Annotated in this window: 58 protein-coding genes and 1 pseudogene; 39 read left to right on the top strand and 20 right to left on the bottom strand. The window is 54.2% G+C overall.

Going from position 1 to position 53222, the window contains the following annotated elements; genetic code table 11:
* The 3 genes from QVF11_RS18065 to patD all read left to right on the top strand — a co-directional run.
* Window positions 1–264, top strand: a 264-nt coding sequence (locus tag QVF11_RS18065) for an ABC transporter permease subunit (RefSeq protein ID WP_287858541.1), incomplete at its 5' end; no start/stop codon positions are given.
* On the top strand, window positions 254–1060 hold the full coding sequence (locus QVF11_RS18070; RefSeq protein WP_287858542.1) for an ABC transporter permease: 807 nt from the start codon (window positions 254–256) through the stop codon (window positions 1058–1060). The genes QVF11_RS18065 and QVF11_RS18070, both read left to right, overlap by 11 nt.
* 23 nt (window positions 1061–1083) lie before the next feature.
* The gene (gene patD, locus QVF11_RS18075; protein ID WP_142515371.1) at window positions 1084–2511 is read left to right on the top strand and encodes an aminobutyraldehyde dehydrogenase; all 1428 of its coding nucleotides are present in this window, start codon (window positions 1084–1086) and stop codon (window positions 2509–2511) included.
* Between the two features lie 425 nt (window positions 2512–2936).
* Here patD and QVF11_RS18080 read toward each other — a convergent pair whose 3' ends face one another.
* On the bottom strand, window positions 2937–3059 hold the full coding sequence (locus tag QVF11_RS18080) for a small membrane protein (RefSeq protein ID WP_142513663.1): 123 nt from the start codon (window positions 3057–3059) through the stop codon (window positions 2937–2939).
* 583 nt (window positions 3060–3642) lie between these two features.
* On the opposite strand from QVF11_RS18080, the gene QVF11_RS18085 reads away from it, so the two are divergent.
* Window positions 3643–3927, top strand: a complete 285-nt coding sequence (locus QVF11_RS18085) for a hypothetical protein (RefSeq protein ID WP_287858544.1) — start codon at window positions 3643–3645, stop codon at window positions 3925–3927.
* A 49-nt stretch (window positions 3928–3976) separates the two neighbouring features.
* Here the strand turns inward: QVF11_RS18085 and yncL are convergent, their stop codons facing one another.
* Window positions 3977–4072 (bottom strand): stress response membrane protein YncL, encoded by a 96-nt coding sequence (gene yncL / locus QVF11_RS18090; protein ID WP_110274760.1) that lies wholly within the window; start codon window positions 4070–4072, stop codon window positions 3977–3979.
* Between the two features lie 197 nt (window positions 4073–4269).
* Between yncL and QVF11_RS18095 the strand changes: the two genes are divergently transcribed.
* A complete protein-coding gene (locus QVF11_RS18095) occupies window positions 4270–4443 on the top strand; it encodes a GhoT/OrtT family toxin (RefSeq protein ID WP_110274759.1) in 174 nt (57 codons plus the stop codon).
* A 71-nt stretch (window positions 4444–4514) separates the two neighbouring features.
* Window positions 4515–5315 (top strand): alpha/beta fold hydrolase, encoded by an 801-nt coding sequence (locus QVF11_RS18100; protein ID WP_287858546.1) that lies wholly within the window; start codon window positions 4515–4517, stop codon window positions 5313–5315.
* Between the two features lie 3 nt (window positions 5316–5318).
* Here the strand turns inward: QVF11_RS18100 and QVF11_RS18105 are convergent, their stop codons facing one another.
* Window positions 5319–6752: an aldehyde dehydrogenase gene (locus QVF11_RS18105; RefSeq protein ID WP_287858548.1), complete on the bottom strand. Its 1434-nt coding sequence runs from the start codon at window positions 6750–6752 to the stop codon at window positions 5319–5321.
* Window positions 6753–7024: 272 nt separating this feature from the next.
* On the opposite strand from QVF11_RS18105, the gene QVF11_RS18110 reads away from it, so the two are divergent.
* Window positions 7025–8623, top strand: coding sequence for an ABC transporter substrate-binding protein (locus tag QVF11_RS18110; protein WP_112216852.1), 1599 nt, complete (start codon window positions 7025–7027; stop codon window positions 8621–8623).
* A 17-nt stretch (window positions 8624–8640) separates the two neighbouring features.
* Window positions 8641–8874: a YdcY family protein gene (locus QVF11_RS18115; RefSeq protein ID WP_142513669.1), complete on the top strand. Its 234-nt coding sequence runs from the start codon at window positions 8641–8643 to the stop codon at window positions 8872–8874.
* A gap of 7 nt (window positions 8875–8881) precedes the next feature.
* Here QVF11_RS18115 and QVF11_RS18120 read toward each other — a convergent pair whose 3' ends face one another.
* Both QVF11_RS18120 and QVF11_RS18125 read right to left on the bottom strand, forming a co-directional pair.
* On the bottom strand, window positions 8882–9331 hold the full coding sequence (locus tag QVF11_RS18120; protein WP_287858549.1) for a DMT family transporter: 450 nt from the start codon (window positions 9329–9331) through the stop codon (window positions 8882–8884).
* Window positions 9328–9846, bottom strand: coding sequence for a GNAT family N-acetyltransferase (locus tag QVF11_RS18125; RefSeq protein ID WP_112216849.1), 519 nt, complete (start codon window positions 9844–9846; stop codon window positions 9328–9330). The genes QVF11_RS18120 and QVF11_RS18125 overlap by 4 nt, the downstream gene beginning before the upstream one ends.
* Window positions 9847–10007: 161 nt before the next feature.
* Between QVF11_RS18125 and QVF11_RS18130 the strand changes: the two genes are divergently transcribed.
* Window positions 10008–10583, top strand: a complete 576-nt coding sequence (locus QVF11_RS18130) for a helix-turn-helix domain-containing protein (protein WP_287858550.1) — start codon at window positions 10008–10010, stop codon at window positions 10581–10583.
* Between the two features lie 160 nt (window positions 10584–10743).
* The gene (locus QVF11_RS18135; protein ID WP_287858552.1) at window positions 10744–11781 is read left to right on the top strand and encodes an NADP-dependent oxidoreductase; all 1038 of its coding nucleotides are present in this window, start codon (window positions 10744–10746) and stop codon (window positions 11779–11781) included.
* A 48-nt stretch (window positions 11782–11829) separates the two neighbouring features.
* Here QVF11_RS18135 and rihA read toward each other — a convergent pair whose 3' ends face one another.
* Window positions 11830–12765 carry a pyrimidine-specific ribonucleoside hydrolase RihA gene (gene rihA, locus QVF11_RS18140; RefSeq protein ID WP_287858554.1) on the bottom strand — a complete coding sequence of 312 codons (936 nt, stop codon included), beginning with the start codon at window positions 12763–12765 and terminating at the stop codon, window positions 11830–11832.
* A 288-nt stretch (window positions 12766–13053) separates the two neighbouring features.
* On the opposite strand from rihA, the gene QVF11_RS18145 reads away from it, so the two are divergent.
* Entirely contained in the window at window positions 13054–13353 is a 300-nt protein-coding gene (locus tag QVF11_RS18145) for a DUF406 domain-containing protein (RefSeq protein WP_112216845.1), read from the top strand.
* 74 nt (window positions 13354–13427) lie between these two features.
* Here the strand turns inward: QVF11_RS18145 and pqqU are convergent, their stop codons facing one another.
* Window positions 13428–15539, bottom strand: coding sequence for a TonB-dependent receptor PqqU (gene pqqU, locus QVF11_RS18150; RefSeq protein WP_287858556.1), 2112 nt, complete (start codon window positions 15537–15539; stop codon window positions 13428–13430).
* A 261-nt stretch (window positions 15540–15800) separates the two neighbouring features.
* Between pqqU and yncE the strand changes: the two genes are divergently transcribed.
* Window positions 15801–16862, top strand: coding sequence for a 7-bladed beta-propeller protein YncE (yncE, locus tag QVF11_RS18155; RefSeq protein ID WP_112216844.1), 1062 nt, complete (start codon window positions 15801–15803; stop codon window positions 16860–16862).
* Between the two features lie 140 nt (window positions 16863–17002).
* Window positions 17003–17224: a YgdI/YgdR family lipoprotein gene (locus QVF11_RS18160; protein ID WP_112216843.1), complete on the top strand. Its 222-nt coding sequence runs from the start codon at window positions 17003–17005 to the stop codon at window positions 17222–17224.
* A 179-nt stretch (window positions 17225–17403) separates the two neighbouring features.
* Here QVF11_RS18160 and ansP read toward each other — a convergent pair whose 3' ends face one another.
* Entirely contained in the window at window positions 17404–18864 is a 1461-nt protein-coding gene (gene ansP, locus QVF11_RS18165) for an L-asparagine permease (RefSeq protein ID WP_287858558.1), read from the bottom strand.
* 269 nt (window positions 18865–19133) lie between these two features.
* On the opposite strand from ansP, the gene QVF11_RS18170 reads away from it, so the two are divergent.
* From QVF11_RS18170 to QVF11_RS18200, 7 genes and pseudogenes are all read left to right on the top strand, one after another.
* Window positions 19134–19664, top strand: a complete 531-nt coding sequence (locus tag QVF11_RS18170) for an AAA family ATPase (protein WP_112216877.1) — start codon at window positions 19134–19136, stop codon at window positions 19662–19664.
* 289 nt (window positions 19665–19953) lie between these two features.
* The gene (gene glsB / locus QVF11_RS18175) at window positions 19954–20880 is read left to right on the top strand and encodes a glutaminase B (protein ID WP_142513678.1); all 927 of its coding nucleotides are present in this window, start codon (window positions 19954–19956) and stop codon (window positions 20878–20880) included.
* Window positions 20880–21248 carry a DUF4186 domain-containing protein gene (locus QVF11_RS18180; RefSeq protein ID WP_287858560.1) on the top strand — a complete coding sequence of 123 codons (369 nt, stop codon included), beginning with the start codon at window positions 20880–20882 and terminating at the stop codon, window positions 21246–21248. Before glsB ends, QVF11_RS18180 begins: the two co-directional genes overlap by 1 nt.
* A 113-nt stretch (window positions 21249–21361) precedes the next feature.
* Window positions 21362–22786 (top strand): GGDEF domain-containing protein, encoded by a 1425-nt coding sequence (locus QVF11_RS18185; protein ID WP_167492770.1) that lies wholly within the window; start codon window positions 21362–21364, stop codon window positions 22784–22786.
* A gap of 78 nt (window positions 22787–22864) precedes the next feature.
* Complete coding sequence (locus tag QVF11_RS18190) at window positions 22865–23392, top strand: GNAT family N-acetyltransferase (protein ID WP_112216837.1); 528 nt, start codon at window positions 22865–22867, stop codon at window positions 23390–23392.
* 114 nt (window positions 23393–23506) lie between these two features.
* On the top strand, window positions 23507–24958 hold the full coding sequence (locus tag QVF11_RS18195; protein WP_287858563.1) for a tagaturonate reductase: 1452 nt from the start codon (window positions 23507–23509) through the stop codon (window positions 24956–24958).
* A gap of 237 nt (window positions 24959–25195) precedes the next feature.
* Window positions 25196–25626, top strand: a pseudogene (locus QVF11_RS18200) (GNAT family N-acetyltransferase).
* Window positions 25627–25844: 218 nt separating this feature from the next.
* On the opposite strand, the gene tam reads toward QVF11_RS18200, so the two are convergent.
* Window positions 25845–26603, bottom strand: coding sequence for a trans-aconitate 2-methyltransferase (tam, locus tag QVF11_RS18205; protein ID WP_287858565.1), 759 nt, complete (start codon window positions 26601–26603; stop codon window positions 25845–25847).
* 221 nt (window positions 26604–26824) lie between these two features.
* On the opposite strand from tam, the gene QVF11_RS18210 reads away from it, so the two are divergent.
* The 6 genes from QVF11_RS18210 to QVF11_RS18235 all read left to right on the top strand — a co-directional run bounded on the left by QVF11_RS18210 (window position 26825) and on the right by QVF11_RS18235 (window position 34560).
* Window positions 26825–27619: an MBL fold metallo-hydrolase gene (locus tag QVF11_RS18210; RefSeq protein ID WP_112216833.1), complete on the top strand. Its 795-nt coding sequence runs from the start codon at window positions 26825–26827 to the stop codon at window positions 27617–27619.
* Between the two features lie 238 nt (window positions 27620–27857).
* Window positions 27858–28277 carry a hypothetical protein gene (locus QVF11_RS18215; RefSeq protein WP_287858567.1) on the top strand — a complete coding sequence of 140 codons (420 nt, stop codon included), beginning with the start codon at window positions 27858–27860 and terminating at the stop codon, window positions 28275–28277.
* 68 nt (window positions 28278–28345) lie between these two features.
* Entirely contained in the window at window positions 28346–28717 is a 372-nt protein-coding gene (locus QVF11_RS18220; protein ID WP_260611243.1) for a copper-binding protein, read from the top strand.
* A 13-nt stretch (window positions 28718–28730) separates the two neighbouring features.
* The gene (locus QVF11_RS18225; RefSeq protein WP_112215017.1) at window positions 28731–29978 is read left to right on the top strand and encodes a TolC family protein; all 1248 of its coding nucleotides are present in this window, start codon (window positions 28731–28733) and stop codon (window positions 29976–29978) included.
* Window positions 29978–31450: an efflux RND transporter periplasmic adaptor subunit gene (locus QVF11_RS18230; RefSeq protein ID WP_287858569.1), complete on the top strand. Its 1473-nt coding sequence runs from the start codon at window positions 29978–29980 to the stop codon at window positions 31448–31450. The genes QVF11_RS18225 and QVF11_RS18230 overlap by 1 nt, the downstream gene beginning before the upstream one ends.
* Window positions 31447–34560: an efflux RND transporter permease subunit gene (locus tag QVF11_RS18235; protein WP_287858570.1), complete on the top strand. Its 3114-nt coding sequence runs from the start codon at window positions 31447–31449 to the stop codon at window positions 34558–34560. Before QVF11_RS18230 ends, QVF11_RS18235 begins: the two co-directional genes overlap by 4 nt.
* Window positions 34561–34596: 36 nt before the next feature.
* Here QVF11_RS18235 and QVF11_RS18240 read toward each other — a convergent pair whose 3' ends face one another.
* Window positions 34597–34887 carry a hypothetical protein gene (locus tag QVF11_RS18240; RefSeq protein WP_110274731.1) on the bottom strand — a complete coding sequence of 97 codons (291 nt, stop codon included), beginning with the start codon at window positions 34885–34887 and terminating at the stop codon, window positions 34597–34599.
* A 194-nt stretch (window positions 34888–35081) separates the two neighbouring features.
* Window positions 35082–36272 carry an MFS transporter gene (locus QVF11_RS18245; protein ID WP_110274730.1) on the bottom strand — a complete coding sequence of 397 codons (1191 nt, stop codon included), beginning with the start codon at window positions 36270–36272 and terminating at the stop codon, window positions 35082–35084.
* 195 nt (window positions 36273–36467) lie between these two features.
* On the opposite strand from QVF11_RS18245, the gene QVF11_RS18250 reads away from it, so the two are divergent.
* On the top strand, window positions 36468–36914 hold the full coding sequence (locus QVF11_RS18250; protein ID WP_142513689.1) for a VOC family protein: 447 nt from the start codon (window positions 36468–36470) through the stop codon (window positions 36912–36914).
* Window positions 36915–36922: 8 nt separating this feature from the next.
* Window positions 36923–37141 carry a DUF7661 family protein gene (locus QVF11_RS18255; RefSeq protein ID WP_142513690.1) on the top strand — a complete coding sequence of 73 codons (219 nt, stop codon included), beginning with the start codon at window positions 36923–36925 and terminating at the stop codon, window positions 37139–37141.
* Between the two features lie 15 nt (window positions 37142–37156).
* Here QVF11_RS18255 and QVF11_RS18260 read toward each other — a convergent pair whose 3' ends face one another.
* Window positions 37157–37546, bottom strand: coding sequence for a VOC family protein (locus tag QVF11_RS18260; RefSeq protein ID WP_142513692.1), 390 nt, complete (start codon window positions 37544–37546; stop codon window positions 37157–37159).
* A 178-nt stretch (window positions 37547–37724) separates the two neighbouring features.
* Here QVF11_RS18260 and QVF11_RS18265 point away from each other — a divergent pair, with 178 nt between their 5' ends.
* Window positions 37725–38345 carry a LysE family translocator gene (locus QVF11_RS18265; RefSeq protein WP_142513694.1) on the top strand — a complete coding sequence of 207 codons (621 nt, stop codon included), beginning with the start codon at window positions 37725–37727 and terminating at the stop codon, window positions 38343–38345.
* Between the two features lie 220 nt (window positions 38346–38565).
* Window positions 38566–39753 (top strand): YbfB/YjiJ family MFS transporter, encoded by a 1188-nt coding sequence (locus tag QVF11_RS18270; protein ID WP_112215011.1) that lies wholly within the window; start codon window positions 38566–38568, stop codon window positions 39751–39753.
* On the opposite strand, the gene QVF11_RS18275 is transcribed toward QVF11_RS18270, so the two are convergent.
* Window positions 39736–40572: a LysR family transcriptional regulator gene (locus QVF11_RS18275; RefSeq protein WP_112215010.1), complete on the bottom strand. Its 837-nt coding sequence runs from the start codon at window positions 40570–40572 to the stop codon at window positions 39736–39738. The two genes, QVF11_RS18270 and QVF11_RS18275, sit on opposite strands and share 18 nt — an antisense overlap.
* 92 nt (window positions 40573–40664) lie before the next feature.
* Between QVF11_RS18275 and QVF11_RS18280 the strand changes: the two genes are divergently transcribed.
* Window positions 40665–41714, top strand: a complete 1050-nt coding sequence (locus QVF11_RS18280; RefSeq protein WP_142515367.1) for an NAD(P)H-dependent flavin oxidoreductase — start codon at window positions 40665–40667, stop codon at window positions 41712–41714.
* A gap of 18 nt (window positions 41715–41732) precedes the next feature.
* Here the strand turns inward: QVF11_RS18280 and QVF11_RS18285 are convergent, their stop codons facing one another.
* Genes QVF11_RS18285 through QVF11_RS18300 form a run of 4 tightly spaced genes read right to left on the bottom strand, consistent with a single transcriptional unit; the run spans window position 41733 to window position 45041 of the window.
* Window positions 41733–42392, bottom strand: a complete 660-nt coding sequence (locus tag QVF11_RS18285; RefSeq protein WP_167492769.1) for a methionine ABC transporter permease — start codon at window positions 42390–42392, stop codon at window positions 41733–41735.
* Window positions 42389–43180: a methionine ABC transporter ATP-binding protein gene (locus QVF11_RS18290; RefSeq protein ID WP_287858574.1), complete on the bottom strand. Its 792-nt coding sequence runs from the start codon at window positions 43178–43180 to the stop codon at window positions 42389–42391. Before QVF11_RS18290 ends, QVF11_RS18285 begins: the two co-directional genes overlap by 4 nt.
* Window positions 43177–43983: a MetQ/NlpA family ABC transporter substrate-binding protein gene (locus tag QVF11_RS18295; RefSeq protein ID WP_139540107.1), complete on the bottom strand. Its 807-nt coding sequence runs from the start codon at window positions 43981–43983 to the stop codon at window positions 43177–43179. The genes QVF11_RS18290 and QVF11_RS18295 overlap by 4 nt, the downstream gene beginning before the upstream one ends.
* A gap of 29 nt (window positions 43984–44012) precedes the next feature.
* On the bottom strand, window positions 44013–45041 hold the full coding sequence (locus QVF11_RS18300) for an isopenicillin N synthase family dioxygenase (protein ID WP_142982222.1): 1029 nt from the start codon (window positions 45039–45041) through the stop codon (window positions 44013–44015).
* Window positions 45042–45315: 274 nt separating this feature from the next.
* Here QVF11_RS18300 and QVF11_RS18305 point away from each other — a divergent pair, with 274 nt between their 5' ends.
* A complete protein-coding gene (locus QVF11_RS18305) occupies window positions 45316–45591 on the top strand; it encodes a VF530 family protein (RefSeq protein ID WP_287858575.1) in 276 nt (91 codons plus the stop codon).
* A 41-nt stretch (window positions 45592–45632) separates the two neighbouring features.
* Here the strand turns inward: QVF11_RS18305 and QVF11_RS18310 are convergent, their stop codons facing one another.
* Both QVF11_RS18310 and QVF11_RS18315 read right to left on the bottom strand, forming a co-directional pair.
* Complete coding sequence (locus tag QVF11_RS18310; RefSeq protein WP_110274718.1) at window positions 45633–45821, bottom strand: hypothetical protein; 189 nt, start codon at window positions 45819–45821, stop codon at window positions 45633–45635.
* Between the two features lie 134 nt (window positions 45822–45955).
* Entirely contained in the window at window positions 45956–46165 is a 210-nt protein-coding gene (locus QVF11_RS18315; RefSeq protein ID WP_110274717.1) for a YdgH/BhsA/McbA-like domain containing protein, read from the bottom strand.
* Window positions 46166–46502: 337 nt separating this feature from the next.
* Between QVF11_RS18315 and QVF11_RS18320 the strand changes: the two genes are divergently transcribed.
* The 6 genes from QVF11_RS18320 to QVF11_RS18345 are packed head-to-tail and all read left to right on the top strand — an operon-like array spanning window position 46503 to window position 50864.
* Window positions 46503–47243 carry an amino acid ABC transporter ATP-binding protein gene (locus QVF11_RS18320; protein ID WP_112215003.1) on the top strand — a complete coding sequence of 247 codons (741 nt, stop codon included), beginning with the start codon at window positions 46503–46505 and terminating at the stop codon, window positions 47241–47243.
* Between the two features lie 8 nt (window positions 47244–47251).
* A complete protein-coding gene (locus QVF11_RS18325) occupies window positions 47252–47950 on the top strand; it encodes an amino acid ABC transporter permease (protein ID WP_287858576.1) in 699 nt (232 codons plus the stop codon).
* 9 nt (window positions 47951–47959) lie between these two features.
* Window positions 47960–48712 carry an amino acid ABC transporter permease gene (locus QVF11_RS18330; RefSeq protein WP_287858578.1) on the top strand — a complete coding sequence of 251 codons (753 nt, stop codon included), beginning with the start codon at window positions 47960–47962 and terminating at the stop codon, window positions 48710–48712.
* Window positions 48702–49544 carry a transporter substrate-binding domain-containing protein gene (locus QVF11_RS18335; protein WP_287858579.1) on the top strand — a complete coding sequence of 281 codons (843 nt, stop codon included), beginning with the start codon at window positions 48702–48704 and terminating at the stop codon, window positions 49542–49544. The genes QVF11_RS18330 and QVF11_RS18335 overlap by 11 nt, the downstream gene beginning before the upstream one ends.
* 4 nt (window positions 49545–49548) lie before the next feature.
* Complete coding sequence (locus tag QVF11_RS18340; RefSeq protein ID WP_287858581.1) at window positions 49549–50076, top strand: L-2-amino-thiazoline-4-carboxylic acid hydrolase; 528 nt, start codon at window positions 49549–49551, stop codon at window positions 50074–50076.
* Window positions 50076–50864 (top strand): pyrroline-5-carboxylate reductase family protein, encoded by a 789-nt coding sequence (locus QVF11_RS18345; RefSeq protein ID WP_287858582.1) that lies wholly within the window; start codon window positions 50076–50078, stop codon window positions 50862–50864. The genes QVF11_RS18340 and QVF11_RS18345 overlap by 1 nt, the downstream gene beginning before the upstream one ends.
* On the opposite strand, the gene QVF11_RS18350 is transcribed toward QVF11_RS18345, so the two are convergent.
* Entirely contained in the window at window positions 50861–51817 is a 957-nt protein-coding gene (locus QVF11_RS18350; protein WP_287858584.1) for an AraC family transcriptional regulator, read from the bottom strand. The genes QVF11_RS18345 and QVF11_RS18350 overlap by 4 nt on opposite strands.
* A gap of 108 nt (window positions 51818–51925) precedes the next feature.
* On the opposite strand from QVF11_RS18350, the gene QVF11_RS18355 reads away from it, so the two are divergent.
* A complete protein-coding gene (locus QVF11_RS18355; RefSeq protein WP_287858585.1) occupies window positions 51926–53125 on the top strand; it encodes an MFS transporter in 1200 nt (399 codons plus the stop codon).
* Window positions 53126–53222 lie beyond the last annotated feature (97 nt).

The following is a 53222-nucleotide window of genomic DNA, read 5'->3' on the forward strand; positions in this document are numbered from 1 at the left end:
CAGACTTTCCGCTACGTGGTGCTGCCGCTGGCGATCCCCGGCATTGCGGCGGGGTCGATATTTACCTTCTCGCTGACGCTGGGTGATTTTATCGTGCCGCAGCTGGTGGGGCCGCCGGGGTTCTTTATTGGAAATATGGTCTATTCCCAGCAGGGGGCGATTGGCAATATGCCGATGGCGGCTGCCTTTACCCTGGTGCCTATCGTGTTGATTGCCCTTTATCTGGCGTTCGTGAAACGTCTGGGAGCGTTCGATGCACTCTAAACGCGCACCGCTGTTCCTGAAAGTAGCGACCTGGGGAGGGGTGATATTCCTGCATTTCCCGCTGCTGATTATCGCGCTCTATGCGTTTAATACTGAAGATGCCGCTTTCAGCTTTCCACCGCAGGGCCTGACGGTGCGCTGGTTTAGCGAAGCGGCAGGGCGTGCCGATATCATTGAATCCGTGACGTTGTCACTAAAAATAGCTGCGCTGTCCACGACTATCGCGCTGGTACTTGGCACGCTGGCTGCAGGAGCACTATGGCGCAGCACTTTCTTTGGCAAAAACGCGGTGTCGTTGCTGCTGCTGTTGCCGATTGCGCTGCCCGGCATTATTACCGGGCTTGCTCTGCTCACTGCGTTTAAGGCGGTCAACCTTGAGCCGGGTTTGCTGACTATCGTGGTGGGTCACGCGACCTTCTGCGTGGTGGTGGTGTTTAACAACGTGATTGCCCGCTTTCGCCGAACCTCGTGGAGCCTGGTGGAAGCCTCAATGGATTTAGGGGCGACGGGCTGGCAAACCTTCCGTTACGTGGTGTTGCCCAATCTGGGATCGGCGCTACTGGCGGGCGGGATGCTGGCGTTCGCCCTATCGTTTGATGAAATTATCGTCACCACCTTTACTGCGGGACATGAACGCACGTTGCCGCTCTGGTTGCTTAATCAGCTCGGACGGCCTCGTGATGTCCCGGTGACCAACGTGGTCGCGTTGCTGGTGATGCTGGTGACGATGATTCCGATTCTGGGGGCCTGGTGGCTCACCCGTGACGGCGAAGCCGACGCTGAAAACGGAAAATAAAAGACCGATACAGGATAAATGCTATGCAAAATAACCTTTTGATTAACGGAAAGTTAGTGGCTGGGGAAGGCGAGACGGTACCGGTGTTTAACCCCGCAACGGGTGAAGAGATTTTGTCAATTGCGGAAGCCACGGCGGCGCAGGTGGATGCTGCCGTGGATGCTGCTGACCAGGCATTTGCCACCTGGAGCCAGACCACGCCGAAAACTCGCTCAGAATGCCTGCTCAGACTGGCGGACGTGATTACCGATCATGCGCAGTCGCTGGCTGAACTGGAGTCATTAAACTGCGGCAAGCCGCTGCACTGCGTCGTCAATGATGAACTCCCGGCGGTCGCCGATGTGTTCCGTTTCTTTGCCGGGGCGGCCCGCTGTCTGCCGGGGATGGCGGCAGGAGAGTATCTCGAAGGACACACGTCTATGATTCGCCGCGACCCGGTCGGCGTTGTTGCTTCCATCGCGCCGTGGAACTATCCACTGATGATGGCGGCCTGGAAGTTGGCCCCGGCGCTGGCGGCGGGCAACTGCGTGGTGATCAAACCTTCTGAAATTACCCCGTTAACCGCGCTGAAGCTCGGGGAACTGGCCAAAGATATTTTTCCTGCCGGGGTACTTAACGTACTGTTTGGCCGCGGGGCAACCGTTGGCGATCCGCTGACGGCTCACGCTAAAGTCCGCATGGTATCATTGACCGGTTCAATTGCCACCGGGGCGCATATCATCGGCCATACTGCCTCGTCGATTAAACGTACCCACATGGAACTGGGCGGCAAAGCGCCGGTTATCGTCTTTGATGATGCAGATATCGATGCCGTGGTGGAAGGCGTGCGGACCTTTGGCTTTTATAACGCCGGCCAGGACTGTACTGCAGCCTGTCGCATTTATGCGCAGGCCGGTATTTATGATCAACTGGTGGAGAAGTTGGGCGCGGCGGTCGCCAGCCTGAAGATTGGGTCACCCGATGATGAAACGACGGAGCTGGGGCCATTAAGCTCACTGGCGCATCTGGAAAGAGTCAGCGCTGCTGTCGATGCCGCTCGTGCGCTGCCGCATATTCAGGTGGTCACCGGCGGTAGCAAAGCGCCGGGTAACGGCTATTACTATCAGCCCACATTGCTGGCGGGGGCGAAGCAAGACGATGCAATTGTGCAGCGTGAGGTTTTTGGTCCGGTTGTCAGCATCACGTCGTTTGCGAATGAAGAGCAGGTGCTCAGTTGGGCCAATGATTCTCAATATGGTCTGGCGTCGTCGGTATGGACGAAGGATGTCGGCAGAGCGCACCGCCTCAGCGCGCGTTTGCAGTATGGCTGCACCTGGGTCAATACCCACTTTATGCTGGTGAGCGAAATGCCGCACGGGGGGCAGAAACTCTCTGGGTATGGCAAAGATATGTCGATGTACGGTCTGGAGGACTACACCACTATCAGGCACGTGATGATTAAGCATGGCTAGAAAACGGCAAGCGATAGTTGCCAGTGTCTAAATTAGCTTACTAATAGTTTCGATAGCAGCAAATGTTAAAACAGAGCGATTTTTTTATGAGAATATTCTCAAACCCCTTCAAGAGCTAAGCCATCATGAGTGCCGGAGATAAGCGCCGGATGGGGTCTGTTAACCACCCTGGGTGCAGGATGTACCCCGGGCGGGTAGAGCGATATAACACCCGCCCGGAATGGCAACGACTATCAAGCCCCTGCATTGTTTGCAGGGGCTTTTTGTATGGGTTATTGCGAATGATTGAGAGCAGCGTGCAGGTGTGATTTTGGCGAATGTTGCTGTCAGGTTAAAGCGGTCTTACCCAGAAGGATAAATGACGGAGTATCGTCAATGATCAATTACACGAAGGCATAATTTATTTTTCTAAAATAATTATCATGCTAACGTTTTGTTTTTTTGCTCGGTAAACTCGACTGCCTACGATCGCGAAAGTAAGACACGAGATTATAAATCGCAGCGACCAGTAAAATTAACGCCACAATAAGAACGGCGATTCCCGACATGTACCACCTCAAAAAATTGAATGAGTGAAAAACAAGCATTGCATAACTTGCGTTTATGAATGTATGGTTTTATGCCAGATAACGCAAATGATATTTCCTATCATTTGAATGACAAAGTCATGCAAAATGCTCACATGAATGATGGTAATAGTATGTTTATTAATTAATTTTTTGAAATTTTTATCTTGGTTCAATTCGTGAACAATCAGGAGTAATCGCATTTCGTGCTAATAGTGAGATTGTCTCATCAATGCTTTAATCTTGAATACTGATGGATGTGAAGCGCTCATCTGGCTGAGAGACATGATAACCGTATTGCGTCCTCAGGTAGCAAATTCAATGTTGTGTTTAATGTGCATTTATATTTATCAATAACTCTATAGATTAAACCACATTAATATTGCAGTTATTAATTATCGGGTGCGAGCGTTGTGTTCGGGGGGGTATAGAAATAACGTGAGCGTTGCTTATTATTTATCTCCAGTATTTTAAATACGCATAAATGTAAATTGTTTGTTAATTTCATATGGAGCGGTGACTGCAGGAAGACCTGGGGGCTGGGTTTGACTTTCCATAGCCGCTCATGCGAACATTCCGCGCAATTTGTTACTTTGAAGTTGATATTGTTTTGAAAAAAATAGCATGTTTTCTATTTGTGGTCTGCGCCACGGCAACTCTTTGCGGCAATTTCCCGGCTAAACATATTATTGGATGTGAAAAGCAGGGGGTACCGGAAGCTATCTGCATCGCTGCCGAGTGGGATAGTGAAAAAGTTGATCTGTTACCGACATACAATCCTGAAAGTCTGAAGGTGCTTGCCTTACAGAATAGCGGGTCTGCTGCTGATGCGGGCGCTTTCAAATCGTAAAAAAGCAGCCCTTGAAGGCTGCTTTTTTAGGTTTCATCGCTGAGTAAAATCAGTAAAACCAACCAAAACGAACGGACAACAGGCTGATGAGCGCAAGTGCTGCGCCGACATTAATCAGAATGACGGTTTTGCTGGAAACATCCATAACGCCACCTTTTTGAGTAAGCCTCTACAGGTATAGTACGAGGTCAAAGATTGCGCTATCGGACAAAGCCGAATCGATCGACTTTCTGAAAATTATGCTTGCCTTTGTTTTAAGATTTCATCATCTCTGATGCACGCTGGGGTGCGAAAGAGCATTGTCTTTAGTGAAAATGCTTATCAGGGAAGGAAGAAGAAAAAATGACCGTATACCAGAAAATGCTGGTTTTTTATGCCGTTATGGGATGTATCTGTGCCGTGATAAGCTGGTTCTTAACCAAAGAGAGCCGTTGGATACGTCTGCTTGCCGCGTTGTTGATCGGCGCGACCTGGCCGTTTAGCTTCCCGATGGCGCTGCTGGTCTCGTTGTTCTGATTTAAAAATCGATACCCCGCGTTATATGATGGCTGTTTAAAAAAACAGTGATAACTAACGGATGGTCATCGATGAACAGTTTCTTTTCCTCTCAGGCTGGCGCCACCGTACGCTGGCTCGATCTGCCTGGTCGCGGCGAACCTATTGTTTTTATTCACGGCCTGGGCTGCGCCTCTACGTATGATTATCCTCGCGTCGCCGCCGATCCCGCGCTGGCAGGTCGGCGGATGCTCCTTGTTGATTTACCCGGTTATGGCTATAGCGATAAACCGGCCTCTTTTGGCTATCGCACCAGCGATCAGGCAAAGGTGGTGGTCGAACTACTGGAACACTTAGCGCTTACACGCTGCTATTTATATGGACACAGCATGGGGGGCAGCATTGCGATTGAAGCGGCAGAACTGCTTGCTGAGCGGGTATTGGCGCTGCTGGTGGCCGAGCCGAATCTGTATCCCGGCGGGGGGATGTACAGCAGACGCATTGCTGAACAACCTGAGGAGCGCTTTATTGCTCAGGGCTACGGCGACATGCTATCGGCTGAAACATCACCCTGGGCAGGTTGCCTGCAAAACAGCGCTCCCTGGGCCGTCTGGCGCGGGGCAAGCAGCCTGGTGAAAGGTGTTACGCCTTCCTGGTTTACCCGTTTTAGCGCTTTAGCCTGCCGTAAGGCCCTGGTCTACGGCGAACTTTCTCTCCCCGCGCAGGAAGCTATTGACGTTAAAGCCGTCGGAATCCCGCTGTTTATTGTGCCCCAGGCAGGGCACTCAATGGCATGGGAAAACCCATCAGCGCTGGCCCAAACGGTGGCCGATTTTTACTGTAGCGCTGAGGCAGAACGTCAGATTAAAGATGTGGTCCTCAATAAGTCGTGAGGCTTAAAACGGCAGCTCACGCGGGAGCGTTTGCAGCGTTATCCAGCGTAATTCGGTAAATTCGGCAATCCCCGCGCGTCCGCCAAAACGGCCATACCCGGAAGATTTGCAGCCGCCGAACGGCATTTGCGCTTCATCGTGCACGGTAGGGCCGTTGATGTGGCAAATGCCAGTTTGCAGGTTTTGCGCCAGGTTCCACGCCCGGGCGCTGTCCCGGCTGTAAACCGCCGACGAGAGGCCATATTCGCTTTCGTTGGCAACGGCCAGCGCTTGCGTTTCATCTTCAACCCGGATAATCGCTTTCACCGGGCCGAAAGACTCTTCACGCCAGATGCGCATTTCCCGGGTGACCCCATCAAGCAGCGTGGGGCGCATTTGCGTCGAACTGGCTTTGCCGCCGGTTAGCAGACGCGCGCCTTTCGCCAGCGCATCGTCTATCAGCGTATTGCAGCGGGTGACGGTTTTCATATCCACTACCGGCCCGAGAAGGCTGGCGGGGAGGGCTGCCGCTCGTTTGGCCAGCAGCAAAACAAATTCATCTGCGACGGCATTATCAATGATGATTCGCTCGGTCGACATGCAAATTTGCCCGGCATTGGCGAACGCACCAAAAATCGCTCCTGCTGCCGCTTGTTCGAGGTCGGCGTCATCCAGCACCAGCAGCGGGGCTTTGCCGCCAAGCTCAAGCACTGCCGGTTTCAGATGTTCGCCGCAGGTGCGGGCGATGATTCTCCCCACCGGCGTGGAACCGGTGAAGTTAACGCGGCGCACGGCGGGATGCGCTATCAGAGACTCCACTAGTTCAGGTGCGTCGGCGGGCGCACAGGTCAGATAGTTGACGACCCCAGCGGGAAAACCTGCTGCTGCCAGCGCATCAATAATCAGCCCTTGCGTGGCAGGCGACAGCTCTGCGCCTTTGAGGATAACCGTATTGCCGCAGGCCAACGGTGTGGCGATAGCGCGGGTCGCGAGGATTAACGGCGCGTTCCACGGTGCCATGCCGAGCACAACCCCCGCGCCCTGGCGGATCCCCATCGCCAGATTTCCCGGTACGTTAGATGGGATAACCTGACCCTCGATCTGCGTCGTCAACGCGGCGGCTTCGCGTAGAATGTCGGCGGCGAGATGGACGTTAAACCCGGCCCAGTGCGCGGTAGCACCGGTTTCCGCCGCCATAGCGGCAATAAATTTAGCCTCACGGCGCAGCATTTCCTCGGCGGCTTCCAGAAGAAGACGACGCCTCTCTACGGGGGGCGTTTCACGCCATTGTGGAAAAGCGGCGGCAGCGGCCTCCACGCAGCGACGAGCGTCGGTCAACGTTGCAGCACTGGCGACAGAAACGATCTCTTCCGTCACCGGGCTATGGCGGCTAAACGTGGCATGACCTTCGGCATCGTGCCATTGGCCGTTGGTGTACAGATTGCAGGTTATTGTCATTGTTAGCGTCTCCTGACGTTGCGTTTTTTCCGAGTGTATCGGTTTCCATCGCCTCCAGGAGGGAGCGGGGCGGTTATCGCCCTCTTTTTTCGTAACCTTTCGCAGTCCTCACATTTATTGGTGAAATTGATGATGAAAAAAACGGCTGATGTTGAATTAATCGGCTAAAACGCTGTATTTAGCATAACCTGATAGCAATTGATTATTTGCCGGTTGAATGTACCTGTGCTGTTATTAAAGCTCTTATAACAATATTCATAAGGCTTATAACCATGTCTACAGGGAAAACGCTTCTTGCGCTGGCATTGAGTGCGCTATTGCCAGCGGCAAGTGCCTGGGCGGCGGGGAACGATACGCTTGTTTATTGCTCCGAAGCTTCACCAGAATCTTTCAACCCGCAGATTGCCAGCTCCGGCCCATCCTTCGTTGCCAGTTCACAGGTGCTTTATAACCGCCTGATAAACTTTGATCCGGTCAAAAATACGCCGATTCCGTCACTGGCGACCGAATGGACCGTTTCCCCGGATGGCAAAACCTGGACTTTCACCCTGCGCAAGGGCGTACAGTTCAACAGCAACAAATACTTCAAGCCGACCCGCGATTTCAACGCCGATGATGTGCTGTTCTCGGTACTGCGTCAAAAGGATGAGAAACACCCGTACCACAATGTTTCACAAGGGAGTTATGAATATTTCCACGACGTTGGGCTGGATAAGCTGATCAAAGAAGTCAAAAAGATCGATGACTACCACGTTCAGTTCGTGCTGAACGAGCCGAATGCGGCGTTCCTCGCAGATTGGGGGATGGATTTTGCGTCGATTCTTTCTGCCGAATATGGCGATGCAATGCTGAAAAAAGGCACGCCGGAGTATGTTGATACCTGGCCAATCGGTACGGGGCCTTACGCGCTACAACAATATAAAGTGGACTCGTTGATCCGCTATATCGCCAATCCGCATTACTGGGACGGCGAAGTGCCGACTAAGCACCTGATTTTCTCCATCACGCCAAACGTTGAGACGCGTCTGGCGAAGCTGCAAACCAACGAATGCCAGATTATTCCCGCGCCGTCGCCGGTGCAGTTCCCGGTGATTAAAGGTAACAAAGATTTGGCGCTGCATTCGGTGGAAGCGCTCAACGTGGGCTATCTGGCGTTTAATACGGAGAAAAAGCCGTTTGATAATGTATTAGTGCGTCAGGCGCTAAATTATGCAACAGACAAACAGGCGATCGTTAAAGCGGTCTTCCTGGACTCCGGTAGCGTGGCGAAATCACCAATTCCGGGCAATATGCTCGGCTATAAGAAAGATCTGCCGGATTACGGCTATGACCCGCAAAAAGCGAAAGAGCTGCTCAAGCAGGCCGGACTGGAAAAGGGGGCGGAAGTGACCTTGTGGTCGATGCCGGTACAGCGTCCGTACAACCCCAATTCACGTCGTATTGCCGAGATGATCCAGAATGACTGGAGCAAGGTCGGCATTAAAGCCAAAATCGTCACTTACGAGTGGGGTGAATATCTCGCCGGAATGCGTAAAGGCGAGCACGACAGCGCGCTGTTTGGCTGGATGTCCGATAACGGCGATCCGGATAACTTCGCCGGGACCTTGTTAAGCTGCGACAACATTAAAACCGGCTCCAACGTTGCCCGCTGGTGCGACAAGTCCTACGATGCATTGGTGAAAAAGGCTATCCTGGTGAGCGACCCGCAAGAACGCGCAAAACTCTATGGGCAGGCACAGGAGATTTTTTATCAGCAGGCGCCGTGGATCCCGCTGGCGACCGGGAAAACCTTCTACGCGACGCGCAGCAACGTCAGCGGCTATAGCGTGAGCCTGATGGGCAGCGATTTTTCCAAAGTAAAACTGAATTAAGCCGCAAGGAGAAAAGAATGTCACATCTGGATGAAGTGATCGCCCGAGTGGACGCCACAATTGCAGAAGGCGTGATTACCCATATGAATGAATTGCTGATCGCGCTGAGCGATGACGCTGAGCTAAGCCGTGAAGAGCGCTACGTTCAGCAGCAGCGTCTGCGTAATGCGATTGCGCACCATGGTCGTCAACAGCACGAGGAGCAGGAGGCGCGCCGCGAGCAGTTAACCCGTGGCGGCGAAATTCATTAAATCGCCGTTAAAACTGGCGTCTGGCCACCAGCCAGGCGCCTATCACCAGCATCACTGCGCCGCACAATGGGCCAATCAGGGCGCGAACCGGCACGTTGTGCGCGCGGATCAGATCAATCACCAGCCCGCCTACCAGCTGGCTGGCAATCAATACCGCAATGGTGGTTGCCGCCCCGACGTTTTGATAGCCGCTGATGCTGGCAAAAACAAAGAATGACCCCAGAAGGCCGGGAATGAGCGTCCACCACTTCACGCTGCCCGCCAGCTCCTGAAAGCCCGCCGCGCCGTGCTTCAGCATCAGTATCGTCACGAAAATCACGATACCGACCAGCGAGTTAAGCAGCATAGCGATAAGAATGGTAGAAGCGGATTGGGTAATCCGCACCATCAGCGTGTTTTGTAGCACCAGCCCAACACCCGCGGCAATTAAACAGGCCAGGGTCAGCGTCTGATTCATGCGCTGCCGTCCGGATCGCGGCGATCGTCTAGCTGCAATTGCATAAACGTCAGATCCAGCCAGCGGCCAAATTTAGTCCCTACCTGCGGCATGTGTCCGGTGGTGATGAAACCAAGGGTTTCATGCAGATGCAAAGAGGCCTGATTCTGCGCTTCAATGCCGGCCACCATGACGTGTTTATTTAATCGTTTGGCTTCCGCGATTAACGCAACCAGCAGGCTGCGGCCCAGACCTTTACCCTGATGGTCGGGGTGAACATAAACCGAATGCTCGACGGTATGGCGGAAGCCGTCAAAGGCGCGCCAGTCGCCAAAGGAAGAGTAGCCGGTAATAACGCCGTTTTCTTCACTGACCAGCACCGGATATCCGGCAAACTGCCGGGCTTCAAACCAGGCAATGCGGTTGTCGGTATCGACGGTTTTGTCGTTCCAGATAGCGGCAGTATGGACGACCGCATGGTTGTAGATTTCAGCGATTGCGGCGCAATCGTCTTTGCAGGCATAGCGGATGCTCATGGCAAACCCCAAACGTTTGTACACTATAGTAGTACGATATTATTACAATAATGTACGCCGGGCTGTCATCTGCTTTGGCCATAATATTTTATTATGTTGCGCTATACCGCTCGCTGCGACCCGCTTGTTGCTGTCAGATTCATACACTATAGTGTCACGATATGAATACTTTAGAAGACAACCTTAACCAGCGCATCAGCGCGCGCATCCGTATCGAACGGGAATCCCGCGGCTGGTCGCTGAGTGAACTGGCAGAGCGGGCGGGCGCGTCACGGGCGATGATCCACAAGATCGAACGTGGTGAAAGCAGCCCCACGGCGTCAATGCTTGGGCGACTCTCCGGCGCATTTGGCATCAGCATGTCAACGCTGATCGCCAGGGCCGAGATGCAGGAAGGCAGACTGCTGCGTTTTGCTAATCAGCCGGTATGGCACGATCCGCAGAGCCACTATCTGCGCCGTCACGTTTCACCGCGCAGCGATTTGCCTATCGACCTGGTGCAGGTTGAGCTTCCCGCCGGAAGCGATATTCCGATGCCTGCGGCGTCTTACGCGCTGGCCAGGCAGCTTATCTGGCTACAGCAGGGTGAACTGGTGTTTGTCGAAGGCAATACGCGCCACGAGATGCAGGCGGGGGATTGCCTGGAACTGGGACCACCTAACGACTGCCGCTTTATTAACGAAACAACGCAACCCTGCGTTTATCTGGTTGTTCGACTTAATCAATCTGCCTCTTAGAGCCTGGCTCATTAGGGCTATTTTGCTTGCCATTTTGAACCTGGGCAGTGCTCAAACTGTCTGCGCCAATAACGCCTACTGGGATAGGCTCTTAATGTCAATGCGCGTTGCCGGGAAAGCAGCTAGCCTCAGTACAGACTTGTCAAAAGAGGAGTTTGTTATGGCTTTTAATCCGCAACGCCATCGCCGCTGGCTGCTGGCGTCTCGTCCACATGGTGAGCCGACCGGAGAAAACTTCCGCCTGGAAGAGGGCGAGGTCGCATCTCCGGGCCCCGGACAAATACTGCTGCGCACCGTTTTTCTGTCATTAGACCCCTATATGCGCGGACGCATGAGCGATGCGCCATCCTACTCACCGCCGGTGGCTATTGGCGCGGTGATGGTGGGCGGTACCGTGAGTCGCGTCGTGACCTCACATCATGCTGACTTTCAGCCCGGCGACTGGGTGTTGGGCTACGACGGCTGGCAGGATTATGAACTCTCCGATGGCAGCGGGCTGGTGAAGCTAGGCGCTAATCCTGAACATCCTTCCTGGGCGTTGGGGATTCTGGGGATGCCGGGTTTTACCGCTTATATGGGGCTGCTGGATATTGGTCAGCCGAAAGCGGGTGAAACGCTGGTGGTCGCCGCCGCAACCGGGCCCGTTGGCGCGACGGTTGGGCAGATAGCGAAGTTGAAAGGTTGCCGTACGGTTGGCATTGCGGGCGGTAGCGAGAAGTGCCGCTATGCGGTTGAAACCTTAGGGTTCGATGCGTGTATCGACCACCGCGCGCCTGATTTTGCCGTCAAGCTGCTTGAAGCCTGTCCGCAGGGAATTGATATCTATTATGAGAACGTCGGCGGCAAAGTGTTCGACGAAGTCCTGCCGCTGTTAAACACCTCTGCGCGCGTCCCGGTTTGCGGTCTGGTCAGCGGCTACAACGCCACCGCGCTGCCGGACGGCCCGGATCGCCTGCCGCTGCTGATGGCGACGATCCTCAAAAAACGCATTCGGATGCAAGGCTTTATCATCGGCCAGGATTACGGTCATCGTATTCAGGAGTTCCAGCAAGAGATGGGAGGCTGGGTACAGGAAGGCAAAATCAAATACCGTGAGCAGGTCGTCGACGGTCTTGAGCACGCGCCGCAGGCGCTTATCGGCCTGCTGAAGGGCGAGAACTTCGGTAAAGTGGTGGTTCGCGTCTCTCCAGACGAGTGACGTATTTCCCGGTGGGCAGTAGTGCCCGCCGGGATTTATGATGACGATTTACGCGTAAAATTCCAGCCGTTCGGCCAGCAGGTCAACAAACGCCTGGCGGTCGACGTCGAGCATCACCGTAGCGTTTGGCTCCTTACCGGTCAGGTTGTAGAAATCAACCACCGTCATCCCTTGGGTGTATTTCCCCTGAGTTTCCACGCCGACCCAGCGCTCAATGGTGGTGAAAATCTCCGGCTTAAGCAGCCAGGCAATGGTGCAAGGATCGTGCAGCGGCGCGCCGACGAAGCCCCATTTTTCATCCTTATGATATTCAATGAAGAAGTCGAGCAGCTCGGCGACAATCGTCGATATAGGATTGCCAATACGGCGGAAACGTTCGATATCTTCGGCGTGAATTTGCGCTTTATGGGTGACGTCAAGACCGGCCATAACCACCGGGATACCGGACTGGAAAACGATCTCCGCCGCTTCCGGATCGACGTAGATATTAAATTCGACTGCCGGTTGCCAGTTACCCAGCACCATCGCGCCGCCCATAATCACAATACGGGCGATTTTGGCATGCAGCTCAGGATGACTGTTGAGCAACAACGCGACGTTGGTTTGCGGCCCGGTTGCCACGATTGTCACCGGCTCAGCGCTTTCACGCAGCGTTTTTGCCATCAGCTCAACGGCAGTACAGCTTTGTGCGGCAAAACCTGGTTCCGGCAGCGCCGGGCCATCAAGTCCGCTTTCACCGTGCACGTTATCAGCGATGATCAGTTCCCGCATTAACGGCTTCAGCGCGCCACCGGCTACCGGAATATCCGGACGTTTAAGCAGGGTGAGCATCCGCAGCACGTTGCGCAGCGTTTTGTCCGGCGTCTGGTTTCCTGCGGACGAGGTGACGGCTTTCACATCAAGCTCGGGTGAAGCGAGGGCAAGAACGAGGGCAATCGCGTCATCATGACCCGGATCGCAATCGATAATTACTGGCAGTGCCATGGCAGCTCCTTATTGGCGTTGTTTTGTGACAAGGGTAACGCTGTAAAGCGGGATAGACGAGGCACAACGCAGGATAGTGTGATGGCGTGCACGATTGATCGCGGTGGCGCGAGATTTTACCAACGCAGTGTTTTATCAACCCGCAATCGCGAAATCGCTATGCGATGGCGTAAGGAGATGACTCACTCGGCGGTATATAATTCCAGCTAACTAATCCATACATATTTTAATGGTTTGCTTTTCCGCTAACGGGTTCTTATCCTGATAGAAACTCAAGAGGTTATCGTTATGAAAGATGTTGTAGATAAATGCAGTACCAAAGGTTGCGCCATTGACGTTGGATCTATCATTGATAATGAAGATTGCGTCTACCGGGCAGAGAAAACATTCCCCTCGCGCGAAGAAGCAGAGGCTACGGTGGCTGCCGTTCGCGAACGCGCTGTAGCCGCAACGCCCGCCAGCGAGCCGCCGCAGGTTGACTATACCATTGTGGCTGCAGGTGATGAGGTGAAGCTCGACGTTTCTATCGCTTTCTCCTGCCAGGCGGAAAAGATTATTTTTGAATTGTCCTTAAGAAACCTTATTTAAGGCAACGCGCGCGTTTTGGAAATTGCCGGGCGACGTGAGCAGCCCGGCAGAAAAGCAGGATTCCTGGTGAGGCGTTACTCAAACCGCCATGCCAGATTCAGCCCGACGCCATAATTGCGGCCCGGTGCCGGTTCGTAGTAGCGACCGTTGGATTCGTTAACGATAACCGAGCCCGCGTAGCTGCGATCGAACAGGTTATCGACGCGTCCAAACAGATCCATATCCATCTTGCCGTAGCTCCATTTATAGCCGGTCGTCAGGCCGACCACCGTCCATGACGGCGCTTTGGCGGTGTTTTCATCATTAGCCATAATATCGCTCATATAACGAATATCGCTGCCCGCGTACCAGCCTTTTTCGGGCTGATAGCCGAAGGACGCATAGCCCATATTGCGGGCGATCCCTGGAATACGGTTGCCTTTACAGCTCGTGTCGTCGCAGACGTTGGTGCGATAAGTCGCATCCAGCCAGGTCCACGCTGCTTTCAAACGCCAGCTGTCGCCGAATTGCTGATCCAGCCCCAGTTCCATCCCCTGACGACGGGTCTTGCCGGCGTTTTTATAGCTGGTACGCCCGCCGCTGCTGGCGTCGACCACAATCTCATTATCGGTATCAGTCTGGAATAGCGCAGCAGTTAACAAGCCATTGCCAATACGCGCCTTGCTGCCAATTTCGACGGTTTCGTTGGTTGATGGCTGGAGACCAAAGTTCAGACCGCCCTGGTTGCTGGAACGATACGAAAGCTCGTTAATCGTCGGCGTTTCGAAGCCGCGACCGGCGGAAACGTACAGATTCCACGCGTCGGTTACTGCATATTTCAGTGAGCCCGCTGGCAGCCACTTGTGATAACTGGCATCGCCGCTATCATCGCCGTTGCCAGGAGTAATGTAGTAGTCATTAGAATCGAACCACACCGAGCTGTAACGTACCCCGGCGTCCAGAGAAAGTTTCTCGGTAAGCTGCCACTGAGTTTGCAGATACGGGTCGATATTCCACATCAGATTACGTTCATTGCGACGCAGGTCGCCCTTTTCGCCGTACTGCGGCGCACCGTTGCTCATAACAAAGTTTTCGAAGCCTTTGCGGCGCTCGCTCATGGTTTCGTAATCGAGACCGGTGGTAAAGGTGACCGGCACCAGCAGCTCGCCGTGGTGGGTCCAGCGGGTATCAATCCCCTGATAGTGTCGGGTCAGGTCGATAACTCCGCCCGCATGGGTTGGGTTAAGCTGTGGCGCGCGCGGAATCGACTGATATTGCGTGGTTTCGCGCTCACCGGCGTACATCATCACGCTCAGGTCGTCATGTTCGCTCAGCTGGCGCTCATAGCGCAAACCGGCCTGGGTCTGCTTAATGGTTTTGCGCGTATTGTACTGATCGCCGCGGGGAGACTGGCGCGGGTTACTCTGCCATTCGTCATAGCTCAGGCCGCCCGCATCGTTAGCTTTGATATCGACGCTGTTGAACAACAGGGTCAGCTTGCTGACGTCGTCGATACGCACGCCCAGTTTGGCGTTAGCGAGATTCTTGCGCGCGCCGCTATGGTCGCGGGAGCCGTGGGTGGTGAAGCGGTTGGTGGAAACCACATAGTCGACGTCGCCCGCGTGCGTACCGTCACCGACAGCGCCGGTTGCTTTCATGCCGTAATGCCAGGTACCGAAGCTACCGTAGTAGCTGCTGGCTTCGATGGTTGGCGGCTGGCTGCCGGTCTGGCTGGTGGCGTTAATCACTCCGCCGGAGGAGTTTCCGTACAGCGCGGAAAACGGTCCGCGCAATACTTCGAGTGAGTCGAGGCTGCCAATATCAATATTCGAGGTTTGCCCCTGACCATCGGGCATGGTGGCCGGAATACCGTCGACGTATATGCGCAGCCCGCGTACGCCGTAGGTCGAGCGGGAGCCGAAGCCGCGAATAGAAAGCTGCAGATCCTGGGCGTAGTTTTGTCGGTTTTGTACCTGGAGGCCGGGAACCGCGCCCAGCGACTCGGAGAGGTTTACGCGCGGAGCGGCCTGACGCATTTCATCGCCGTTAACCACGCTCACGGCGGCTGGGGTATCGAGTTCAGAAACCGTAGATGGCGCAGCGGTGACGACCATGGTTTGTTCAGCGGCGGTAGCGGTTGGCGCAGTGGAAATAAGCGGCAGAAGCAGGGCGGGGAGTGCGGCGGCGCGCAAGGAAAGGATTTTCATCAAAGTTACTCGTAAAACGAACCAAACGGAACATATGTATATATGTTAACTCTTTTGTAAATTTTTTGAAAAGACTTAACGGAATTTGAGTTAACAAATAGCAAGAATTGCGTGATCGCAGGGTCACTAAACGCAATTAACTCTCCACATTGCGATAAATAATGATTACTATTCGCATTCCAAGAATAGCGCAAAGCAATGATTTTGCGCCACGGAAGCACTGTCGAGCAGGCATATACTGTTTTATCAAAGGGAGTCGTCATGTCATTACGTCATCTGTCCGCGCCACGTCTGCGCCGTTCACTGTTGTTAACTTCGTTGCTGCTGGCGGGGAGCTTCAGCGCTCACGCGGCGGAAGAAATGCTGCGCAAGGCCGTTGGCAAGGGCGCATACGAAATGGCTTATAGCCAGCAGGAGAATGCGTTGTGGGTAGCCACTTCGCAAAGCCGTTCGCTGGATAAAGGCGGCATTGTTTACCGTCTCGATCCGACGACTCTCGAAGTGACCCAGATTATTCATAACGATCTGAAACCGTTTGGCGCCACTATCAACAATGCAACTCAGACTCTGTGGTTTGGTAATACCACCGACAGCACCGTGACGGCTATCGATGCCAAAACCGGCAAAGTGAAAGGGCGCCTGGTGCTGGATCCTCGCGAGCGTAGTGAAACCGTGCGCCCGCTGGCTCCGCGCGAGCTGGCGGTCAACGAGAAAACCAATACCGTCTATATCACTGGTCTGGGTAAAGAGAGCGTGATCTGGGTGGTGGATGGCGACAAGCTGACCCTGAAAGACACCATTGCCAACACCGGTGCGATGGCGACGGGGCTGGCGGTAGACGCGGAAGCCAACCGTATCTACACCACCAACGCCGATGGTGAGTTGCTGACTATCGACAGCACCAGCAACAAGATCCTGTCGCGTAAGAAGCTGCAGGATGATGGCAAAGAGCACTTCTACCTGAACCTGAGCCTGGACACCGCGGGTCACCGCGCCTTTATCACCGATGGCAAACAGCCGGAAGTGCTGGTGGTTGACATTCGCGACGGCAAAGTACTGGAGAAAATCGCCGCGCCGGAATCTCTGGCCGTGCTGTTCAACCCGACTCGCAATGAAGCCTACGTGACGCATCGTAAAGCAGGTGAAGTGAGCGTGATTGATGGTAAGACCTATAAAGTGGTCAAGACCTTCAAAACCCCGACTCACCCGAACAGCCTGACACTCTCCGCTGATGGTAAAACGCTGTACGTCAGCGTGAAGCAGGAATCGACTCGTCAGAAAGAAGCGACCCAGCCGGATGACGTTATCCGCATCGCGCTATAATCTTCTCAGGAGGGGGCAACCCCTCCTGCTCGCCTGTATCACCCTCTGTTACAAACACTTATTAGCCGGATAAATGTAATGGCTATACACTTAAGACTTTCCTGCATTAGCGGGACGGTGGCATTAATCCTGGAGAAAAGATGAAAAAATCATTAATGGTTGTGTGCGCTGGCGCGATGCTGGCTCTTCTGGCGGGCTGTAGCTCGAACTATGTGATGACGACGAAAAGCGGGCAAACTATTGTGACGCAGGGCAAGCCGAAGCTAGATAAAGATACCGGCATGACCAGCTATACCGATGAGTCAGGTAACCAGCGCCAGATCAACAGCAGCGATGTTGCTCAGCTGGTTGAAGATAATTAAGTACTAACAAGAGTGGTTTCAGATTGCTGACAAAGTGCACCTTTCTGGAATTGCCCGGTGGCGGCTAGCGCCTTACCGGGCCTACGAAAATGCATAATTTATTGATATTGTGGGTTTTGTAGGCCGGGCAAGGCGCTAGCCGCCGCCCGGCAGAAACGTGGGTTTGTCATCAATCTCGTTTATTGCTGTTTTTCGATCTCCGGCGCGGTGCTATGAATATCATGTACGCGTTTACGCACGCCAAACCAGCCGGCTACCAGCAGCACGGCAATCAGCGGAATCGAACCGATGGTATAAGTGCCATTCGGATAGTCGAAAGCCATTAACACCAGCACGCTCAGCAGGAACAGCAGGGTCAACCAGGAAGTGAAGGGCGCACCCGGCATCTTGAAGCTGACGTCCGCTGCTTTACCTTCCTTGATGGCCTTACGTAGGCGCATTTGACACACCACGATAAAGCCCCACGAAGCGATAATCCCCAGCGAAGCAACGTTCAGGACAATCTCGAATACCTGCGAAGGCACCAGATAGTTGAGGAATACCCCGACCACGTAGACCGCCAGCGTCGCCAGAATCCCGGCGTAAGGCACATGATGACGGCTCATTTTCGACATAAATTGCGGTGCGGAACCGCCCATCGACATGGAGCGCAGAATACGCCCGGTGCAGTAGAGCCCGGAGTTAAGGCTGGAGAGCGCGGCGGTTAACACTACAATATTCATCACGCTGCCGATATACGGCACGCCCAGCTTTGAGAAGAAGGTAACGAACGGACTCTGCCCGGCCTGATAGGCGTTCCACGGCAGCAGCAAAACCAGCAGCAGCACCGAACCCACGTAGAACAGACCGATGCGCCAGATAACGCTATTAATCGCGCGCGGTACCATGGTCTGCGGGTCTTTGCACTCGCCTGCGGCGGTACCAACCAGCTCGATAGAAGCGAAGGCAAAGACTACGCCCTGCACCAGCACCAGTGCGGGCAGCAGGCCGTGTGGGAACAGGCCGCCGTTATCGGTAATCAGATGGAAGCCGGTGGCGTTGCCGTCCAGCGGCTTGCCGCTGCCGAGGAAAATCGTCCCGACCACCAGAAACGCCACGATCGCCAGCACTTTTATCAGCGCGAACCAGAACTCCATCTCGGCGAACCATTTCACCCCGATCATGTTCATGGTGCCGACAATCGCCAGCGCGCCAAGGGCAAAGACCCACTGCGGAACGTCGCCAAACGCGCCCCAGTAGTGCATGTACAGCGCGACGGCGGTGATATCGACAATCCCGGTCATCGCCCAGTTGATAAAGTACATCCAGCCCGCCACATAGGCCGCTTTTTCGCCGAGGAATTCACGAGCGTAGGAGACGAAGCTGCCGCTGGAAGGGCGGTGAAGCACCAGTTCGCCCAGCGCGCGTAAAATAAAGAACGAGAACAGGCCGCAGACCAGATAAACCAGTGCCAGCGCGGGCCCGGCCATCTGTAAGCGCGCACCTGCACCGAGGAATAAACCGGTACCGATGGCACCGCCGATGGCGATCATCTGCACCTGTCGGTTGCCCATTGCCTTGTGATAACCGGACTCTTGCGAGTTCAGCCAGTGGCGTTTTGCAGCATGCTGCTCCGCCACAGTAGTGTGTTTCGTATTCATTGATATTGCTATTTTCCTGTCAATGTCCATGAGTGGTTCGTGATGCAGGCCCTCTCATCATTCTGGTGAATGAGATAAGCCAACATGGCGGAGAATCCTACACGCATCACAAAATGGACGCACGCAAAACATTCGCGGGCAGCACTTACTTAAATATCAAGGAGATCGGTTATTTTCTGACGGCAGGAGAATGGTCAGAGAATTTTGCTCATTGCTTGCGACGTTATTGCGCTATTATTCTCAGCCCGCGTTTTGCCCGAGAGACAACGATGAAAATCAACGTAGTAGGGACCAGTGGCGTCGGCAAGTCTACCCTCGCGCGTCGGCTGGCTCAGGAACTGTCACTGCCTTATATCGAAATGGATGTACTTTACTGGCGGCCGGAGTGGCAAGGGACGCCGGATGATGAGTTTTACGCCAAACTTGCTGCTGCTCTCGACGCGCCCGGCTGGGTGCTGGACGGTAACTACAACCGCAGCCGTCCGGTGAAATGGCGTGAGGTTGATTTGGTGGTGTGGGTGGATTACAGCTTCTGGCGCACCTTCCGCCAGGCGGTATGGCGCGCGGCCTCTCGTGCAAGCCGCCGACAGGAGCTGTGGCCCGGCACCGGCAATTGCGAAACCTTCCGCCGCTCCTTTTTTAGTCGGGAATCCATTATCCTCTGGACGCTAAAAACCTGGCGTAATAATCGCCAGCGCTATCTGGCGGATATGCAGGATCCACAATATCAACATATTCGCTTTGTGCGTTTGCGCAACCAGCAGCAGACCGAGGCGTTAGTCCGCGAACTTCAACAGTAATGCCGGACGTGAACCAGGAGTAGCCCGGACAGGCGCGCCGAGCCGCCTCCGGGATTGTCTTATCACTCAATAAACTTCGCGGGCACCGCAGCTGTTAACCAAACTCCATTTCTTCCTGGTTAAGAGGGAATGATTAGCGTGCTTTATATTACTTGTAACTTTGACCAATGGTTTTTTTATCCGCGATGAGCCATAACGTGCGGCCAGAAGAGGCTGAAAGAGGCTGTTTCTTCGCTCCTTGTGCGCCTATAATTGCAGCCCGAATTTTGATGTTGGCAAGGAGCCGCGTGTGGCGACAGTAATCAATAACGCAATGCTCGATGCCATTTTGGCTGAAGTCAGGCCGCTGATTGGGCGCGGCAAGGTGGCGGATTATATTCCGGCGCTGGCCAGCGTCAGCGGCGACAAGCTTGGCGTTGCTATCTGTACGGTGGATGGTCAACACTACAGCGCTGGTGATGCTCACGAGCGTTTCTCTATCCAATCTATCTCGAAAGTGCTGAGCCTGGTAGTAGCAATGAACCACTATCAGGAAGAGGAGATCTGGCAGCGAGTGGGCAAAGACCCTTCCGGGCAGCCATTTAACTCGCTGTTGCAGCTGGAAATCGAACAGGGTAAACCGCGCAATCCATTTATTAATGCCGGGGCGCTGGTGGTCTGCGATATGCTGCAAAGCCGTCTTAGCGCACCGCGTCAGAGAATGCTGGAAATCGTCCGTCGCCTGAGCGGCGTGAGCGATATTGCCTATGATCCGGTGGTGGCCCGTTCCGAATTTGATCACTCGGCGCGTAACGCCGCCATCGCGTGGCTGATGAAATCGTTTGGCAACTTTCATAACGATGTTGCGACGGTGCTGCAAAATTACTTTCATTACTGCTCGCTGGAGATGAGCTGTGTCGAACTGGCGCGCACGTTCTTGTTTCTTGCCGATAGTGGCATTGCTCCGCACCTTACGTCGCCGGTTATTGCACCGATTCAATCACGCCAGGTCAATGCGCTGATGATGACCAGCGGCATGTACCAGAACGCGGGTGAATTCGCCTGGCGAGTTGGTTTACCGGCGAAATCCGGCGTTGGCGGGGGGATTGTGGCTATCGTCCCGCAGGAGATGGCGATTGCGGTGTGGAGCCCGGAGCTTGACGAAGCCGGGAACTCGCTGGCCGGTATCGCTTTACTGGAAAAACTCACCCAAAAACTGGGGAGGTCGGTGTTCTGATGGTGCCAATCGACACTCTATTTTCTCGCCTTCAGCGTTCCACTTTTCGCTCACGGTTTCGCCTTGGCGTCAAGGAGCGGCAGTATTGCTATGATAAAGGGGCGGACGTTATCGACCAGCACGCCGCCGATTTTATCGGCAAGCGGTTGGCTCCTGCTGAAATACCTAACGATGGTAAACAAACTCCAATGCGCGGGCATCCGGTGTTTATTGCGCAACACGCCACCGCTACCTGCTGTCGCGGGTGTCTGGAAAAGTGGCATGCCATCCCGCAAGGACGGAGACTTAGCGAGCAAGAGCAGCGCTACGTGGTGCAGGTCATTCACCACTGGCTGGTCATCCAGATGAATTCTCCCGACCAACGCTAACTTTAATTCATCAGGCGTCAGTGTATGCCTGATAATTATTCTCATGATATGATGCCGTGCTAACTAATTATTAACATAATAATTGCCTGAAACAATTAGACGGATAATCATGAATGTCTCCACTGTCGATTCGGTCATTCACGCTGTTTCGTGAGGAACAACCCGTGCGCGATGCGCTGGTCTTGTTCACGTTAACGCTACTGCTGCATTTCTTTGGCGCGATGCTGCGTCTGGTTCAGGAACTGTCCTTCTTTTGGCCGCTGAACGCGGTAATGGCGGGTATTTTTGCACGTTATATTTGGCTAAATCGCAGTTATTTTTACGCCGTCTGTTTTGCCGCCATGCTGGTTTATGACGGTTTAACTTCGCGCTGGGGAATGGGCTTTGCTTCCTTCCTGATTAATTTCTCCAATATTGTCTTTATTGTCACCCTTGCTCAGTTGATTCTGTGGGATAAACGGCGAACGGATTCAATGCCTGGCCCGATTAACGCGCTGAGTCTGTTTTGCTATTGTCTGCTGGCGGCGTTGTTGTGTGCCGCCGTGGGTGCGCTGGGTTCGGTGGATGTTGAACGCGCCACCTTTATTCCCCAACTGGCGGACTGGTTTAGCGAGCAGTTTTCTACTGCCGTGCTGATTCTACCGTTTGTTTTGACACTGACGCTGCCCTCGGCATTTGGCCGTTTTCGCTTGCGTCAACTGCTGCCGACTATTGCCCTGGTGTTGTCGATTATTCTCGGCGTCGCCGTTGGCGGGGCGGGAAGCATTACTTTTCCGCTACCGGCGCTGATTTGGTGTGCCATTCGGTACCCCTTGCCGCTAACCTGTCTGCTGACCTTTATTACCGGAATTAGCGAAATTTTGCTGGTGGCCAACTCGCTGATCCATCTCTCGCACGATGCCCGGATGCAGCCCTGGCAGCTCTTCTCGACCCGGCTTGGCATAGCGGCAATGCTGATTAGCCCGATTATTGTCGCCTCCAGCGTCGAGGCGATTAATAACTTGATGAAACAGCTGGCGCTGCGTGCTGATTTTGATTTCCAGACGCGCGTTTATTCCCGTTCCGGTTTAAGCGAGGCGCTGAAACGTCAGCCATTATCATCCGAAAATCTATTAACGGTCATGGTGCTGGATATCGACGGCTTTAAACAGGTCAATGATCGCTGGGGGCATGAGTGCGGTGATTGCGTGCTTGCCCAGTTTGCACAACAGGTGCGGCTGCTGGCGGGTGAACAGGGCATGGTGGCGCGTATTGGCGGCGAAGAGTTCGCGGTCGCGGCGATAACGGCCTCAGAGCAGGAAGGTCAAATACTGGCGGAGAAAATTCGCCAGGGCATCGAATCGCAAACCTTTACCTGGGGTCAAAGCCATATCAAGCTGACTATCAGTATGGGAATGGAGAGCCGCCAGCTCGGAACTGCGCGGGTGAACGATCTTTTTAATCAGTTATTAATGAATGCTGATGATTATATGATTCGGGCGAAAAAAGCTGGGCGTAACCGGATCTGTACGGAAAAGCTGGCTGAAAGCACGCTATAAGAAAACGCGATGATAAATATTGTTGTGTTAAATATACGTTAAAAACATAGTGGTGTGGTCGATTTCAAGGAGTTACTTATGACCACATCCTTTTCTCTACGCACGCTGTCGCGTGACGATATTCTCGAACACCTTTCTCAATTAACCGACATCCTCGTCAGTTGCGTCAATGGCGGGGCGTCGGTGAGCTTTATGCAGCCCTTTAATCCGCAAACCGCGACGGCATTCTGGCAGAAAATGGCGCAGAGCGTTGCCGCCGGGGAGCGTACCATCCTCGCGGCGGTAGATGCACAGCAGCGGTTAGTCGGTACAGTACAGCTAATCACCGACCAACCGGAAAACCAACCCCACCGTGCCGACGTCGCCAAACTTCTGGTTCACCAAAATGCACGTCGACAGGGGCTGGCTAACGCACTGATGAACCAGCTGGAAGAGATTGCACGTGAGCAGGGTAAGAGCGTTCTGGTGCTGGATACGGCGACGGGTAGTGGCGCAGAAAACTTTTATCTTCAATGCGGTTGGGAAAAAGCCGGGGAAATTCCGCGCTATGCGCTGATGCCGGACGGAGAGCTGACCGCGACATCTCTGTTCTATAAATTTCTGTAATAAATTTGATATTGCATACAGCTTTGATCAAAACAGGGTTTCACTCGTGTAAAAACCTGATAACTTATTGGACCAATTACTCAGGTTGTATGACTACTCTATGAGGGAACCCTTGTGAAAACATTAAATCGTCGCGATTTCCCGGGCGCGCAGTACCCTGAACGTATCATCCAGTTTGGCGAAGGCAACTTTCTGCGCGCGTTTATCGACTGGCAGATCGATCTGCTGAACGAGCAGACCGACCTGAATTCCGGGGTGGTGATCGTGCGTCCGATTGAGAGTTCATTCCCGCCGTCGCTCAGCACTCAGGATGGTCTCTATACCACGATCATTCGTGGCCTGAATGAGAAGGGCGAAGCGGTCAGCGATGCAAGGCTGATTCGTTCTGTAAACCGGGAAATCAGCGCCTATGCGGATTATGAAGAGTTGCTGCGTCTGGCGCATAACCCTGATATGCGGTTTGTGTTTTCCAATACCACTGAAGCGGGCATCAGCTACCACGCAGGCGATCGTTTCGATGATGCGCCTGCGGTCAGCTATCCGGCGAAGTTGACCCGCCTGCTGTTTGAGCGCTACAGCCATTTCTCCGGTGCGGCGGATAAAGGTTGGGTCATCATCCCTTGTGAACTGATTGATTATAACGGCGAAGCGCTACGTGAACTGGTGCTGCGCTACGCGCAGGAGTGGGCGCTGCCGCAAGCGTTCCTGACCTGGCTGGATGAGGCTAACGCTTTCTGTTCTACCCTGGTGGACCGCATTGTTACCGGCTATCCGCGTGATGAAGCGGCGCAAATTGAAGAGCAACTGAGCTATAAAGATGGTTTCCTTGACACCGCAGAGCACTTCTATCTGTTTGTGATTCAGGGACCAAAATCCCTGGCCGCGGAGCTGCGCCTCGACAAGTTGGCGCTTAACGTACTGATCGTTGACGATATTAAACCGTATAAAGAGCGCAAAGTCGCCATTCTTAACGGTGCGCACACTGCGCTGGTGCCGGTCGCTTTCCAGGCTGGCCTGGATACCGTTGGTGAGGCGATGAATGACACCGAAATCTGTTCTTTCGTCGAGAAGGCGATTTATGAAGAGATTATTCCAGTTCTCGACCTGCCGCGTGATGAGCTGGAATCTTTCGCCAGTGCGGTAACCGGGCGCTTCCGTAACCCGTATATCAAGCACCAGCTTCTGTCTATCGCCCTTAACGGGATGACCAAATACCGCACCCGCATTTTGCCACAGCTGCTGGCGGGGCAGACGAAAGGTGGCAAGCTCCCGGCACGTCTGACTTTTGCACTGGCGGCGCTGATCGCGTTTTACCGCGGTGAGCGTAACGGCGAGAGCTATCCGGTGCAGGATGACGCTGAATGGATGGAAAGCTATCAGGCGCTGTGGGCCCAGCATCGTGATGCGCAAATCAGCACTGGTGAACTGGTGAACGCGGTACTGTCCGTTGAATCCCACTGGGAGCAGGATCTGACTAAAGTTTCTGGCCTGGTAGAGCAGGTTACGCAGGATCTGGATGCTATTCTGCGCGATGGCATGCGTGCGGCGGTTAAACCGCTGTGCTGATGTTCTGAAGCTGACTTGTTATCGATCTCAACCCGGCTACCGCCGGGTTAGTTTTGCGCTTAAATTAGTTACAACATACTTTTATTTTTTTCTTTAAAGCAGGTTTGCAACATCGTGCAATCTTTGCCTGGCAGACAAACTAAAGGCAATTAAGAGAAAAGGATGAATTGTGCCCCAGGCGCTTGAAGAAATTATCTGTCCGGAAAATAATGGCTTATCCGTTTAAGGGGAAATGCGATGGTCATTGAGATTCGCGAAGCAGGTCCGCAGGACAAAGCGCAGTGGTTACAGCTGTGGGAAGGTTACACCAAATTTTACGGCAGCCCGCAGCCGCAGGACGTCACTGAATACACCTGGCAGCGCCTGCTTGATACCGCTTCGTCGCTGTTGGGCTGGTGGACGGGAAAGTGGTTGGGTTTGTGATTTGCGTGCTCCACGAAGGAACATGGGTAAAAACCCCCATTTGTTATCTGGAAGATCTGTATGTTGACCCACAGGTTCGCGGGCGCGGTATCGCCAGGACGCTAATGCAATCGCTGCAAGTGGAAGGCATAGAGAAAGGATGGTCGCGTCTTTACTGGCACACCCGCACTGATAATCCGGCCCGGCGTCTTTATGATGAATTTACGCCAGCTGATGACTATGTTCGCTACCGCATAACGCTCTAAAAGTCTGAGATTAAGAAGTTATTAAGATTTTACCTGTAAAACAGGTGAAAACGGCTCAGGAGAAGCAAAAATGGAAAAACGCATAGAGACAGTCGTCAATTTAATCATGTTTCTTTCGCTGTTGGCCACCGCATGGGACCTCTCCCTGGTGCATCACCTTTCCTGGTAAATCAGATGATACGGCGCTCGTTCCGGCGCCGTAGTCCCATTCTTATCGTTCAAGACGAGCGTCGCGCCACTATAAACAGGCGAGGAAATAACAATAAAACCTTTCCGTTACACTGTAACGGATAATGCTCTCTGAGCCGTTCCAGATAACGCTCAAGAAACGCTTCGCGCTGTTGTTCATCCAGCGGTTGCAGAAACGGTCTAAGCCCTGTGGACTGCAACCAGTCAATAATGGCCTGATGTGAATCCAGAGGGTGGAAATAGGTCGTGCGCCAGATATCCACCTCGCAGCCGCTGGCGGTCAGAATATCGTAATACTCCTGCACGCTCGGCAGCGGATGACGTCCGCTGGCTGGATGCCCCAACTCGTTTGCTACCTGACGCATCAGGGTATGCGACGGTTCCTGCCAGTTATCAGGCATCTGCACCGCCAGCACGCCATTCGCCGCAAGATTACCCACCAGATGAGGAAATAGCCGTTGATGATCGGTTAGCCACTGCAGAGAAGCATTGGCGTAGATCACGTCCGCTAGGCGTTCGGGGCGAAACTCACCGATATCTGCGGCGACAAATCGGCAATTGGGCAGCGTCCGGGCGGCCTCTTCCAGCATCGCTGGTGAATTATCGATGCCAATAATCGTTGCCTCCGGCCAGGCGTCGCGTAACAGGGCGGTACTGTTGCCCGGTCCACAGCCTAAATCGATGGCCAGCGCTGCGCGGTGATGGGCGATACGGGCGAGAAGTTCAGCGGCGGGGCGCGTACGTTCCGCGCCAAATTTCAAATACAGTGAAGGGTTCCAGTCTGCCATAGTGCGCTCCGGTTGTGAGAAACTCGCCATCAGCATACACCCAAAATAATTCGAGTTGCTTAAAGGCGGCAATGACGCTCTGGCAACAAGCTTTTTAAATCGTTGACGTTTTTCAGTGACACTGTCACCTTTTTATGCGCCGTGCTGAGCGATGCATCACGGTACTTTCCGTGGCTGCCAGGTAGACTACGCGCCGTGAAATAGTGGCTATCGGAAGGACAATGGCTCTAATAATTAAGGTGTTGCTTGAAAATCGACTCGGTGAGGGAAAGGACAAAACGCTGCGGGCGAAACCGGGTTTGAGCCTGCTTTTGCAAGATGAAACCAGCCGAGTCCTGTTTGATACCGGGCCTGACGGCAGTTTTTTACACAATGCCCAGCTTATGGGCGTTTCTTTAAAAGATTTAACTGCGACGGTGCTGTCGCATGGGCACTACGATCACTGCGGCGGCGTGCCGTGGCTACCGGATAACAGTCGTATTATCTGCCATCCGCAGATTGCGCAGCGGCGTTATTCTGCGCTATCGCTGGCCGGGCACCGCTGGAAAATTAAGAAACTATCGCGGGAAATCGACTATTCCCGCCACCGGATGGAGTATAACCGCGAGCCGTTGCGGATTAGTGAGCGGTTAACGTGGTCCGGTGAAATTGCCGTCGCCAGGCCAAAAGCTTACGGCGTACTTGATGGTCAGACACAGGATTATATTGCCGATGAAGGCGTGCTGATCTACCGCTCGACCCGAGGGCTGGTCATTATCTGCGGCTGCGGACATCGCGGATTGATCGATACCATCAGGCACTGCCAGAAGATAATGGGTGAACAGAAAATACACGCTGTAATCGGCGGTCTTCATCTGCGCAGCGCTTCCCCCTGGCTCATACGCCAGTTGAAACTGTTTTTGCAGGAGCAAAAGGTAGAAAAAATTATGGCGTGCCACTGCACCGGCTCATGGGGGCGATGGTGGCTTTCAGCGGACGCGGCCCCAGCAACTGGCGATACGTTAGTGCTGGAATAGGGCTTAATTTATTACTGAATCACATACAAATAACATTTTTGTCATTTATTAAGTACATTATTTTCATCCCTATACACCTTCCCCCAGGGGGAAGGTCAAATCGCTATTTCACTATTTTGTGTAAATATATATAGAGAAACTTCATTCTGTTTAATGCCTGTTTTTCCTTCTGAAATATTATTTAATTCTGTCGGTGAGTATGATTTAATTCGTCAGTCGTCTTATTGTGAATATAACTATGATCCAGTCACTACAGGTATTATTTAAACAAGCAACCCGGCGCAGGCTACGTATCCGCGCTGGGCTTGTTATTGCCTGTTGGTTACTGCTCAATCTTCAGCTCGCGGTCGCGGCGCATCATGGCGGCGGCCAACCATCGGTCGCGCCGGAAGTGCAGGTTCACCATATTGTTGATGGCATGATGAGTATGCCCGGTATGGAAAGCGCTGGTCAGAAAGTTATTTGCGAGAAACACTGTGACCCGGACACGGCTCAGCCTAATTCTTCAACTGCGCTACAGCTGAATGCTTTTCCCTCGGAGACCGCGCTGTTAGTGGTTTCCCCGCAACAGGAAAGTTGCGCTGAACGTATGGACTGGCATACGCCGCCGGTCACTGGCCCTCCGGCTGAAATACGCTTCTGCCGCTTCAGAGAATAAATCTCCGTTAAAAACATCCATCAGATCTGCCCGGTCTGCGGGCGACTTTATGTTTTTTCGGAGATATTATGATGCGTTCTACTTCTATTTTTCTGCTTATTACCAGCGTTCTGACCTTTACCGCCGTCTCATTTCCCGCCAGCGCCGAAGACAGCGCCATGCATCACCACAATATGTCCACGATGACGGACATGTCGGATATGAATAAGCAGGATGATTCCGTTACGACTTATTCAGCAAATGGGCTGATTAAAGCCTGGCGCGATAATTCGGTATCCATTGCCCATTCGCCTGTTGCGCAACTGAACTGGCCCGCGATGACCATGAGCTTTGCGCTTGGCGAGTATCAGGGTGGAAAGTTAGCAGTGGGGCAGCGGGTTAATTTTACCTTCCGTCAGACTGACTCCGGCTACGCGCTCGTTTCCATTACCGCGCAATAACTCCGGAGTCACTATGCACATCGTAAATAAGGCGGCCTTTGGGCTGCCGCTTCTGCTGTCGCTGATTTCAACTAACGGCTGGGCGACGACGCTGGCGGAGGCCCTGTCGGCTGCGCAGAGCTACTCCGCCGAGCTTTCCGCTAACGATCATCAGGTTAACGCATTAGAAAACATGGCGGACTCCGCCATGCAGCTCCCCGACCCAAAGCTGAAATTTGGCATTGAGAACGTCCCGTTGGGGGGTAACAACACCAGCCGCCTAACCCGTGAAGGTATGACCATGCAGCGGGTCGGTGTGATGCAGGACTACGTCAGCAGCACTAAGCGCGAGCGCAAAGCCGGCTCGATAACCGCCGAAGCGCGGCGAACCGCCGCCAACGCGGATGTGATTCGCGCGCGACTCCAACGGGAAACAGCTCAGGCATGGCTGGCGCTGGCGGTGGCGCAGAAATCGCTACGCTCAGTTCAGACATTGATCAGCGAAACTTCCCGGCAAATTGGCGTCCAGAAAGCGGGCGTCAGTAGCGATAGCGCCAGTCCCAGCAGTGTGCTGGACGTTCAACTGGCATTGAATGCGATGAAAAATGAGCAGGATAACGCGCGTCGCGATGTGCAGGTTGCTCAGGCGCGCTTGATGCAGCTCACCGGCAAGGATGTGCGCGATATCTCCGGCCCCCTGCCGCGCATCGAACGACTTCCGGCGGATGAAACCACCTTAATCGAGGGGGTTAAACTCCATCCGGAGCTGATCCAGGCCGCGCGAGAAGCCGATCTGGCAAAAGCTAAATCAGGGCAATCGGAGGTGGCGGCGATCCCCGACGTCGGCGTTGAAGTCTATTACGCCAGACGCGGGGATGATTACGACGACATGGTCGGAGTGATGTTCACCGTCGATATGCCTATTTTTCAGGGCAAACGTCAGGACAAAGACCACGCCGCCGATGTTTCGCGCGCCTTTGAGGCCAACGACCAGCTAACGCTATTGCTGCGAGAACACCAGGCGCAGCAGTATCAGCTGATCTCGCAATATAACGCGGCGAAAGCAATATACGACCGCCAGCAAAGCGAGGTGCTACCGCTGCTGCGCAAAAAAGTCAGCCTCGTGAATGCCCAGTATCGGGCTGGCAGCTCTGCGCTAAGCGAGCTGTTATCCGTGCGTCGCGATCTGCTGAGCGGCGAAATCGCCAGCAACAATGCCGAGAAAGCGCTCGCTGATGCGTGGGCTGCCATTCGCTACCTGATTCCGCAGGATGTTAAATAATGAAGCTTAAATCTGTTATTACCCTGGTGGCGCTGGCCGTCGCCCTTGCCGCTGCGGGCGGATACTGGCTGGGCGCACGAAAAGCTCCGACAATGGCCAACGGTGGAGAGGACGCGGCAGCGGGCCGCACAGTGCTGTACTGGTACGATCCGATGACCCCCGGCACGCGTTTTGATAAGCCGGGCAAATCGCCATTTATGGATATGGACCTGGTTCCGCGCTATGCCGATGAAGGTGAGGGCGATAATGCGGGCGGCGTGCAGATTAGCGCGCGCCAGCAGCAAAATCTCGGCGTGCGTACGGCAAAGGTTTCCCGTCAGGCGCTGGCGCTCAAACTCAACGCGTTTGGTACCGTTGCTATTGACGAACGCAGCGTTGAAACGGTCCCGGCGCTGGCTAATGGCCTGATTGAAAAGCTCTATGTCAACGCCGCGCAGCAGTTTGTGAAGAAGAACGAGGCGTTGGCCGAGCTGTGGATCCCGCAGTGGGCGGCAGCGCAGCAGGAGTATCTGGCGGTGAGGCAGCTTGGTGATAGCGGTCTCACCGCCGCCGCGCGCGGGCGCTTGCAGTTGCAGTTTATGCCGGAAGCGATTATTCGTAGCGTCGAGCGCAGCGGCAAACCGCAAACCCGCATGACCGTTCGCGCGCCAAACGCGGGTTACGTCAATAAACTTGATGTGCGAACCGGCGCGCAGGTGACGGCCACTCAGGCGCTATTCGAACTGGCGAGCCTCGACCCGGTATGGATAGTGATTGATTACCCGGAAAACCAGGCCAGCCTGCTGCGTCTCGGTAGCCAGGTGACGGCGACCACCAGCAGCTGGCCCGGGCTGACCTTCCAGGGGAAAGTCAGCGAATTGCTGCCCGACCTCGAAGCCACCACCCGCACCCTGAAAGCGCGCGTGGTGCTGGAGAATCCGCAGCATCAACTGAAGCCGGGAATGTACTTAAACGTCCAGTTGGCTGAGGCGAATCAGAGTCGCGCCGTTCTGACCATCCCGGAAGAGGCGCTGATCGCCACCGGCACCAGCAACCGCGTGCTGATCGCTGATGGCGAAGGGCATTTCCGTCCGGTTGAGGTCACCGCCGGACGCGCGCAGAACGGGCTGGTCGAGATCAAATCCGGCCTCGAAGAGGGCCAGCAAGTGGTCACCTCCGGCCAGTTCCTGATTGACTCCGAAGCTAGCTTGCGCAGCGTGCTGCCGCAAATCGCCGGGCAGGAGAGCACGGAAGTTAAAACGTACTCGACGCACGGCGTTATCAAAGTGCTAAACGATGAATCGGTCACGATTGAGCATCAGCCAGTCCCGGAACTGAAGTGGCCAGCGATGACCATGGATTTTGCCATTACGCCGCAGCAGCGTCAGCAAATCCGCCCCGGCGAGTCGGTGATGTTCAGCTTTTCCCTGACCGACGACGGGGCGCAACTCACCTCAATCATGCCGATGACCGGCGCTAAGGAGCAGCCATGATTGCCGCCGTTATCCGCTGGTCATTGCGCAACCGTCTGCTGGTACTGCTGGCGACGCTTATTATGGCTGCCTGGGGCGTCTGGTCGGTGCAGCAGGCACCGCTGGATGCGTTACCGGATCTCTCCGATACTCAGGTGATCATCCGCGTGAGCTATCCCGGCAAAGCGCCGCAAATTGTTGAAGACCAGGTCACTTATCCGCTGACCACCACCATGCTATCGGTACCAGGTGCAAAAACCGTACGCGGCTTTTCGATGTTCGGCGATTCCTACGTTTACGTGCTGTTTGATGACGGCACCGACCCGTACTGGGCTCGCTCCCGCGTGCTGGAGTATCTGAGCCAAATCCAGAGCAGCCTGCCGCCGGAAGCGAAAGCCTCGTTAGGGCCGGACGCCACCGGCGTCGGCTGGGTGTTTGAATACGTGCTCACCGATAAAAGCGGTAAGCACAGCCTCGGCGATCTGCGGGCGATTCAGGACTGGATCCTCAAATATGAGCTGAAAACCGTGCCGGATGTCTCAGAGATCGCCAGCGTCGGCGGGATGGTGAAAGAGTACCAGGTGATCCTCAACCCTGACCGGCTGCGGGCGCTGAACGTGACACACGAGCAGGTGATTAGCGCCATTCAGAGCGCCAACCAGGAGGGAGGCGGCTCGGTGCTGGAGCTGGGCGAAGCTGAATATATGGTGCGCACTACCGGCTACCTGAAATCTATCGACGACTTTAATCAGGTGGTGATTGCCTCGCGCAACGGCGTGCCGGTGCTGCTTTCCGACGTTGCCAGCGTGCGCCGCGGCCCGGCGATTCGTCGCGGTGTCGCCGAACTCAACGGTGAAGGGGAAGTGGCGGGCGGGATTATCATTATGCGTTCGGGCAAAAATGCGCTGACCACCATTAACGCGGTGAAGGCTAAACTGGCGGAAGTCAAAAAAAGCCTGCCCGCTGGCGTGGAGATTGTCCCGGTGTATGACCGTTCGCAGTTGATTAAAAACTCGGTTGAGACTCTGACCCATAAGCTTATCGAAGAGTTTATCGTCGTGGCGGTGGTCTGCTCGCTGTTCCTGTTCCACTTTCGCAGCGCCCTGGTGGCGATGATTACGCTGCCGCTAGGGATCCTCGGCGCGTTTATCGTCATGCACTATCAGGGCGTCAGCGCCAATATGATGTCGCTCGGCGGGATTGCGATTGCCATCGGGGCGATGGTGGATGCGGCAATCGTGATGATTGAAAATATGCATAAGGTGCTGGAGCAATGGCGGCACGATCATCCTGAGCGCCAACCATCTTCTGATGATTACTGGAAAATTGCCCAGCAGGCGGCGTCAGAAGTGGGGCCAGCGCTGTTTTGCAGCCTACTGATCATCACCCTGTCCTTTATTCCGGTATTCACCCTTGAGGCGCAGGAAGGCAAGATGTTCTCGCCGCTGGCCTTCACTAAAACGTACTCGATGGCAGTGGCCGCCGGGCTGGGGATCACCCTGGTGCCGGTGCTGATGGGCTATTTTATTCGCGGCAAAATCCCCGATGAGACCGCTAATCCGCTCAACCGCTGGCTGATTCGCGCCTATGAACCGCTGCTGGATAAAGTGTTGCAGTGGCCAAAAGCGACGCTGGGCGCCGCCGGTCTGCTGCTGGTTGCCACGCTGTGGCCGCTGGCGCAGCTTGGCAGCGAATTCCTGCCGCAGATTGACGAGGGCGATCTGCTGTATATGCCGTCCACGCTGCCGGGGATTTCCAGCCGCGAAGCCGGACGCCTGCTACAACAAACCGATCGCCTGATTAAAACCATTCCTGAAGTGCAAAGCGTGTTTGGCAAAGCTGGTCGTGCCGATAGCGCCACCGACCCGGCGCCGCTGACGATGCTGGAAACCACCATTCAGTTCAAGCCAAAAAGCGAATGGCGGCCAGGTATGACCATGGATAAGCTCATCAGTGAACTCGACAATACGGTGAAAGTGCCGGGGATTGCCAACGTCTGGGTACCGCCGATCCGTAACCGCCTGGATATGCTGGCAACCGGCATTAAAAGCCCGGTTGGTATTAAAGTGAACGGCAACAACCTGGCGGAAATTGAAAAAACCGCTGAGGAGATCGAGCGCATCGTGCGCGACGTGCCGGGGGTGACGTCGGCGCTGGCTGAGCGTCTTGACGGTGGACGCTATATTGACATCAAGATCGACCGGGTAAAAGTGGCCCGCTATGGCGTGTCGGTGAAGGAGCTGCAATCGGTGGTCGCCAGCGTAGTGGGCGGCGATAACATTGGCGAGACCATCGAAGGGCGCGAACGTTATCCGATAAGCGTGCGCTATCCGCGTGAAATGCGCGACTCGCTGCAAAAGCTGCGCGATCTGCCGATAGTGACCAGCAGCGGGGCGCAGGTGACGCTGTCCGAGCTGGCGGATATCGCCATCACCGACGGCCCGCCGATGCTAAAAAGCGAAAACGCCCGCCTGTCGGACTGGATCTACGTCGATATTCGCGACCGCGATCTGAAATCCGCCGTTGACGAAATGCAGAGTGAAGTCAGCAAGCAGGTTAAATTGCCGGAAGGGATCTCGCTGACCTGGTCCGGGCAGTATGAATACCTGGAGCGGGCCACTGAAAAGCTGAAAATCGTGCTGCCGTTTACCCTGATGATCATCTTCGTGCTGCTTTACGTTACCTTCAGCAAGGTTAAAGACGCGCTGTTGATAATGGGTACCTTGCCGTTTTCGCTGATTGGCGGCGTCTGGTTGCTGTGGCTGCTGGGCTATAACCTGTCGGTGGCGGCCGCCGTTGGCTTTATTGCGCTAGCGGGCGTCGCGGCGGAGTTTGGGGTGATTATGGTGCTCTATTTAAATCAGGCGATCGCCAAACGGCGTGAGCAACTGGATGATCGGACCCTCAACGAAGCGATTCATGAAGGGGCGGTGCTGCGCGTGCGCCCGAAAGTGATGACCGTAGCGACGATTATGGCCGGGTTGCTGCCGATTATGTGGGGGGGAGGGACCGGCTCAGAGGTGATGCAGCGTATTGCCGCACCGATGATCGGTGGGATGATCACCGCGCCGCTGCTGTCGATGCTGGTGATCCCGGCAGTCTACCTGCTGACACACCGTAAAAAGCGCTAATCGTTAAACACCCGGGCCAAACGGCCCGGGTGGGAATCAGTCAGCGTTTTTAAGGTCTTCCGCACGTTTGGCGGTGGCGTAGACAAAATCCAGCATCGGTTCGAGGTCGGTGTCATAGCCAGCCTGAATGATTTTGCCGCGAAGCCATTCGATCTCGCTGGCAATATCCGAGTGGAATATATTGTTGTCCTGGGCTTTGCGTAGCCATTTCAGCAGGAAGTTATTCTTCCCGCGAACGCCGCCCGATTTCTTTGAATTTGCGTGTATTTTCAGCGCAACCAGAATGCAGTAATAGAAATGAACGCGCTGATTAAAACTTTGGTGCATGTCTTTTATTTCCCGCCAGAATCAGGTTGAGGACGGGCATGGACCTTAATCATGCGGTCTCTGATATCCACCCGTGCCACCATTGCGCCGCCAGCCGGACGCTGAGGCGATGGTGGCACGGAAGCCGAATAGCAGTCAAATATTGATTAGTTTTTTACCAGGCAACGCGAGAATCGCCGTCCGTAGAGTATTCCTCAAGTCCGCTGCAAATCAGCGCGTTGTCGTAGGTAAATTCGCAAAATCAATATAAACGCCAGCGCGACCACCACCGCAGCGAGCAAATAAATAGTGTCCAGATCGTAATAACCCGCCACCCATCCGGCAACCGGGCCGGTTAACCCCAGCGCCAGATCGAGAAATGCTGAATAGGTACCCAGGGCAGTTCCCTGGTTTTGCTCTTCGACCTGCTTCACCGCCTCAACCCCAAGCGCCGGGAAGACCAGAGAAAAACCTGAACCAGTGAGGAATGCGCCGATTCCGGCAATCCACGCAGAAGGGGCATACCAGATGATCAGCAGGCCCAGACACTCCACCACAAAACAGGCTAACGATACCGGCACGCCGCCATAGCGGGTAATCATGTTGCCCAACACCAGGCGGATGCAGATAAAGCCGACGCTGAACAGGGAAAGGGTAAACGCCGCGCCTTGCCAGCTATGGGCGGAAAAGTAGAGCGTAATAAAGGTCGCAATAACTCCGAAACCCACGGTGCTCAGCGCCAACCCCATCCCGTAGGGCCAGATTTTGCGCACCACCACATGAAACGGAGCCCGGATACCCGCCGTCACGCTGACGTCCTGCCGCGTGCGGGCGTAGAGCAGGCCAACCACTGCCACAAGAATCACCACGGCGGCAAATCCGCTGATGCCAAAATAGCCGTTAAGCATTACGCCCAGTGGGGCACCTACCGCCATCGCCACATAGGTCGCCACGCCGTTCCATGAAATAACTCGCGAAGTGTGGATCGCGCCAACGGTTTTAATCCCCCACAAGGTTGCGCCGGTGGCGGTGAAGCTCTCCCCGACGCCGAGGAAAATTCGGCCAATTAACAGCGCGGCAACGGCCAGCAGCGGAACGGATTGCAGGAGCACCGCGAGCAGCGTGAATAATCCGCTGAGCATGCAGCAAACAATCCCCAGGCTGACGACTTTTTTCGCTCCCCAGATATCGGTATAGCGACCAGCATGTGGGCGACTGACCAGAGTTGAAATGTACTGGAGGCTGATAACAACCCCGGCGATAAAGGTGCTATATCCCAACTGATAATGGATATAGCCGGGCAGCACGGCGAGCGGAAGGCCGATGGAGAGATAGCAGATACAGGTAAAGACAACGATTGAAATAATACGCAGATTAAGCTGAGTGGTGCTGACGGAAGTGGCCATAACGCTAAGTATTTAAAACCAAAGGGACGCTAAGCATAGCGCAGCGACGTCGGGAGTGACGGGCAGACTATGCGCTTTCTCAATGATTCAGGCAAACACACTAAAAATAGTAATGAGAGAAGAGGAATCTGGGAAAGCGGTGCGCAACAGAGTATAAAATTTGTTATTACATCACGGACAATGACAGGAGAGGGTATGGAATACGATTTAGTCGGTATGGATGTTCTGTTTGTCGCGGGCTTTGGGCCGATAACGCAACCAGCCGCCGCCAGCCACGAATTTTACCTCGGTGCGTTGGGGTTACCGTTAAAACCGATGCCCGGTAACGAAGAGTATCTGCTGACTGAGCATAACGCCCTCGGCGGAGTAAAGCATTTTGCCCTGTGGCCGCTGGCGCAGGCGGCGCGCTCCTGTTTTGACGCTGATGTCTGGCCAGACTACCTGCCGGTGCCGCAGGCCTGGATCGAGTTTGAAGTACGCGATATCGACTCCGCGACCGACGTGTTGAAAGCCAGAGGCTACCGTCTGCTGGTCGATAACCGCATGGAACCCTGGGGCCAGACCGTGACGCGACTGCTTAGCCCGGAAGGACTGCTGGCCGGGATTACCGTCACCCCGTGGCTGCGTGAGGAGAAAGAGTAGGGCCAATCATGCTGATTTATAACGTATTTGGTCGCCACATTGGCGTAAAACGCGAGGGTGAGCGCTGGTTAGTCTTTCGCGTCGATCTCAGCGAAGGCAAATATTCGCCGCTGCACGGGGTCATCATCCCGGATGACCTCACGGAAGCGGAAATTCCCGGCTGGCTAAGCGATATATTTCATGAGGCGGCGAGCCCGCGCTATCCTGACGTCCGTCTCGTGAAGTAGCGCCGTGTGGATTTGCTACCGCCAGCTTCTGTTATGCAGCACCACCCGATAGCCGTCGTGGTCGACAAAGGTTTTACCGTTCACATTCCAGTACGGATTAAACGCGCTGGCCTGCACAAAACCGGCAGCCAGCATGTTCTCACACTGCGCTTGCCATTCTGCAATTTGCGGGTAATAGAGCACCAGCAAATCTTCCTCGTTGGGCGTAGGCGTCACTGGATGGTGATGACAGAGGGTGAACTCAAGATGCCAGCCGAGACCATGGCGTCCGACCATCATCCCGCTAAAGCCATCATGATCGGAAAACTGGGCGATTTGCTTCAGTCCCAGTCCTTCGCAGTACATTTTGCTACTGGCGGCAAGATTGGTGACCGGTCTGGCAATACGCATTTGAACAAATGTCATGAGTACCTGTCTTGAAGATCGTTTGGTCGAATGACTCTATCTGCTTTTGCGTCCGGCATTTGTCGCGAAGAGCTTTTGTTCCATGTAATTTGTCAGTACTCAGTTTCGAGAATATGAAATTTATTTGATTGCTTCAGTAGGGGCGTTTGCCTAAAATTCTCGCTTTCGGAGAGACAAAATGTCCGTCGAAGATTCCCTTCTTGCTTACTCTTTCGCAGCACTCCTGCTAACTCTTACTCCTGGCCTTGATACGGCTCTGATCTTACGAACGTCCACCGTTGAAGGCGGTAAAAAAGCCTTTCAGGCGGCATTGGGTATTGATATGGGGTGCTTTATCTGGGGCGCGGTGGTTGCTTTTGGTCTCGGGGCGTTGCTGGCAGCATCGGCGCTGGCGTATGACCTGCTAAAGTGGTGTGGTGCCATTTATTTATGCTGGTTAGGTATTCAATTAATTCTCAGGCCACGCCGTCATTTTAATTGCCAGGAAATAGCGAGGACACCCGCCAGTAACTGGTTTTTAAAGGGAATGCTGGGCAATGTTCTTAACCCGAAGATGGGCATATTTTATGTATCTTTCCTGCCGCAATTTATTCCCGCAGGCCACTCTCCGGTGGGTTGGACATTTCTGCTGGTCGCCATTCATGTCCTGATCGGCACACTGTGGTCGTTAACCCTCATAATAGCCAGCCGTTATGCCGCTACTCTGTTGAAAACGCCACTGTTCGTTCAGTGGATGGATCGTGTTACCGGCGGCATTTTTATGTTGTTTGCCGCCAAACTGGCGCTAAGCCATCGCTAAATGATCCCGGACATGGATGTTCGGGGCTCACATCAGTTTTACGCCATATTTCGTCCCCCGACGAAGCATCTCCATACCTTTTACGTAAAGTCTCTCACCATGCAGGGCAACGAGCCTCTGCATGGAGTCACTTGCGCGTCGGGTTAACCGATATCATAATAAAAAGAGAATAATATTAAATTATAATTCTCTTAATGAGATTTAATTAAAGAGGTAACAGGTGAACGTTGGCGAAATCAGACCTGAGTTAAAGGCTTTTCTACTGGCGCTGGCCGGTTCAGTCGTACTGATCATTGGCATGGGCTACGGGCGTTTTGCCTATACCGGTATCCTGCCTTTGATGTTGAATGAGCAGATACTCTCACTGCGCGAAGGGAATCTTGCCGCTTCGGCAAACTACGCCGGTTATCTGGCGGGCGCGTTGCTGCTGGCGAAAGCCAGGCCTGCGGACGCGAGATGGTTAAGTCTGCTTTCCGCGTTGCTAACGCTGCTGTGCATGGCTTTGCTGGCGTTTTTGGTTTCTCCGCTGGCAATTATCGTGGTACGCGGTATTGCTGGATTGTTAAGCGCGGTCACGTTGATTGCCGCTTCGCTGTGGCTGCTACAGCATATGAAGCATCATAACGGCGCGCCGGTGCTTTTTTCCGGCGTCGGGATGGGGATATTTCTGTCGGCGGAATTTATCTCATTGGGCAAAGCACTTGCGCTTTCCAGCCAGCAAATCTGGTTGATATGTGCAATAAGCGCTGGCGTCCTGTTTGTGTTGGCTCTGCGCTTATTGCTGAGTCCGGCCGATTATCTTATCGCTTATAAACCTGCTGATAGCGCGCAACATGAGCAGGAAGAGGGGGGAGTCAGTGAAGCGTGGAAACTGCTGCTGATTTATGGCCTTGCCGGTTTCGGCTACATTATTACCGCCACCTATCTGCCGCTGTTTCTCAGCGGTTCGCTGAACGCCATCGATCCGGTGCAAATCTGGGCTATCTTCGGACTTGCGGCGGTTCCGTCATGTTTTGTCTGGCATCGGCTGGTGATTAAGTTTGGCTATCGCCGCGCGTTTACTGCAAATCTGCTGATTCAGGCGGTCGGCGTGATCCTTCCGGCGTGGAGTCATTCGTTACCGTTTTGCGTGTTGAGCGCGCTGCTCGTCGGTTTTACGTTTTTGGGGACGGTGACCATCGCGCTATCGCAGGGAAGGCGGCTGAACCATCTGGTGTCATTCAATATGGTTGCCGCGATGACCGCGACTTATGGCGTAGGGCAAATTATCGGCCCGCTGGTCGCCGAGGCGTTGTATAACCGCAGCGGATCGTTTAATCCTTCGCTGAGCGCGGCGGCATTTGCGCTCCTGGTCGCCGCTGCGCTGGTCGCGATGGGAGTCCGGCGGCAGTCAAATATCGGACGCTGATTCAAGGATCTGGCGCATATGTTCAAGGGCCGGTGAGGTATAGCCTTTGCGCCATATTAACTGAGTTAGCGCTTCGCCAACCGGGCGTATAATGCTGCCTTCTGGCAATTTCAGAGTATCAAGAACGCCCTGCGGCAGCAGGCAGGCATAGCCGCCGGAGGCGACGCAGGCAAGCATCGCGTGGTAGGAACCGACATCCTGGATTTCAACCTCTGCTTCCTCTGATTGCTTCAGAAAAGCTTCGCCTGCTGCCCGATAGGTACAGCCATCCGGGAAAGCCGCAAAGCGAAAACGTTGTCGGTCGGCGGGGAGCACCATGACCAGTTGTTCTTTAAAGACCGACTTGTACTCAAGGTCGTCCGGCGGGATAGCGCCTTGCGGCAGGCTCACCAGCGCACAATCGAGAGAAGCGTCAAGTACCTGCAGGATAAGCTGGCGGGTCGGCTGCGTTTTTAGCGTCAGCGTCACCTCCGGGCATTGGGTATGAAAGAGAGGGAGAAGCCGCGGCAGACGGCTGGCGGCGGTGGCATCCATCGCCCCCATGCGAAAATTCCCCCCCGGTGTGGCTGGATGCAGCGCCTGTTTGGCCTCTTCGGCGAGGCTGAGGATCTTCACGGCATAACCCAAAAAATTCTCTCCGGCGGGCGACAGCAGCATCTTCTTATTGCCGCGGGCAAAAAGTTCGACTCCCAGCTCTTCTTCCAGTTGGTGAATGCGGGTAGTGATATTGGACTGTGCCCGCCCCAGCAGCTTTGCTGCACGGGTGACGCTCTGTTCTTCCGCCACCGTTTTGAAAATCTGTAATGTGGTGTGGTTCATATTTTTGTTCTTAATTTGAAAATAATGTTGATCTTATCATCTCTAAAAGAGATTTTGATTGCCTGAACGCACAAATTTTAACAGGGCAGCCTATGAGCAACCGGCTTACGCAGCAGCTTGATATTGATTATCCCATTATTCAGGCCCCGATGGCGGGCGTGTCGACGCCGGAGCTGGCGGCGGCGGTCAGCGATGCCGGAGCACTCGGTTCGCTGGGCCTGGGATCGTCCTCGGTGGCGCAGGCGGAAGCGCTCATAAACCAGACCAGGCGCTTAACCACTCGCCCATTTAACGTCAATCTGTTTTGCCACGCCCCGGCGGTAAGAGACCCTCAGCGTGAAGCGCAGTGGATTGAGCGACTGGGTCCCGAATTTGCGCGCTTCGGCAGCGTTCCGCCGCAAACGCTGGCGGAAATTTATCTCAGTCTTCAACAGAATCCACAGATGACAGAGCTGCTGCTCGATCTTACCCCAGCGGTGGTGAGCTTCCATTTTGGTGTTCCGGATCGAGAAACACTTCGCTGGCTGCGTGAAAAGGGCATTGTTACCCTGGCGAGCGTCACCAGCGTTGAAGAAGCCCAACTGGTCTCAGCGCAGGGGATTGATATGGTTGTGGCTCAGGGCTACGAAGCCGGAGGTCATCGCGGTATTTTTGCCCCACAGGCTGCTGACGGACAGATGAGTACGTTTACCCTGGTTCAGGCGATTAAACAGCGGATTGACATTCCGCTTATCGCCGCAGGCGGCATTATGGACGGCGCTGGAATTAACAGCGTGATGAACCTTGGCGCTGAGGGCGCGCAGCTAGGAACGGCGTTCCTGCTGTGCCCGGAGTCAGCAGCAGATGCCGGTTACCGTGAGGCCATTAAAAGCAGCCCTGACGGGAAAACTGTTTTAACCTCGGCGATTTCCGGGCGTCCGGCGCGATGTGTGGTTAACGGCTGGCGCGAAATGAATGAGCCGCATGCTATCCCTGATTATCCGGTAGCTTATGATCTCGGGAAAGCGCTGGCCACGGCGGCCAAAGCGCATGGCGATCATCAGTACGGCGCACATTGGGCAGGACAGGGCGTAAATCTTATTCGTGAGCTTCCGGCGGCTGAACTGATACGAACCCTGGTTAGGGAATGCGGTTTTCAATAGCGAAAACCGCATGTTCCGCTAACGTCGGTGCGCTAAACCGCGTACCAGACGGTCGCCGGCCATCTGTACGCCCTGCACGAGGGCGACCAGAATCAGTACGGTGCCGACCATCACCTCGTTATTGAAGCGTTGATAACCGTAACGAATCGCCAGGTCCCCCAGCCCGCCGCCGCCAATCACGCCCGCCATTGAGGAAAAACCGATCAGCATCACGATGGTCAGCGTGATGCCCGCCAGCAGCGTCGGCAACGCTTCCGGCAACAGCGATTTAAAGATGACGTGCCAGATATTGCCGCCCATAGACAAAATCGCCTCGATACGCCCGTAATCCACTTCATCCAGTGCATTTTCCGTCAGGCGAGCAAAAAACGGAAAAGCGCCGATAGTGACTGGAACCACCGCAGCGGTACTGCCGAGAGTGGTGCCGATAATCAGCCGGGTAAAAGGGATCAGCGCAATCAGCAGAACGATAAACGGCAGCGAACGCCCAAAGTTGATAATCGCGCCCAATATGGCGTTGACCTTCGGCATGGGCGCAAGGCCGTTGCGGCGTGAAACAAACAGCAGCACGCCGGTAGGTAGTCCGAGCACCACGGTAAACAGCGCCGCCAGACCGACCATATAAACGGTATCTACCGTGCCCTGGAGCAATAGCGGCCAAAGATCATCCCAACTCATGCTACTCCGCATAAAGGCCTCCCGTGAAATCCGTGGCGGGCGAGAAAATCCCGCTCCGCCTGAGGATCGTGAAGAAGTGATTGCCGCAGCCGCGACCAGGGGGCCACCAGTAGATCGGCAATTCTGCCGCTTTCAATAATTTCACCGTGCTCCAGCAGCGCCGCGTGGTCACATAAGGTTTTCACCACCTCCAGCTCATGGGTAATCAGTACGATAGTGAGGTTCAGCTGTTGATTGATGTCCGCCAGCAGGCTAAGCACCGAGGTTGTGGTCTCGGGATCAAGGGCGCTGGTCGCCTCATCGCACAGCAGCACATCCGGCCTTGCCGCCAGCGCGCGGGCAATGCCCACACGCTGTTTTTGCCCGCCGGAAAGCTGAGACGGGAAGGCGGCGGCTTTATCCGCCAGCCCCACCAGCTCCAGCAGCTCGGCAACGCGCGCCTGGCGGGCGGCTTTTGGCACTTTGGCTATCTCCAGCGGTACCGCCACATTGTCGGTCACGCTGCGGGCATGAAGTAAATTAAAGTGCTGGAAGATCATGCCGGTGCGCAGCCGATACTCGCGCAGTGCGCTTTTATCCATCCGGGTAATATCGTTCCCGTTCACAATAATGCGGCCCGCAGTGGGCCGCTCCAGCAAATTCAGGCAGCGTATCAGCGTACTTTTGCCTGCACCGCTGCGTCCGAGGATGCCGTAAACGGCTCCTTTCGGCACCTGCAGAGAGACATCGTTTAACGCCGGTCGGCCTGTTCCGGCATAGGTTTTACTCAGCCCGACAATCTCAATCATGATTGAGGAGCAACCGGGATTACCGAGCCGTTATATTGTTTACGGATAAATTCGGCGACCTGCGGCGAAGTGAGATCTTTGGCCAACGCCTTGATGCGCGGATCGTTCGCCAGCTCAGGCGTGGTTACCAGGATATTGGCATACGGGTTATTGGTGGCGCTTTCCAGACCCAGCGCGTCTTTTGCCGGAACCAGCCCGGCTTCCAGCGCATAGTTACCGTTGATCACCGCCAGGTCGACGTCATCCAACGACCGAGGAATTTGCGGCGATTCAATTTCAAGAATCTTCAGATGCTTCGGGTTTTCGACGATATCTTTCGGCGTCGCCAGCGTGGTCGCCGGGTCGGTGAATTTTGCCGCCAGCTTAATCAGCCCCTGGCTTTGCAGTAGAAACAGCGCGCGGCTCAGGTTGGTGGTGTTATTCGGCACCGCTACGGTGGCATTCTCAGGCAGCGATTTAAAATCTTTATGCTTGCGCGAATAAATGCCCAGCGGCTCAATATGCACGGTCGCCGCAACGGCAAACGTTTTGCCTAGCGCCTTTTCCTGATCTTTTAAATAGGGCACGTGCTGGAAATAGTTGGCATCGACGTCACCGTTAGCCAGCAGTTCGTTGGCGTTCACGCCGCTGGTTAATTCGACAATTTTCAAATCAAGGCTGGGATCGATTTTTTTAATGTAGTTCAGGATTTCAGCGTGCGGTACCGGGTCGGCGGCAACGCGTAGCGCGGCGGCCTGGGCTGAAGTCCACGCCAGAGAGAGAGACAGTGCGACCCCTGCCAGTTTAAATGCGGCATATTTCATCATCTTATTCCTTTTGTTTGTTGTTATGTCTACACGATCAATTGCTCGGCGCGTTCGCGAAAAACATCCTGGTAGTAGCGTTCAGCGACATCAGGATGCGAGCGCAGACGTCCTTTCAGGTAATTCCAGCCCACTTCACGCAGCAGCGGGTTTTGCGGGTCGCTATCCGGGCCGAGGGCTTCGCGGGCCAGTTCGGCAGGTAGCGTATAAACGGGGACTACAGCATCCAGCTGCGCGCCGAGGAAGAAAGCAATCGACAAACGCTGCTGCTCGGCAGGCGGCGACACCACTCTGTGCACCGTTGCGCGCAGATAGCCGTTGGTCGCCAGCTCCAGCAGCTCGCCGATATTCACGACAAAGCTTCCCGCCAGCGGCGTGGCGTCAATCCAGCGGTCGGGTGACACTTCGACCTGCAAGCCTTTTTGCTCATCCTGCAACAGAAAGCTGAGAAAACCAGAATCCTTGTGCGCGCCGACGCCCTGGGCGCTTTGCGTCTCCTGCTGGCCCGGATAGCGGATCAGCTTGATATGCTCGTTGGGTTTATCGCCATACAGGCCATCAAAGGCATCCTGCGGAAGGTGCAGTGCTTCGGCAAACGCGCGCAGCAGCGTGATCCCAACCTGGGTCATCTCCTGCTGCCAGGTTAGCAATGTCGGTTTGAGTGAGGGCAAGGCTTCGGGCCATAAATTTGGCCCCTGCAGGCGCTGCCAGCGCGGGGCGCGTTCGTTGAGCGTGAGCGCCGGGCGCTCGGCACCGATATCGAACTGCTCGCGCCAGTCCGGCTGACCACGGGTTAATTCCGATGCAGCGCGGTTGTAGCCACGAAAGTGCGGGGAATGGATCATCGCCACCTGCTGCTTTTGTTCATCAGCAAGGGCAAAAAAAGCGCGGGACTGCTGCTGGACGGCCTGCTGCAGCGAGGCATCAACGCCGTGGTTAATCAGATAAAAGAAGCCAATATCGCGCGCCGCGTGGCGCAGGTCGGCAAGGAACGCCGCTTTGTCAGCGGGGTCTGCGTAGCGGGCAAGATCCAGTATCGGTAGGGTTGTCGCGTTCATTGTGTTCTCCGAAGGTGGTTTTCAGGCATTTTCGTTTAGTCAGATTCAGAGTTCGGGGACAACAACAGCGCATGATCGATTCCTCAGTCGGGTGGTTGAAACCAGCTTGCCTTAAGCGAAAATAATCAACCAATAACGTTCTTTTCTAATTTATGTCTGCGCAGGGTTCTGTGCTTTTGCGAATTTTGGCTAAGAGGGGAGGGAGTCGGGTTGCGCACGGCGTCGTGAGCCAGTATGGTGGGCGAAATTTTTCTATTCAGGTAAAAACACGGTCATGCAGCACGTAAAAGATCCTCTGCACGGTATCACGCTGGAAGCCCTGCTCAACGCGCTGGTCGCTAAATATGGTTGGGCTGAACTGGCGAAGCGCATCAATATTAATTGCTTTAAAAGCGATCCGAGTATTAAGTCGAGCCTGAAGTTTTTACGCCGCACGCCGTGGGCGCGCAAAGAGGTGGAGGAGCTGTATATCGATTCGCTGACGGATGTGGCGTCAGACGTTGCGGATGCCTCGACTGAGAGTCCGTGGGCGAACTGGCAGAAAAAATAAGGAGCGCAGCAGATATTTCCGCGCGCCCCTTTTGCTATGTCTTACTGAAGATTACCCGCCGTCAGGCTCTCTTTATCGAAAGCATGGCTGACATCAATATGGTTCTGATGTACTGAGGTATCTATATTTGAACCTGCTTCTGGTCGCGCAAAGCTATTCTCTGCGGCCATCACGGTAGATGAAAGTGTAGCGGCCAAAAGCAGTGCGGTGACCACGCTGATTTTTTTCATATTCAATTCCTTATTTCATCGTGTTGTCGCTGTCGCCTGTTCTTTTGGCGGCCCGGCAATAGTCTTATATACCCTGAATAATTCGAGTTGCAGGAAAGCCAACGCACATGCAACTTGAAGTATGACGGGGGAGTTTATTTAGTCAGTTCAGCAGTCATATGCACGCGGTTGTTAAACTGAGCGCTGGTAATTTTGTATGACGCGCCTTGTTCTGCTGCCTGAGCGGCGATTTTTGCTTCTGCGCGGTCCAGAGTTGAGGCGCTGGCGCTAACGCTTTGTGCAAAAGAACCAAAAGAGATCATAGAGAGAGCAGCAACTGCAACGAAAGTTTTGATGGATTTCATGGTCGTATTCCTTAAGTGTTTTATCAGTGTTGGAGCGTTGTTGCCCCGATGTGATAAATAATAGACTGAGCATGCGGTGATTAAAATCGAAACAATTTGCGCATCTCTTTCAGAAAATTTGAATAATTTTAGCGTTTCAGCATTAACCCCACTGAATGGTGATGTATTGGTTACAATCCGGACTTAATACCATAACAAATATATAAAAAGTTATTTTTCGACTTTAGATATGTTTTTTTCTTGTTTGCTATCCCCTGAACCGCAGCAATATAGTTTTTACACAGCAACAAACGTCGATATGCGGCGGATTGGAAAATATATTCACGAATATCTCATTATGATAACTCTCGATAAAATCAGTAAAAGCTTTTCCGGTGAACGGGTACTCAAAGATGTTTCACTGAGCGTAAATCCCGGCGAAATTATTTGCATTATTGGCCCGAGTGGCTCAGGGAAAACAACGCTATTGCGGACGCTTAATTTTTTAGAACCCGCAGATAGCGGACAAATTAAAATAGATGACGTGGCGCTGGACTGTGCAAAGGCGGGTAAAAAGGAAATTGAAAAGCTACGCGCCAAAACTGCAATGGTTTTTCAATCGTGGAATCTTTTTCATAATCTTACCGCACTGCAAAATATCACCGAAGGTTTGATTTATGCCAAAAAGCGCTCACGCCAGGAGGCTGAAAATATTGCCGAACGGTTATTAAAGCAGGTAGGGCTACTGCATAAGAAAGATCACTATCCTCATAGCCTTTCCGGTGGGCAAAAGCAGCGCATCGGTATTGCCCGCGCGCTGGCAATCAACCCCGCTGTACTGCTGCTGGATGAGCCGACTTCCGCGCTGGATCCGGAAAAAGTTGGCGAAGTGCTGGAACTGATACAGACGATTGCCGTCGAGGGGCAGACGATGATTATCGTCACTCACGAAATGGAGTTTGCCCGCCAGGTGGCTTCTCGGGTGGTGTTTATGGAAAACGGCGAGATTGTAGAACAGGGGCCTGCGGAGCAGATATTTGGTGCCGCGCAGCAGGGGCGAACCCGGGCGTTTCTGGCTCGTTTGCACTATCATGGCTGAGGCTCAAGATGGACAATAACGCGTTGTTTAGCTGGCAGGATATCAGCCAGATTATCCCCAAACTGCTGGAGAATTTACCGATCACTCTCGGAATGACCTTCGCCTCATTGCTGTTTGGGCTGATGCTGGCGCTGATTATCGTGGTGCTACAATTTAGTCGATTTATGCCGCTCAGGATTGTTGCGAAAGGGTATACCGATATTCTGCGCGGGGCACCGCTGGCGCTGCTGATCCTGCTGTTTTTCTTCGGTGGCAAACTTATTCTGACGGCGCTGGCGCTTCCACCGCTGTTAATTGGCGATACCACCTTTGCCATTTTATCTATCTCGGTCAGCATCAGTCCTTATTTCGCCGAGATGATCCGCTCGGCATGGCATGCAATAGATATTGGCCAAAAGGAGGCGCTCAGAAGCCTGAATATTCCATGGCACATTGGCATTCGGCGGATTATATTCCCTCAGGGATTAATTATTGCTATTCCCAATTTTGGTAATCTTTTAATCAATCTGGTGAAGATGACCTCTCTGGTGAATATTATTGGTATTGTCGATATTTTTGGTCGGGCACAGAAGATCTCACAAAATAGCTATGGTGCTAAACAGGTTGCGGCCTTTATTAGCGTGATAATCGTCTACTGGTTGCTGAATAGTATTATTCTCTATTTTACCACCCGTATTGAAAAGAAATATCAGTTCCTGCTGGAGTGACAGATTAACATGTTTAGCTTTGCATTTATTCGGGATAATTTTACGTTTATTTTGAGCGCACTGCCAGTGACTCTGGCGATAACGCTATTATCACTACTTTTTTCTACCCTGCTGGGGGCAGGACTTGCATATGTAATCATTCGCCAGACCCCCGGTATTAAATATGTGGCAAAGATATTTATCTCTTTTGGCCGCTCGGTACCGGTACTGGTGATGTTGTATTTCTTTTTTTATGTCTGGCCGTGGATTGCCGCCGGACTGTTTGGCGGCCCGCAGGAGAATATGTTCAGCTATAAGCTCTCGCCACTAGTGGCGGCGGTGACCGCGCTGTCGCTGATCTTCAGCGCTTATTTTGCCGAGACATTTCGGGCCGGATGGAATGCGGTTGATAAAGGGCAGCGGGAGGCCGCCTGGTCGATTGGCGTCAGCGGGTTTACCCAGTTTCGGCGGATTATCTTTCCGCAGGCAGCCGTATCCGCGCTGCCCAACTTCACCAGCGTGTTGATCGATCTGATTAAGGATACCTCGCTGGTTTATACCATCACCGTTATCGACCTGATGGCGAAAGCCAACATCGCCGCCGCACGCGGCTTCCACTTTGTCGAAGCATATTGCGTGGTGCTGGTGATTTACATCGTGTTGTGTCTGGCGATCGCCCGGGCATTGCGCAGCGTAGAAATATCTCTGAGCGCACGCTGGCGAGGAGATGCACAAAAAAGAGTGGCAACTTTATCATTTTGGGGAAAGTATTTTGAAAAATAAAACGTTACTGGTGAGTTCTCTGTTCCTGACAATGGGAATTAGCGCTGCGCAGGCTGTTGAAAAAAGCCCGACGGCGAAAACGGTAGAAGTGGTGGTGAATGCCAACGGTTTTCCTTTTAGCTTTGTTGACGATAATAACAATATTACCGGCTACGACGGCGATCTGTTAAAGGTGCTGGATCAACGGCTGGCTAATTATAAATTTCATTTTAATGCTGTCTCGCGCGATGCGATGATAGTTGGCTTATCTACCGGGGCCTATACCCTCGCGGCGGATCACTTTTATCTCACTAAAGAGCGGGCAGAAAAATACGACCACTCCGGTGAACCGACCGGGATCAGCGATTTACGCCTGATCGTGCGCAATAACGAAAACGATATTCATAATCTTGGCGATCTTGCCAGCGGTAAGAAAAAGCTGGTGCCGATTCATACCACCGATGCACGCTATACGGTGATTGAAAACTACAATAAAAAGCACCCGACCCAGCAAATTAATCTGCAACCTAATGGTGAACAGTCCGCCGCTGATATTTTTAAAGCTGTGGCTTCAGGCGAATACGATGCGGCGATTTATCCTATTGGCGCGCTGCTGGCGTTAAATAAGGCGCTAAATCTTAACCTTAAAGCTTCGGATTCTGTCGGCTTATTCCCTAACGTCTATTTATATAAAAAGGACACTGACCCGCAGTTGATTAAAGCGATTGATGCTCAGCTGGTTGCACTGAAAAAAGACGGCACGCTTGCCGAGCTTTCACGTAAATGGTACGCCGAAGATGTTTATGCCTTACCCGGCGCCAGCGACGTTAAAGTCAATACCGACTGGGAATAAACACATGACGGAAATAACTTCAGAACCAGCGCATAACACCGCAAGCCTAACTGATGAGGTGACCCTGGCGCTGCGTGCGATTACCGAAAAAAGGGCCGCAACTATCGGTTATCTGCTTGATGAAAGCCGTCAGCGCAATATCGCCGATGATTTTGCCCGGGAGGCGATTCGTCATTATGGCCGGGATATTGGGTATAAGATACGCGCGCAGATGCACGATGGACGAGATCTGGAAGCGTTCGCCACGCTGTTTACCCGTGGTCTTGAATCTCAGGTTTATGAAATGGAGCCCGTCAGCGCCAGCCGCACAGAATTTATCGTCCAGTTTCACTACTGTCCTTACGTTAACTGCTGGCGGCAGCAGGGGCGCGAGGCCCGTGAAGTTGAGACGCTGTGCGATATCTGCATGGAAGGCGATCATGCGTTAACCGACGCATTCCCGGGACTGAAGTTAGACGTACAGACCGCGCTGGCTCGCGGTGACGCAGTCTGTCGGCTGCGTTTTTATCAGTCAGAAGAGCAGGAGGCATAATGGCAAATGTTCATTTTATCGGTGCCGGGCAGATGGCGGAGGCGATTATTCGCGCGTCTTTAAGCAACGGTACGCTGCGAGCGGAAGAGATCTCGCTGGAGGATATTGATGGTGCGCGAGTTGACTATCTGCAAAACCGCTATTCGCTGCCGGACGGTCGCGGGTTAACGGACGCTTCTCTGGTGGTATTGGGGATCCGTCCGCAGGACGATCTGACGGCGGTGGCTGACCGTGCACGTTCACAATTGACGAGGGGAACAACGGTAGTTTCATTGATTGCCGGAGTGACACTGGAAAAACTGTCCTCCCTGTTTGGCGCTGAAACGCCGATTGCCAGGGTGATCCCCAATACCTTGACCGATACCGGATTCGGCTATAGCGGCTTAACCCTAAACGCCGGGGCCAGCACGGAAGCGGTTGAGCCGTTTCTGCGCGGTTTCGGCAAAGTACTGTATCTACCGGAACGATTGATCGATATCTTCACCGGCTTTGGCGTCGCAGGTCCCAACTATATCTACTACTTTATCGAGTCCTTTACCGATGCCGGGGTGTTGGCTGGGTTGTCGCGGGCTCAGGCTACGGAAGTGGTGCGGGAAAATCTGCTCGGCGCGGCAGAGATGCTGCGCCGCAGCCAGAAGCATCCGCGTCAGCTTCTGGATATCAACAATTCACCGGCGGGAGTGGGGATTCACGGTCTGTATGAACTGAACAATAGCGATTTTGCCGCCGGGCTTCAGCGTAGCGTGCTGGCGGCGGTCAGGCGCACTCGCGAATTAGGGCAGGGCTAAAACTCTTCTCCCCGCGACAGGTCACGCAGTGCGCCCGGCGCTTTGCCTGTGATGCGCTTAAAGGCGCGGCTAAAGGCGGCATGCGAACTGTAACCCAGTTTGAAGGCCACTTTTTCCAGCGCCTGTCCCTCATGGGAGATGTACTGTACCGCCAGCCGCATGCGCAGCTCGGTCAGGTAGCGGGCTGGTGTGGTACCGGTGGCGGAGAGAAAGCGTTCGGCAAATACCGAGCGGGAGGTTCCCGCCTCGCGAGCCAAATCTTCGACCTTCCAGTTGATTCCGGGCTGCTGATGCATGACGTAAATGGCTTTGGCCAGCTTCGGGTCGCGCAGCACCTGCACCCAACCGGTGGCATTGCCGCAACCGCACTCGACCCAGCCGCGGACGATCAGCGCGGCAACCACATCAGCAAGACGTGCCAGAATACCGGCGTAGCCTGCCTGTCGGGTGAGGGTTTCGCGTTCCATCGCCGCCAGCATCGGCTGGATCTCCGGGCGAGCGGTCAGCAGGCTGCTGACCAGCATCACTTCTGGCATCGCTTTGACCAGCGGTTGCATGCCGCCCAGTTCGAAATCCATGCAGCCGCTAAAGATAATGGCGCTGCCATTTTTCGCGTCGTCGCCCTTATTTTTAACACAACACACGGTGCTGCAAACTGGTTCGCTGGGAAGCTTCAGGACGTTCATCACCGGGGCCTGTTCATCGGAAAGCAACGCGTGGCTATCGCCGTTGGGAATAAATAACGCATCGCCGCTTTCCAGTGTCAGACGTTGACCGCTGGCCATGCGCAGCAGCACCGGGCCCCGGCTAATAAAGTGGAACTGCGCTTTGCCGGGTACATGACTGAACTCGACGCCGAAGGGGCGAACGGCCTCAATGCGCCGGTAGTTGACGCCGGAAAGGCGCATGCCGCGCAGCAGTTCGCTGGTGAGATCGAGAGCTTGCTGAGTCATTACATCATTCCCGGACGAATTATCAATAATTGCAGAGTATGCATCATAGATCGTCCGACAGGAACACCCTAATCTTAACGAAATGTTAATTGTTCTGGAGAGATGTATATGAGTTCCTGCATTGCCGCTGAAGAGAGTCTGGCAAACGCTAAGCCCGCATGGCGCGCCGTCTACGCGCTGGCGCTGGGGGTGTTTGGCCTGATTGTCGCCGAGTTTCTGCCCGCCAGTTTGTTAACGCCGATGGCGGCCAGCCTCGGTGTGAGTGAAGGTATGGCGGGGCAGGCGGTGACCGCGACGGCGCTGGTGGCGTTGCTTACTGGTTTGCTGATCACTACCGCGACCAGGAATATTGATCGCCGCTGGGTGCTGATGTTCTTTTCCGTTTTGCAAATCATCTCCAGCATGATGGTGGCCTTTGCCGGATCGCTTGAGTTTTTACTGCTTGGACGATTGCTGTTAGGGATTGCGATTGGTGGTTTCTGGTCGATGTCGACCGCCACCGCTATGCGCCTGGTTCCGGCGGCGATGGTACCGAAAGCGCTGGCGATCATCTTTTCTGCCGTGTCGATAGCCACCGTGGTTGCCGCGCCGCTCGGTAGCTATTTTGGTGCGCTGATAGGTTGGCGTAACGTGTTTATTATTTGCGCATTGCCGAGCGTAGTTGCGCTGTTGTGGCAGCTGTGGGTATTGCCTTCTATGCGCCCGGAGAGCGCGGGCAGCTTTGCGACGCTGTTTAAGGTGTTGCGCCGTCCGGGCATGATGGGCGGGATGCTGGCGACTATCCTGATTTTCAGCGGTCACTTTGCCTTCTTCACCTATCTGCGACCGTTTCTGGAGACCGTGGCGCAGGCCAGCGTCGAAGGGGTTTCCCTGATCTTGTTGGGTTTTGGGGTCGCGAACTTTATCGGTACCTCGATTGCCGGACATTTTCTCTCCAGAAGCCTGCGCCTGACGCTGGCGCTGGTGCCGCTGGCGATGAGCGCGCTGGCGTTGATGATGGTGACGTTCGGGCACTTCGCGCTGTTGGATGGTTTGTTAGTGGCGATGTGGGGTTTTGCCTTTGGCCTGGTGCCGGTGGGTTGGTCAACGTGGCTTGCCACGACGGTGCCGGATGAGGCGGAGAGCGCGGGCGGGCTGTTGGTGGCATCTATTCAATTGGCGATTGGCGCGGGTGCGGCAGGCGGCGGGGCGGTGTTCGATCTTAACGGTGCCATCGGGGTTTTCGCCGGCAGCGGTTTGTTGCTGGTTAGTGCGATGGTGATTGTGCTGTTTGCGGTAAGAGTTAAGCCAGTGGTGAGCGAGGAGTAGATAATTCCCCGGAGGCGGTGCTGGCGCACCTGTCCGGGCTACTTTACGGCAGGTGCATCGTGGAAGTTTATTGTTTGGTAGCCCGGGCAAGGCGCAA

The sequence above is a fragment of the Klebsiella sp. genome, assembly GCF_027492335.1.
Taxonomy (GTDB): Bacteria; Pseudomonadota; Gammaproteobacteria; order Enterobacterales; family Enterobacteriaceae; genus Klebsiella; species Klebsiella huaxiensis.

Excerpts from the sequence above, each read along its gene's own strand:
- rihA (WP_287858554.1), bottom strand. The coding sequence starts at position 12,765 with ATGGCACTGCCAGTAATTATCGATTGCGATCCGGGTCATGATGACGCG.
- QVF11_RS18215 (WP_287858567.1), top strand. The coding sequence starts at position 27,858 with ATGATCCAGTCACTACAGGTATTATTTAAACAAGCAACCCGGCGCAGG.
- QVF11_RS18125 (WP_112216849.1), bottom strand. The coding sequence starts at position 9,846 with ATGAGCATCCGCTATGCCTGCAAAGACGATTGCGCCGCAATCGCTGAA.
- QVF11_RS18250 (WP_142513689.1), top strand. The coding sequence starts at position 36,468 with ATGGAATACGATTTAGTCGGTATGGATGTTCTGTTTGTCGCGGGCTTT.
- QVF11_RS18135 (WP_287858552.1), top strand. The coding sequence starts at position 10,744 with ATGGCTTTTAATCCGCAACGCCATCGCCGCTGGCTGCTGGCGTCTCGT.
- QVF11_RS18260 (WP_142513692.1), bottom strand. The coding sequence starts at position 37,546 with ATGACATTTGTTCAAATGCGTATTGCCAGACCGGTCACCAATCTTGCC.
- QVF11_RS18355 (WP_287858585.1), top strand. The coding sequence starts at position 51,926 with ATGAGTTCCTGCATTGCCGCTGAAGAGAGTCTGGCAAACGCTAAGCCC.
- QVF11_RS18330 (WP_287858578.1), top strand. The coding sequence starts at position 47,960 with ATGTTTAGCTTTGCATTTATTCGGGATAATTTTACGTTTATTTTGAGC.
- QVF11_RS18295 (WP_139540107.1), bottom strand. The coding sequence starts at position 43,983 with ATGAAATATGCCGCATTTAAACTGGCAGGGGTCGCACTGTCTCTCTCT.
- QVF11_RS18190 (WP_112216837.1), top strand. The coding sequence starts at position 22,865 with ATGACCACATCCTTTTCTCTACGCACGCTGTCGCGTGACGATATTCTC.
- QVF11_RS18115 (WP_142513669.1), top strand. The coding sequence starts at position 8,641 with ATGTCACATCTGGATGAAGTGATCGCCCGAGTGGACGCCACAATTGCA.
- ansP (WP_287858558.1), bottom strand. The coding sequence starts at position 18,864 with ATGAATACGAAACACACTACTGTGGCGGAGCAGCATGCTGCAAAACGC.
- QVF11_RS18145 (WP_112216845.1), top strand. The coding sequence starts at position 13,054 with ATGAAAGATGTTGTAGATAAATGCAGTACCAAAGGTTGCGCCATTGAC.
- QVF11_RS18305 (WP_287858575.1), top strand. The coding sequence starts at position 45,316 with ATGCAGCACGTAAAAGATCCTCTGCACGGTATCACGCTGGAAGCCCTG.
- tam (WP_287858565.1), bottom strand. The coding sequence starts at position 26,603 with ATGGCAGACTGGAACCCTTCACTGTATTTGAAATTTGGCGCGGAACGT.
- QVF11_RS18080 (WP_142513663.1), bottom strand. The coding sequence starts at position 3,059 with ATGTCGGGAATCGCCGTTCTTATTGTGGCGTTAATTTTACTGGTCGCT.
- QVF11_RS18245 (WP_110274730.1), bottom strand. The coding sequence starts at position 36,272 with ATGGCCACTTCCGTCAGCACCACTCAGCTTAATCTGCGTATTATTTCA.
- QVF11_RS18315 (WP_110274717.1), bottom strand. The coding sequence starts at position 46,165 with ATGAAATCCATCAAAACTTTCGTTGCAGTTGCTGCTCTCTCTATGATC.
- QVF11_RS18105 (WP_287858548.1), bottom strand. The coding sequence starts at position 6,752 with ATGACAATAACCTGCAATCTGTACACCAACGGCCAATGGCACGATGCC.
- QVF11_RS18120 (WP_287858549.1), bottom strand. The coding sequence starts at position 9,331 with ATGAATCAGACGCTGACCCTGGCCTGTTTAATTGCCGCGGGTGTTGGG.
- QVF11_RS18275 (WP_112215010.1), bottom strand. The coding sequence starts at position 40,572 with ATGAACCACACCACATTACAGATTTTCAAAACGGTGGCGGAAGAACAG.
- QVF11_RS18180 (WP_287858560.1), top strand. The coding sequence starts at position 20,880 with ATGGTGCCAATCGACACTCTATTTTCTCGCCTTCAGCGTTCCACTTTT.
- QVF11_RS18255 (WP_142513690.1), top strand. The coding sequence starts at position 36,923 with ATGCTGATTTATAACGTATTTGGTCGCCACATTGGCGTAAAACGCGAG.
- QVF11_RS18340 (WP_287858581.1), top strand. The coding sequence starts at position 49,549 with ATGACGGAAATAACTTCAGAACCAGCGCATAACACCGCAAGCCTAACT.
- QVF11_RS18230 (WP_287858569.1), top strand. The coding sequence starts at position 29,978 with ATGAAGCTTAAATCTGTTATTACCCTGGTGGCGCTGGCCGTCGCCCTT.
- QVF11_RS18285 (WP_167492769.1), bottom strand. The coding sequence starts at position 42,392 with ATGAGTTGGGATGATCTTTGGCCGCTATTGCTCCAGGGCACGGTAGAT.
- QVF11_RS18320 (WP_112215003.1), top strand. The coding sequence starts at position 46,503 with ATGATAACTCTCGATAAAATCAGTAAAAGCTTTTCCGGTGAACGGGTA.
- QVF11_RS18110 (WP_112216852.1), top strand. The coding sequence starts at position 7,025 with ATGTCTACAGGGAAAACGCTTCTTGCGCTGGCATTGAGTGCGCTATTG.
- QVF11_RS18235 (WP_287858570.1), top strand. The coding sequence starts at position 31,447 with ATGATTGCCGCCGTTATCCGCTGGTCATTGCGCAACCGTCTGCTGGTA.
- QVF11_RS18220 (WP_260611243.1), top strand. The coding sequence starts at position 28,346 with ATGATGCGTTCTACTTCTATTTTTCTGCTTATTACCAGCGTTCTGACC.
- QVF11_RS18070 (WP_287858542.1), top strand. The coding sequence starts at position 254 with ATGCACTCTAAACGCGCACCGCTGTTCCTGAAAGTAGCGACCTGGGGA.
- patD (WP_142515371.1), top strand. The coding sequence starts at position 1,084 with ATGCAAAATAACCTTTTGATTAACGGAAAGTTAGTGGCTGGGGAAGGC.
- QVF11_RS18345 (WP_287858582.1), top strand. The coding sequence starts at position 50,076 with ATGGCAAATGTTCATTTTATCGGTGCCGGGCAGATGGCGGAGGCGATT.
- yncL (WP_110274760.1), bottom strand. The coding sequence starts at position 4,072 with ATGGATGTTTCCAGCAAAACCGTCATTCTGATTAATGTCGGCGCAGCA.
- yncE (WP_112216844.1), top strand. The coding sequence starts at position 15,801 with ATGTCATTACGTCATCTGTCCGCGCCACGTCTGCGCCGTTCACTGTTG.
- QVF11_RS18225 (WP_112215017.1), top strand. The coding sequence starts at position 28,731 with ATGCACATCGTAAATAAGGCGGCCTTTGGGCTGCCGCTTCTGCTGTCG.
- QVF11_RS18185 (WP_167492770.1), top strand. The coding sequence starts at position 21,362 with ATGTCTCCACTGTCGATTCGGTCATTCACGCTGTTTCGTGAGGAACAA.
- QVF11_RS18280 (WP_142515367.1), top strand. The coding sequence starts at position 40,665 with ATGAGCAACCGGCTTACGCAGCAGCTTGATATTGATTATCCCATTATT.
- QVF11_RS18095 (WP_110274759.1), top strand. The coding sequence starts at position 4,270 with ATGACCGTATACCAGAAAATGCTGGTTTTTTATGCCGTTATGGGATGT.
- QVF11_RS18085 (WP_287858544.1), top strand. The coding sequence starts at position 3,643 with ATGCGAACATTCCGCGCAATTTGTTACTTTGAAGTTGATATTGTTTTG.
- QVF11_RS18290 (WP_287858574.1), bottom strand. The coding sequence starts at position 43,180 with ATGATTGAGATTGTCGGGCTGAGTAAAACCTATGCCGGAACAGGCCGA.
- QVF11_RS18325 (WP_287858576.1), top strand. The coding sequence starts at position 47,252 with ATGGACAATAACGCGTTGTTTAGCTGGCAGGATATCAGCCAGATTATC.
- QVF11_RS18350 (WP_287858584.1), bottom strand. The coding sequence starts at position 51,817 with ATGACTCAGCAAGCTCTCGATCTCACCAGCGAACTGCTGCGCGGCATG.
- QVF11_RS18210 (WP_112216833.1), top strand. The coding sequence starts at position 26,825 with ATGGCTCTAATAATTAAGGTGTTGCTTGAAAATCGACTCGGTGAGGGA.
- QVF11_RS18310 (WP_110274718.1), bottom strand. The coding sequence starts at position 45,821 with ATGAAAAAAATCAGCGTGGTCACCGCACTGCTTTTGGCCGCTACACTT.
- QVF11_RS18265 (WP_142513694.1), top strand. The coding sequence starts at position 37,725 with ATGTCCGTCGAAGATTCCCTTCTTGCTTACTCTTTCGCAGCACTCCTG.
- QVF11_RS18160 (WP_112216843.1), top strand. The coding sequence starts at position 17,003 with ATGAAAAAATCATTAATGGTTGTGTGCGCTGGCGCGATGCTGGCTCTT.
- QVF11_RS18130 (WP_287858550.1), top strand. The coding sequence starts at position 10,008 with ATGAATACTTTAGAAGACAACCTTAACCAGCGCATCAGCGCGCGCATC.
- pqqU (WP_287858556.1), bottom strand. The coding sequence starts at position 15,539 with ATGAAAATCCTTTCCTTGCGCGCCGCCGCACTCCCCGCCCTGCTTCTG.
- QVF11_RS18100 (WP_287858546.1), top strand. The coding sequence starts at position 4,515 with ATGAACAGTTTCTTTTCCTCTCAGGCTGGCGCCACCGTACGCTGGCTC.
- QVF11_RS18170 (WP_112216877.1), top strand. The coding sequence starts at position 19,134 with ATGAAAATCAACGTAGTAGGGACCAGTGGCGTCGGCAAGTCTACCCTC.
- QVF11_RS18240 (WP_110274731.1), bottom strand. The coding sequence starts at position 34,887 with ATGCACCAAAGTTTTAATCAGCGCGTTCATTTCTATTACTGCATTCTG.
- QVF11_RS18300 (WP_142982222.1), bottom strand. The coding sequence starts at position 45,041 with ATGAACGCGACAACCCTACCGATACTGGATCTTGCCCGCTACGCAGAC.